Origin of the sequence: Rhizobium sp. 2YAF20 (genome assembly GCF_052114685.1) — a bacterium.
Taxonomy (GTDB): domain Bacteria; phylum Pseudomonadota; class Alphaproteobacteria; order Rhizobiales; family Rhizobiaceae; genus Rhizobium.
This window is the reverse complement of sequence record NZ_JBFRFF010000005.1, coordinates 110,711-165,840: the sequence shown is the minus strand read 5'-3', so window position 1 is coordinate 165,840 and position 55,130 is coordinate 110,711. Positions and strand designations below refer to the sequence as shown.

Sequence of the window (55,130 nt, the reverse complement as noted above, 5' to 3'; positions counted from 1 at the left end):
CATAATGCCCCGTCCGCAAAAGCGAACGGGGAAAGTCGACGGTCGAGTTTCGGTGCGTCACATCCAATAGGGCGGGATGCCATAATAGTCGTAGACCCTGCGGCCATTGTCTCGATACCAGTCATCGTTTTCGTCGGCAAAGCGCGGGGCGCTTTCGATCTGCTCCTTCGTCAGGTCGATGCGATAGCCGTCGAGCTGCTCGTCATAGCGAAGCTTTTCCCAGGGAAGCGGATAGTGATCCTCTCCCATCCCAAGGAAGCCACCGAAACTGAGGACTGCATAGGCGACGCGGCCTCCGCGCTTTTCCAGGATGACGCGCTCGATGTGGCCGATGTGTCTGCCATCGGCGCCATAGACCCGAGTGCCCTCCACACGATCGCTGGCGATCAGGGTCGGCGTGTCCTTGAGGTGCGGATCGCGCCGGCTGGTGTCTGCCGTCTGGTTCTGCATCTGGATCTCCTTTTCGTTTGCCTGCGATTGATCGGCGCTTGGGAAACGTACCTTCATGGGTAAGGTTCCGACATTTCACGTCCGAATCCGAGGCGTGGCGTCACATTGACGCTTACGTCAAAGTTATTGTAGTCCTATTGCTGCTTGAACCATTTAGGCAAAGGCATAAGCTGTTGATGCGCGGGAAACAGGAGGCTTTCCAGCGGACCTGCGCCGGGTTATCAATCCGGTGGTCCGCGGCTTCGGCGATGCGTGCTAGTGCGTCAGGGAGGACGTTTGCATGAACACAGTTTCGGTCCAATCCGGCGGACAGGCCGGTGACAGAATCTGGCTCGCCTCCTATCCTGACAATGTCCCGGCTGAAATACCGCCACTGGACCACAAATCGCTGCCCGAACTTTTCGAGGAGAGCTGCCGGCGCTATGCCAACCGGCTGGCCTTTTCGAGCATGGGGCAATCCGTCACCTACCGAGAGATGGAGGTGCAGACCAGAAAAGTGGCTGCCTGGCTTCAAAGCCTCGGCCTTGCCAAGGGCGACCGCGTCGCTCTGATGATGCCAAACCTCCTGCAAAATCCGATCGCCGCCTATGGCATCCTTCGCGCCGGTCTGACGGTCGTCAACGTCAATCCGCTCTATACCCCCCGCGAGCTGGAGCACCAGCTGCGAGATTCTGGCGCCAAGGCGATCTTTGTCCTTGAAAATTTCGCCCACACTGTCGAGCAGGTGCTCGCACGAACGGATGTCCGCCACGTCGCCGTCAGCGCACTTGGCGACATGCTGGGGCCGAAGGGGCACATCGTCAATTTCGTGGTGCGGCGGGTGAAGAAGCTCGTACCGGCCTGGACGATCAAAGGCCACAAGACCTTCGGGCAGGTGCTGGCCGAGGGCGCCAGGCTGCCGCTGAAGCCCGTCGATCTCGACCCGAGCGACATCGCCTTCCTGCAATATACCGGCGGGACGACCGGAACGGCGAAGGGGGCCATCCTCACCCACTCCAATCTGCTCACCAACCAGCTGCAGTTGTCCTACTGGCTGGCCTCCGCCTATATCAACAAGCAGCGTCCCGAGGTTCTGACCTTTGTCTGCGCGCTGCCGCTTTATCATATCTTCGCGCTGACGGTGAATTCGCTGATGGGAATGTCGCTCGGCGCCCACAACGTGTTGATCGCCAACCCGCGTGACATTCCGGCTTTCATCAAGGAACTGGGCAAGTATCGTTTCGACATTTTCCCGGGGCTCAATACGCTTTTCAATGCGCTGATGAACAATCCGGAATTTGCCAAGCTAGACCTTTCGCATGTGAGCACGCTTGCCGGCGGCATGGCGGTGCAGCGCCCCGTTGCCGAACGCTGGCAGAAGATGACCGGCGGTTGGATCACCGAGGGATACGGCCTTTCTGAAACGTCCCCGGTTGCCAGCGCCAACCGCTTCGACAACGCCGAATTTTCAGGCACCATAGGGCTTCCCCTGTCGTCGACCGAGTTCGACATTCGCGACGAGGACGGCAAATCCCTGCCGCTCGGCGAGGTAGGCGAAATCTGCATCCGAGGACCACAGGTGATGGCCGGCTACTGGCAGCAGCCCGCCGAGACCGCAAAGGTAATGACGGCGGACGGCTTTTTCCGCTCCGGCGACATGGGCTATATGGACGCGCGCGGCTATACCAAGATTGTCGATCGCAAGAAGGATATGATCCTCGTCTCCGGCTTCAACGTTTATCCCAACGAGATCGAGGAAGTCGCAGTGATGCATCCGGGGATACTCGAGGCAGCGGCGATCGGCATTCCGGACGAGCATTCCGGCGAGGCCGTGAAGCTCTTCATTGTCAGGCGGGATCAGGCTCTGACGGAGGCGGACGTCAAGGCGCATTGCGTTGCCAACCTCACCAACTACAAACGTCCGCGCTTCATCGAATTCCGCAACGAACTGCCGAAATCCAATGTCGGCAAGATCCTGCGCAAAGAGCTGCGCGGCTGATTTTCTCGACGTGCAGATTTATTGAATTCGCCCCTTGCCACCGACCGTCATTTTTTACATTTCACCCGTGCGTGAACTTGATTTACGCCCCACAAAGCGAATAGTTTCCGCGACCCTCCAGAGCGTTACGCCATCCCGAGGGAAGGCGTGCACCATGGAGCATTCAACTCGCGCATGATTTCCTCCGGAACCTGACCCACAGTTTCGGGATCATGCGGCGCGAACCCCAGGGAGTTTCCCATGCAAGCGATCGTCGAACAATTGAAGAGCACCGCGGCGGCCACCAAGGCCACCGATATCCGCGCGGCCTTTGCCGCCGATAAAACCCGCTTCTCCCGCTACACGGCGTCGCTCGACGACCTGTTGATGGACTATTCCAAGACGGCGGTAAATGAGGAGATCATGGGTCTGCTCGTCAAGCTTGCGACCGAAGGCGGTGTCGAGAAGAAACGCGACGAGATGTTTTCCGGCGTGGCGATCAACTTCACCGAGAACCGCGCCGTACTGCATACCGCGCTGCGCAACCGCTCGAATACGCCGGTGCTGGTCGACGGCAAGGATGTCATGCCGGAGGTCAACGGCGTGCTGGCTGCCATGGGCAGGTTTGCCGAGGGCATCCGTTCGGGCAGCCTCAAGGGCGCGACCGGCAAGGCGATCACCGACGTCATCAACATCGGCATCGGCGGCTCCGATCTCGGCCCCGTCATGGCGACGCTGGCGCTCGCGCCCTTTCACGACGGCCCGCGCTCGCATTTCGTCTCGAACATCGACAGCGCCCATATCTCCGACATCCTGAAGCTGGTCTCACCCGAGACGACGCTGTTCATCATTGCGTCGAAGACGTTCACCACGATCGAGACAATGACCAATGCGCAGACCGCCCGCGCCTTCATTGCCAAGGCGCTCGGCGAGACGGCGGTCAAGCACCACTTCGCGGCTGTCTCGACGGCGCTCGACAAGGTCGCCGCCTTCGGCATCGAAAGCGACCGCATCTTCGGGTTCTGGGATTGGGTCGGCGGGCGCTATTCCATCTGGTCGGCGATCGGCCTGCCGTTGATGATCGCGGTCGGGCCGAAGAATTTCGGTGAGTTCCTCGATGGCGCACACGCCATGGACAATCATTTCCGCAAGGCGCCGATCAAGGAAAACCTGCCGATGCTGCTCGGCCTCATCGGCTTCTACGATCGCAACGTGCTCGGCTATGCGACGCGCGCGATCCTACCCTACGACCAGCGGCTCTCGCGTTTCCCGGCCTATCTGCAGCAGCTCGACATGGAATCGAACGGCAAGGGCGTCACCATCGACGGAACGCCCGTCGTCGGCAATTCCGGCCCGGTTGTCTGGGGCGAACCCGGCACCAACGGCCAGCACGCCTTCTACCAACTCATCCACCAGGGAACGAGCGTCATACCGGCTGAATTCATGATCGCCGCCAATGGCTTCGAACCGGATCTCCGCCACCAGCACCAGCTCTTGATGGCCAACGTGCTTGCCCAGTCGGAAGCGCTGATGAAGGGCCGCAGCTTCGAAGAAGCGAAGGGCCAGCTGACCTCGAAGGGCATGGACGACAAAAAGGCCGATTTCATCGCACCGCATCGCGTCTTTACCGGCAATCGCCCGTCGATCACCTTTGTCTATGACAAGCTGACGCCGTTTGCACTCGGCCGGCTGATCGCGCTTTATGAGCACCGCGTCTTCGTCGAGGGCGTTCTCTTCCGCATCAACTCGTTCGACCAATGGGGTGTCGAGCTCGGCAAGGAACTGGCGACCGGCCTGTTGCCGGTCGTCGAGGGCAAGGTAAGTGCCGAGGGCCACGATTCTTCCACGGTTGGACTGGTTGCGGCGTTGGCTCAGCGCGCGAAGTGAGATGATCGCACCGGTCCTGAGGGTCGCCCGACCCACGGACGATATCAACCGGCTCCGCCCGTTTTACGAGGCGGGGCTGGGTTTCACGGAGCTGGCGTCATTCGTGAATCATCAGGACTTCGATGGCCTGATTCTAGGTCATCCCAATTGGCCGTATCATCTGGAATTCACGCGTCAGCACGGCCACGCCGTGGGCCGCTCTTCATCGCCGGATAATTTGCTGGTTTTCTATCTGCCCGACCTTCGGGAATGGGAGCTGGCTGTGGCACGGATGGAGATGGCAGGGTTTTTGCCGGTCGGGTCGTACAATCCATACTGGGATGTCAGCGGGCGGACATTCGAGGACCCGGATGGGTATCGGGTTGTGTTGCGGAACACGACGTGGGGATTGTAGGGCGGACGTTAAATTCGAGTCCCGGCCCCCTTTGTCGGCGGGCCGACATCTCCCCCCACAGGTGGGGAGAATAGATGGTGGCCACCGCTCGCCGCGCATTTACATTCTGATGTTTATTGGTTGGCGGAGGCGGAGCGGCCGGGCTGGGGCTTCACCCTCCCCATTTAGGAGAGGTGTTTTCATCAAAGGCCGATTTCGTGTGCCCAGGGCGGGTTGGCGCCGGCGCGGGAGACGGTGACGGCGGCGGCTTTGGCGCCGAGGGAAAGCGCATCGCGAAGGGCTTCTTCACTGAGCGACGCCACCTGCGCCTTGGTGAGGAGGTTGTTCATCTTCAGCGAGGCGAGGATACCCGCGTCGAAGGTGTCGCCGGCGCCGACCGTATCGACGACGGTGACGCGCTGACTGGGCACGGAAACCTTCAGCGAGCGGCTGTAGCCGGTGGCGCCGTCGGCCCCGCGGGTGATGACGACGAGCTTGGCGCCGTGATCAAGCCAATGGGCGGCAAGCGCGTCCTGATCGCCCTTGAGGCCGAACCATTCGAGGTCCTCGTCGGAAAATTTCACGATGTCCGATTTGGCGGCCATGCGCTTTATCCGCGCCATGTGGGACGGCTTGTCCTTGATGAAGCCGGGGCGGATATTGGGGTCGAGCGAGATAACGCGCGTGCCGCATTCGCGTTCGAGCAGCGCTTCGTAAGTCTCGCCGCAGGGGCTGGGTATGAGGCTGATGGCGCCGAAGTGCAGCGCCTCGCAATCATCGCCGAGGACTGGCAGATCTGCCGTGGTGATCATCCGGCCGGCCGTCCCTTCGTCGTAAAATGCGTAGGTCGCCTGGCCGTTGACGAGCTTGACGAAGGCGATCGTGCTCGGCCGCGAAACGATGGCACAGGGACCGGAGTCGACCTTGCTCGTGAGCAACGTCTCGCGCAGGATATCGCCCAGCATATCGTCGGCAAGGCCGGTGAAGAACGCCGTGGGCACCCCAAGGCGGCCAAGGGCGATCGCGGTGTTGAAAATCGCGCCGCCGGCATAGGGCGCAAATCCCTTTTCGCCCTGCGTCGTATCTCGCGGCAGCATGTCGATCAAAGCTTCGCCACAGCACAATATCATGAAGGCCTCCCGGAGAACGCGTCTCTCATTCTTCTATCAAATCGACTAGATAAACCCAGGGCAAAAGCAAAGCGTCACGTCGTCAAAAGCTCGGCAACACCGCCATTTTTCGCAGACCAGGCAAGTGGTGCATTGAGGAAGGCCTCGACCTCAGACAGCGTGTTTTCGTCGAACAGCTTTTGCGCCTTGGCGACTGCCAGTACGTCACGCCAGGTGGCGATGTGATGCAGTTTGACCTTACCAGTTGCGAAGCGCTCCTCCGCCTCGGCAAAGATGCCATAGTAGAACAGCGCGATGCCATGTTCGACGATGCCACCGGCCGCCCGCACCGCGTCGATGAAGGTGAACATGCTGCCGCCGGCTGTCGTCAGGTCCTCGATAACAAGCACCCGGCCGCCTTCGGGCATATGGCCCTCGATCTGGGCATTGCGGCCATGGCCTTTCGGCTGCTTGCGGACATAGATCATCGGCAGGCCGAGACGGTCGGCCAGCAGCGCTGCGAAGGGGATGCCCGCCGTCTCGCCGCCGGCGATGCAATCGAACTGTTCGAAGCCAGCGTCGCGCATCAACACGCTTGCAGCGAAATCCATCACGGTGGAACGAATGCGCGGGAAGGACAGAAGCTTGCGGCAATCGATATAGACCGGGCTCGCCATTCCCGAGGCGAATTTATAGGGCTTCTCGGCGTTGAAATGGACCGCCTTGATCTCCCAGAGCATCTTCGCCACCAGCTCGGCCATCACGGCGCGATCGGGAAATGTCGTCTGGATCATGCGTATCTCCTACAGCGCGTCGATATGCCTGCGGCATAGCAGCAAGCGGCAAAGGTTTAAAGAGCGTGGTTTCTTTCCACTTGCCAATGCAGCGGAAACATCGGATCGAACACCGTCACAGGTCCAGCGCCGGTTTCGATCTTGTCCGGGAAAGACACGGATTCGATGTGGCGGATGAGGGTGATGGTGTCTTCATTCGGTGCCAGGCCGTACCACGCCGGACCGCTCAGCGATGTGAATGCTTCGAGCCTGTCGAGAGCGCCCTCCTGTTCGAAGACATGGGCAAGGCAGCTCATGGTGTTGATCGAGGTGTAGATGCCAGCGCAGCCGCAGGCGCATTCCTTGAGCGGATCGACATGCGGCGCGGAATCGGTGCCGAGGAAGAAGCGGCCATCGCCGCTTGTTGCAGCGGCCCGCAAAGCCAGCCGGTGGTTTTCGCGTTTGGCGACAGGCAAGCAGTAGTAATGGGGCCGGATGCCGCCGACGAGGATGGCGTTGCGGTTGATGATGAGATGATGGGTGGTGATCGAGCCGGCAAGGTTCGACTTGGCGGATTTGATGTAGTCGACACCGTCAGACGTCGTCACGTGCTCCATCGTCACCTTGAGTTCGGGCAACCGCCGCCGCAAGGGGTCAAGCACGGTGTCAATGAAGACTGCCTCGCGATCGAAGATGTCAACTTCCGCCGCCGTCACCTCGCCGTGGACGCAAAGCGGCAGGCCGATCTTTGCCATCCGCTCGAGCACCGGCATTGCCTTGTTCATGTCGCGTACGCCGCCGTGGGAATTGGTCGTAGCACCAGCCGGGTAGAGCTTGACTGCCGTGATGAGGCCGCTGTTCTTGCCCTCCTCGACATCGTCTGGACTGGTATGCTCGGTCAGATAGAGCGTCATCAGCGGCTCGAAACGGTCGCCCTTCGGCAGGGCCTTCACGATGCGCTCGCGATAGGCCTTGGCATCCGCCGTCGTGACGACCGGCGGGACGAGGTTCGGCATGATGATGGCCCGGGCGAAATGCCTCGATGTATCGCCGATCACGCCTGCCAGCATGGCATCGTCGCGCAGATGCAGATGCCAGTCATCGGGTCGGCGGATGGTGAGCTTTTGCATGGCGACAGGTCTCCGGAGCGTGGTCTTTGCGCCTCGATAGCATCATCCGGCGTTGCAAAACAATCGTGCAATGAAGCCAGCGCCAAGACGCCTAGTCTTGCACGATCTCGATGGTGAGATCGGCCGGGCGTCGATTGCCGAGGATCAGCCTGCCGTTCGGCAGATCGTTTTCATAGACCTTGGCCTGCGCCGCCTTGTCGTCGAGATCGTAGCCCTTCCAGCGGGCCCATAGCCGCTCCTCAAGCACCTCGATTGGCGGAGCCAGCATGATCGAATAGTCGAACATGCCTTCGAGCTCGGCCCATTTTCCCTGGCTGAACAGCAGGTAATTGCCTTCGACGATGATGAAGCGGTGATCGGGCGAGACGACGCGGGCTGACGCAATTGCCAGTTCGCGGGATCGGTCGAAGACAGGCACCAGCACCTCCTGGTCGCCGGGGCGCACCGCCTTGACGATATCGAGGAAAGCCCTGATATCGAAGGTTTCCGGAATGCCCTTGCGCGCGAGCTGCCCGCGCTCGATCAGGATGGCATTGTCCATGTGGAACCCGTCCATCGGCAGGACTTCGGCGCTCTCGCCCTTCGCGTGGAGCGCGCTGGCCAGATTGTCGGCCAGCGTCGATTTTCCGGCGCCGGGAGGACCGGCAACCGCCACCATATATCGCTTGACCCCGCCTGCCCGAGAGATGAGCTCCGCAGCAATATCCTCGAGCATCACAGTCATGCGGCAACCGTCTCTGCCGGCGCTGCCTTGGCGCCTGTCATGAAGGCAACAGCATCGGACATGGTGTATTCCTTCGGATCGATCACGGTCAGGCGCCTGCCGAGGCGGTGGATATGAATGCGATCCGCCACCTCGAAGACATGCGGCATGTTGTGCGAGATCAGCACGATCGGAATGCCGCGCGAGCGAACGTCGAGGATCAGCTCCAGTACGCGCCGGCTTTCCTTAACGCCGAGGGCGGCCGTCGGCTCGTCAAGGATGATGACTTTCGACCCGAAGGCAGCAGCGCGGGCAACGGCAACACCCTGACGCTGGCCGCCGGAGAGCGTCTCCACCGCCTGGTTGATGTTCTGAATAGTCATCAGGCCGAGTTCCGAAAGCTTGTCGCGAGCCTTTTTTTCCATGGCCGGACGGTCAAGCATCCGAAAGACGCTGCCGAGCATGCCCGGCTTGCGGATTTCGCGGCCGAGAAACATGTTGTCGGCAATGGAAAGCGCCGGCGAAAGAGCGAGGTTCTGATAGACCGTCTCGATCCCCGCCTCGCGCGCCTCCAGCGGCGATCGGTACTGCACGGACTTGCCTTCCAGCGTGATCTCGCCCTCATCGACGGTGATGGCACCGGAAATCGCCTTGATGAGCGAGGATTTTCCGGCACCGTTGTCGCCGATGACCGCCAGGATTTCGCCGGGATAGAGATCGAAGTCGGCGTGATCGAGGGCGGTGACGCGTCCGTAGCGCTTGACTAGGCCGCGAGCGGTAAGAATAGGTTCGCCAACCATGATTACACCGAAACCTTTCTGATCCACTGATCGATTGCGACGGCTGCGATGATCAACACGCCCGTCAACAGGACCTTCCATTGAGGATCGGCTCCAAGCATATTCAAACCCATGGAGACGACGCCGACGATCATGGCTCCGAAGAGCGTACCCAGGATCGAGCCACGGCCGCCGAACAACGAGATGCCGCCGATCACCGTTGCCGTGATTGCCTGCAGATTGAAATCCGTGACCGCAGAGGATGGCGAGACCGACCCGTTGCGGCCGATCGAAACCCAGGCCGCGAGACCTGCAATCACACCGGAGACGGCATAGACGGTGAGCAGCACCTTCTTGGTCTGAATGCCGGACAGTTTAGCCGCTTCCGGGTCGTCGCCGACGGCATAGACGTGCCGGCCCCAGGCGGTGTGATTAAGAATGTACCAGAGCGCCAGAACCAGCACGACCATGGCGATCACGCCGAGTGTGAGTACCGCGTTGCCCAGCTTGAAACTGGCGGCAAAGAGGTGAAGCAGCGGCGCCTTTTCATCCACATCGGTGTCGCGGATCGTCTCGTTGGCCGAATAGATGAAGTTCGTGGCCATGACGATATTCCACGTACCGAGCGTCACGATGAAGGGAGGCAGCTTCATATAGGCGACGAGAAAGCCGTTCAGCCAACCGCAGAGCCCGCCAACGACCAGACCTGCCACGACGGCAATCGGCGTCGGTATGCCGTAGGTGATCGCGACATTGCCCATGATGACAGAGGAAATCACCATGATCACGCCGATCGACAGGTCGATGCCGGCCGTGAGGATGACAAGCGTCTGCGCCGCGCCGAGAATGCCGACGATGGCGATCTGCTGCAAAATGAGCGTCAACGTATAGGATGAAAAGAAGCGGCCGCCGATGGCGATGCCGAAGATCACGATCGCAAGCAGCAGGACAATCAGCGGCACGGCCGCCGGCGTCGAGTGCAGAAAGTGCTGTGCACGCTTTAAAAGCGATAGGTCCTGGTTGTCAAATGTCGCGACGCTTTTGTCGCTGTCGTCGAGAACGCGCTCGAATTCCTGAGTTCCGGTCATGTTTTCTCCTCCACGCGCCGAACCCGCGCAGATCCAATTACCAATGCGACTATGCCTGTATGTCAAGGCAACAGCGCATCGCCGTCGTAATCGGCCGGGGATGGAAATCCCCGGCCGATACCGCGACTATCGCGCGAGGCTTAGCCCCAGCACTTGGCAGTGCCTTCCTTGACGTCGATCGACTTGACGCCGGGAACCGGCTTGTCGGTGACGAGCGAGACGCCGGTGTCGAAGAAGGACTTGCCTGCCGTCGGCTTCGGCTTTTCGCCGGTTTCGGCAAACTTCTTGATCGCTTCGACGCCGAGGGCAGCCATCATCAGCGGGTACTGCTGCGAGGTCGCGCCGATGACGCCTTCCTTGACCGACTTGACACCTGGGCAACCGCCGTCAACCGAAACGATCAGCACGTTCTTTTCCATGCCGACTGCCTTCAGTGCCTGGTAAGCGCCAACAGCTGCCGGTTCGTTGATCGTGTGGATGACGTTGATGCCCGGATCCTTCTGGAGAAGGTTCTCCATCGCCTTGCGGCCGCCTTCTTCGTTGCCGTTGGTGACGTCATGGCCGACGATGCGCGGATCGGTTTCGTCGCCGATCTTGTTCGGATCCTTAGGATCGATACCGAAGCCCATCATGAAGCCCTGGTCGCGCAGAACGTCGACCGACGGCTGCGACGGCGCCAGGTCGAGGAACCCGACCTTGGCAGTCTTTACCTTGTCGCCCATGGTTTCCTTGGCCCACTGGCCGATCAGCTTGCCGGCAAGAAGATTGTCGGTAGCAAAGGTCGCGTCGGCTGCATCGGCTGGCTCAAGCGGCGTGTCGAGTGCGATGACCAGCACGCCGGCATCGCGGGCTTTCTTCACGGAAGAGACAATGCCCTTGGTGTCGGAAGCGGCAATAAGGATACCCTTTGCGCCGGAGGCAATGCAGCTTTCGATAGCTGCAACCTGGCTTTCACTGTCACCATCGATCTTGCCGGCGTAGGACTTCAGCGTGACGCCAAGTTCCTTTGCCTTGGCCGTGGCACCTTCCTTCATCTTCACGAAAAAGGGATTGGTATCGGTCTTTGTAATCAGGCATGCACTGACGTTGGCGGCCTGCGCGGGCATTGCAAACACCACGCCGAGGGCTAGGCTAGCAAGTGCTGCGGTGACAACTGATTTCTTCATAATGATCCTCCCAAGGATGTTAAAGGCCGGCGCCAAGCGGGAGCCGGTTAAGGTATGACAATGCTTGAAATTCTTATCGGCAATCTTCCTCCGAAAGCTTTGCCGCATTCTCCACGGTGGCAATTTAGAGCGCAACCGAATGCACTTGTCAATTAATAAATCCGATTGAATTATTAATTCCTTGTGGCATGCTGCCAAAAATTGAGGCATGGCCATTACGGGAGGAGTCGGCCAATGTCATCTGCTGATGATCCGGCGCCCGCGTCGGTCTCACCTTACATTCTTGATCCGAGCGGTGGTGCCAATCAGATTCGCGTGCGAGCCTATAACGAGCGGCTTGTGCTTTCGCTCGTCCGCCGACATGGGGCGCTTTCGAAGGCGGACCTTGCCCGGCGCACCGGTCTTTCCGCACAGACGGTCTCGGTCATCATGCGCGCGCTGGAAAAGGAAGGTCTTCTCTTGAGGGATGAACCGGTGCGCGGTCGCGTCGGCCAACCGTCCATTCCGATGCGTCTCAATGCCGATGCCGTCTTCTCCTTCGGCGTGAAGATAGGGCGTCGCAGCGCCGATCTCGTCCTTATGGATTTCGTCGGCGGCATTCGCAGGCGCGTTCACCAGATCTATCCCTATCCGCTGCCGCAGGACATCATGGGGTTTATAACCGCGGGCATTCACGACATCGAAAGCCGCATGACCGAGACCGAGCGCGCCCGCGTCGCCGGGATCGGCATTGCAGCGCCTTTCGAATTGTGGAACTGGGCCGACGAGGTGGGAGCGCCCGAGGGCGCCATGGATGTCTGGCGCGGCTTCAATCTGCAGACGGAGGTCGCTTCCCGCGTTACCCACCCGGTCTACCTGCAAAATGATGCGACTAGCGCCTGTGGCGCCGAACTGGTCTTCGGGGTTGGGGCACACTATCCCGATTTCGTCTACCTGTTCATCGGCTCTTTCATCGGCGGCGGCATCGTGCTGAATTCCTCGATCTTCGTCGGCCGGACGGGGACTGCCGGCGCGCTCGGGCCTCTGCCGGTGAGAGACCGCAATGGCGATACGAGGCAGCTTCTCGACATCGCTTCGATCTTCGTTCTCGAGAACCTGTTACGCGATCGGGGCATCGACCCGCAGCCGCTGTGGTACTCGGCGGACGACTGGATCGACTTCGGCGAACCGCTGGAGATCTGGATCCAGGACACGGCGAAGGCATTGGCGCAGGCGATCGTTGCTGCCGCATCGATCATCGACTTCAGCGCGGCGGTGATCGACGGCGGCTTTCCCGGCTGGGTGCGCAAACGCGTCGTCCTTGCCACGATCCAGGCTGTCTCAAAGCTGGACCTTCAGGGCGTTGTCATGCCAGAGATCATCGAGGGTGCTGTCGGGACACAGGCGCGCGCCATCGGCGGCGCGAGCCTGCCAATCTTTGCGCGCTACCTGATAGACCAAAACATACTCTTCAAGGAGATCGAACATGCTGAAGGGCATTGACCCACTGCTGAGCCCGGACCTGCTCTACGCGCTGCGCGCCATGGGCCACGGCGACGAGATCGCACTTGTCGACGGCAACTATCCCGGGCTGGAACACGCTCGCCGGCTGATCCGGCTCGACGGCCACGGCGTCGTTCCCGTACTCGATGCAGTCCTCAGCGTCATGCCGATTGACACTTTCGTCGATGAGGCGATCTTCCGCGCCACGGTCAAGCAGGATCGCGATACCCTCGACCCGGTGCATCGCGAGATGGTTGATTGTTGCGCCAGGCATGTCCCTGATATCAAGGTCGTGCCGCTCCTGCCCAAGGATTTCTACGAGCGCGTCCGCACCGCGCACGCGCTGGTCCAGACCAGCGAGCGGCGGCTCTACGGCAATATCATCCTGCGCAAGGGCGTGGTTTATCCGAAGTAGCTTCCCTTACCTCTCCCTTTGTTGGGGGAGGTCGCAGCGTAGTTGCGGGTGAGGTGATAGTTGGGTGTCTCAGGCACCCCACCCCGCGCTTCGTGCCGACCCTCCCCAATCAAAGACAGGGTGTTCCAAGGACGAAACTTATTTCCCACCAGCCCCTATGTCCCCCGCCGATGGTCCCCAGACGTCGGTGAGCGCGAAACCTTCGGCCATGGGGTCAAAGGGGTCAAGGGAGACCTGCGAGAGGCCGAAGGTGAAGCCGCGGCCGGTGATCGTTGGGATGATCGCCGGGCGACCGGCGACTTCGGTCACCGCCGACAAACCGACCTCGAATTCCGAGCCTATGATCGAGCGGGACTTGAAGACGTCCCCGACCCTTGCCTTGCCGCGGGCGTGAAGGGTCGCCAGATTGGCAGAGTTGCCGGTGCCGCAGGGAGAGCGGTCGACGCGCCCGGGCCACATGGTCGTGCAGGTGCGGATGGCGCCATCGGGATCGAGGTCGCGGAACATTACGTAGGCAACGCCGGAGATTGCCGGAATTTCAGGATGAACCACCGGAATGGTGCGGTTGATCAGCTCCTTCAGGATCATCCCCGCCTGGACGAGCAAGGCGGCATTCTCCTTCTCGATCGTCAGCCCCACCTGACCGACATCGACAAGTGCGTAGAAAATCCCGCCGTAGCAGAGGTCGATCGAGATGCGGCCCCATTGGGTCTCGATCGCGACATCGAGTTCGTGGACGAAGGACGGCACCATGGTGAGCCTCACCTTCTCGCAGCGGCCGTCACGGCAGGTGGCGGTCGCCTTGACGAGGCCGGCGGCCGTGTCAAGCGTCACCACCGTTTCCGGCTCCTTCATCTCGACGATCCCCGATTCGAGCAAGGCCGTCGTGATGCAAATCGAATTCGAGCCGGAGCTTGCATGCGCCTGGTCCGGCTGCAAGATGATGAAGCCGGCATCGGCGTCAGGGTGCTTGGCCGGGAGCAGCAGATTGACCGACCCGATTGGAGCGCCGCGCGGCTCGAGCACGAGGAAACGGCGCAGTTCCTGGCCCTTGGGGTCTGTGTTCATCCAGTGAAGCTGTTCTGCGATCGTGGTGCCGGGGATCTTCGGCACGCCGCCAATGGCGACCTTGCCGATTTCACCTTCGCAATGGACATCGAGAAGCTGGATCGTGCGCTTCCATCTCATCTCATTTTCTCCCAATCAGACGTGGCGAGGATCCTGGCATCGGTTTCCTCCTAATAGCGATCGATACGGAACGGGTTCATGTCAACCGAGGGAGCAATGCCGGCCATCATATCGGCCAGAAGCCGGGCTGTCGTTGCAGAAAGGGTGAGGCCCAGATGACCGTGGCCCGTGGCATACCAGACCCCGGCAATGCGAGACGAAGGCGAGATGATCGGGATCGTGTCCGGCAGCGCCGGGCGATGGCCCATCCAGTCCGTGGCCTCCTCGACCTTCAGCCCCGGCAGAGCACGCTGGGCGTGACGAACCAGCACGCGCGGGCGGCGATATTCCGGCGGCGCGTCGAGACCGGCAAGTTCGACATTGCCACCGACGCGAATGCCGCCGGCGGTCGGCGTCACCATGAAGGCGCGTTGTGGCCAGATGACGGAATAGCGCATTGAAATGCCGGGCCTCATGATCTGCGTGTGATAGCCGCGCTCGGTCTCGAGCGGGATCGGCTCGCCGAGTGTCTTGGCGATGAAACGCGTCCTTACCCCAGCCGCAAGAACGACTTGAGCCGCATCGACGTGGCGGCCATCGGAGAGGGCGACAGAGACGCTGCCGTCCGGCAACCGCTCGACGTTACAAACTTCGCCGGTCACCATCGACATGCCGAGGGCTTTGGCCGCTTCAACCAGCCGCAGTACCAGGCGATAGGGATCGCGGATCGATTTGTTGTCGGGCAGCAACACCGCCTTGGCGATCTTCGGCGACAGGGCCGGCTCGTAGTCCCTGATCTCTGCGCCCAAGAGCACTTTGTGCTCGAAGCCGTAGCGCTGCATCAATGCGATATGGCCGCGATCCGAGGCAAACTCCGCTTCGGTCTCATAGATGGCAAGGCAGCCTTCCTCGGTCATCAGCTCCGGCACACCGATCGCGTTCAGCATCGCCCTGAAATCGCGAAGCGCAGGAGCGGATAGGGCCATCCCAGCATCTTCGATCTCCTTGAGACGGGAAGACCTGCCGGCGGCGAGGAAGCGCAGGAACCACGGCAATATTTTCGGCGCATAGGTGGGGCGGAGCCAGACCGGGCCTTCCGGATCAAGCAGCCAACCGGGAATCCTGCGCCAGGTCGATGGGCCGGAACTGGCAGCGAAATCGAGCGCGATGCTTGCCATATTGCCGAAGGAGGCCCCCTGCCCCGGCTCTGCATTGTCGATGATCGTCACGCTGCGGCCGCGACGCTGCAATTCGAAGGCAATCGCCGCGCCGATGATGCCGGCGCCAACGACAATCACCGCCTGTTTCCCGTCTTCCGTCATGACCACCCGAAATTCCTAGCGTCAACACCTGTGATATATCAGATGCAGGGCTATGCCTACCGGTTTTTTACGGGCGAGGCGGTCGATTTGGAAGACTGCGGCAAGGCGAGATGATTGTCGAAAAGGGCGGGATCAACGCTATCGCCAAACAAGCCGACGGTGTCGTAGAGCGAGCGGCCGAGGCACTGAACCTGGTCGCCATAGCTGCGACGCGTTCTCGGATCGAAGACGGCGATGCTTGCCGCGCCGACGGTCTGGGCGGCGCCGATCGCGACTGCGCCCAGCGCTTTACCGACGCCGACATCCTGATCGGTGACCGTCTGCCCGGTCACCAGCCGATCGCCGATCAGCCTTACCGCTTCCGGGCTTTCGGCAAACTTGCCGTGGTTGAGCGCATCGCCGGATTTGAGCTTGGTGAGGTCGATGACGGTAGTGTCGTGTTTTTCAAGCTCCGAGCGATAGGGCTCGACGGAAGGGGCCATCTGGTCGAGCCGGTCGGCGGCGCCTGAAATGCTGCGGGATAGCCCCTCAACCGTCGCTTTCCCGTCGCGATAGAGCTTTCGGAACATTCGGCGCCGAAATCCACCGAGAGTTGCAGGACAACTTCGATTGGGAATTAACCGGTTCAACCTGGATGTGTCAAATCGCAACCTGATCGCGGACCGATGTTTTCGAAAACTGCAAGGGGCAATAGCAGAAACGAAAAGAGCCCGACGCGGGAGGAGGATGCGTCGGGCTCTTGATCCTGACCGGCAACTGGGAGGAGGAGTGTTGCCAGTCTAAGAAGGAGCGCTGGGAGGAGGAGTGCGCTTCCTTCGACGACTATTGATATAGACAATTCGCTCAATGAGGAAGATCGTTCGCTGCATTGCAGCATTGCAAATTATGCAATGCTGCAAGGGCCAGCGCCTGAAAAATGCTCAATTGGGCGTTTGTCTGGCGACTTGAACAGGAAGGCGACCGCCTCGCCGGCCGTCGCCTCCGTCCAAAATCAAAAGCTGGAAATCATGCCGCCTTGAAGACCCTCTTGCCCTCACCATCCAGCGCCCGGAACTCTTCGTCCGACAGCGTGATGTTGACGGCTGCGACGTTTTCTTCAAGGTGCTTCACCTTCGATGTACCGGGGATCGGCAGCATCACGGGGCTACGCTTCAGCACCCAGTCGAGCGCGATCTGGCTCGGAGCCGCATTGTGCCGCTTGGCGATCGTGTCGAGAAGCGAGCCCGGCTTGGCGATATCGCCGGCGGCAAGCGGGTACCAGGGAATGAAGCCGATATTGTGCTTTTCGCAATAGTCGAGCACGTCCTCGCTGGTGCGATCCACAAGGTTATAGCGGTTCTGAACAGTCGCGACCTTGAAGACCCTGGATGCCGCCTCGATGTCGGCGACTGCCACTTCGCTGAGGCCGGCATGGCGAATGATCTTGTCGTCGATCAGCGACTTGATGGCGTCGAACTGTTCCTTGGCAGGCACTTTCGGGTCGATGCGGTGCAATTGCCAGAGATCGATCTGCTCGACCCCGAGGTTGCGAAGGCTCTTATGCGCCTGCTGGATCAGATATTCCGGGCGGCCGAGCGGGATCCACCGGTCGGGGCCGGTTCGGGTTAGACCCGCCTTGGTGGCGATGACCACCTTGCCGCCATAGGGATGCAGCGCTTCCTTGATCAGACGTTCCGACACGTCGGGGCCGTAGCTGTCGGCTGTATCGATGAAATTCACACCGAGCTCCGGCAGGCGCTTCAGTGTACGGATGGATTCCGCGTGGTCTTGCGGATCGCCCCAGATGCCGCGCCCGGTGACGCGCATGGCGCCGAAGCCAAGGCGGTTGACAGTCAGGTCACCGCCGATCTTGAAGGTTCCTGATTTGGATGCGTTCAACTCTGACATGGTCTTCCCTTTCCATTGGTAATTGTCTTGCTCATTCGAAATCGGTTGAACTCGACACCGGCTCCCATGCATCGAACTCCGACTTCAAAAGCCCGAGCTTTTCGCGCACGAGGTTGATCGCGTCGCGGCCCAGAAGCAGATGGGCAGGCGGATTGTCGGATGCAACCACCTTCAGCATGGCCCTTGCCGCTTTCTTCGGATCGCCGGCCTGCTTGCCGTTGTAGCCGAGCCGCCGTGCACGCAAGGGCTCGAACACCTCGTTATAGTCTTCGATGGAGCGTTCGGCCCGGACCATGGAGCGACCTGCCCAATCGGTCCTGAAGCCACCCGGCGCGACAGCGGTCACATGAATGCCAAAGCTCTTGACTTCCTTGCCGAGGCTTTCGGAAATCCCTTCGAGAGCAAACTTGCTGCCGTGATAGAACGAAATGCCCGGCATGGTGATGATCCCGCCCATGGAGGTGACGTTGAGGATGTGGCCCGAGCGCCGTTTTCGCATGTAGGGCAGCACTGCCTGGATGACAGCCACCGGGCCGAAAACATTGACCTCGAACTGCCGCCGCAGGTCGGCGATCGAGGACTCCTCGAGCAGCCCCTCGTGGCCGTAGCCGGCGTTGTTGACCAGAACGTCGATGGGACCGACCTCTGCCTCGACTTCAGCGATGACAGGCGCAATCGCGGCATTATCGGTCACGTCGAGCAGTTTGCCGAATGAGAAGCCGGGCTTCAGTGCCTGGAATTCGGCGCGGCCTTCTTCGTTGCGTAGCGTGCCTGCTACCTTGTGACCCTCGGCCAATGCTGCCTCCGCGAGCGCGCGGCCGAAGCCGGTGGACACGCCGGTGATGAAAAATATCCTGGTTTTTCCGTCGGACATGATGGAGCTCCTTGTTTGCGGTCCGACGCTATCGCCCGGCGATAATTTTGATAACCTCGGTAATTCTATATAGGCTTGTTAGAAAATCTGATTAGTCGCGACGAGGTGAGACTTGGAACATAGCGTGCAAAAGGACATGCTGGATGGCTTGATCGCATTCCTGATGGTGGCGGAGGAGCGGAGCTTTTCGGCAGCGGCCGGTCGGCTCGGGGTTTCGCCCTCCGCCATCAGCCAGGCGATAGGCAAGCTCGAACAACGAATGCGGCTGGCACTCTTCAACCGCACGACACGCAGCGTCAGCCTGACGGAGGCCGGTCAACACTATTTCGATCGCGTGGTTCCGGCGGTCCGTGAGTTGAAGGCGGCAGCGCTTGAGATGCGCGAGGCTGTCGATAGGCCGGCGGGCTTGCTGCGCATCAATGTGGCGCGCGCCGGCTACATGATCGCGCTACAGCCGCTCCTCAGGGATTTTCTCGATACCTATCCCGATATCGAGCTAGAGGTGCGTATCGAGCCTTCGCTCGCCGACATCGTCGAGCAGGGTTTCGACGCCGGCATCCGCTTTGGCGATCTCGTGCAGAAAGACATGGTAGCGCTGAAGGTTGGGCCCGAATTGAGCGCCCATATCATCGCGTCTCCCGATTATCTCAGCCGCTGCGGCGTTCCGAAACAGCCACACGATCTCCTTAATCACAATTGCATCGGCTTTCGCCACGCAAGTAGCGGCCAGGTCGAGCGCTGGGAGTTTGAGAAAGACGGCCAGAAGATTGAGCTTGCGGTTGCTGGAAGGCTGATCCTCAACGATTCCGCGGCGCTTACTCAGGCAGCTCTCGACGGGATCGGCTTCGCCTACATGGTCAACGGCTACATCGACCGCTTTCTCGACGATGGACGGCTGGTGCGGGTCCTTACCGATTGGAGTCCTGCACTCGCTGGCCTAACGCTCTACTATGCCGACCGCCGGCGGGTACCAGCGAAACTCAGGGCGCTGATCGATTTTCTTCGCCGCCGCCGACAGGACGTCCTACCATCGACGGCGGGCGCTCTGACGTGACTATCATCTAGCTTTTGGGTCGGCTTGGATGTCGTTGCCGAAGTCGGCGAGTACGCGCCAAAGCTGGCTGAATATATCACGGGCAAACGCCTCGATCGATTCGGGGCGCGGCTCTTCATGCCATCTCTCGCCGCCAACCCTGAGAACGCCGATCACCACGACCGACAGCAGCCGAATGCGCAGGCGCTCGTTGTCGTCGTCGGTGTTTCTGGCAAGCAGCGCCTCTGTCAATTTCTGCTCCAGCTTGGAATATTTGAGCTGGTTGCGGGCGCAAAGCACCGGCGTTTCGCGAATGAGGTCGGCAACTGCCAGGCTCTGCCGATCAAGCGCCGCAATGATCGTCGACGTCAGGGCTTCTTCCACGACCTTGACGATCGGCTCGTCGATTGGGCGTGCTGCGACGGCGGCCGCAAGGCCGTCGGCAAACAGATCCTGCCAGGCGAAGACGACTTCTTCCTTGCTCGGAAAGTAATCGAAGAAGCTCCGCTTGGAGACGTCGGCTGCTTCGGTGATGTCCTCGATCGTCGTGCGGTCGAACCCGCGCTTCAGGAAAAGCTCCATCGCTGCCTGCTCGATGCGCTCCCGCGTCTGGCGGCGCTTGCGCTCGCGCCGGCCTTCCTTCAATTCCCGATCGATGTCTTTCGTTGCGTCCATCTATAGTCCCGCATTCGGCGCGCTGGAATTACGACCACACTTTTCCGTCATCATATCACCGGCAGGCATCGTGATCTCAGCGTCGTCATTCCCACTGTCCTTCAGCGCGCAATCGGTGGAGACCACCACCGGCGCCTTGTGCAAAATGCGGTAGACGCTTGCTGGCGGCAGGTTGCGCACCGTGCCGCCGATCCGTGTCGCCTCGAGGTCCAAAGTGTCCATGATGGAGCGGGAGACCGGACAGCGCGGGCCGTAGGTGAACTGGTAGAAGGCGCCGCCCGGCCGCAGAACGCTGAAGGCGGCGGAAAGAATGGCAGCGACCTTTGCCGGTGGTATGGAGAGAAGCGGCAGTCCGCTGACAACGGCATTGACCGATTTTCCATCGAAGAGCCCTGCCTGACCAATCTCGCTGGCGTCCATCTGCACCACCCGCGCCTCAGGGAAGCGCGCCGACAATGCGCCGGCAAACTCTGCGCCGAATTCGATCAACGTCAGATCGCACTCCCGGATGCCGCGCGCCAAGAGCGCGCGGGTGAAAACACCGGTGCCCGGCCCGAGCTCGAGGACCGGCCCGTCGAGCGCTTCGACCTCCATCGTCATCAGGCGCGCGAGCCTCTCCCCGGAGGGGGCGATCGCCGACACCCGCAGCGGATTGCTTACCCAGGAGCGGAAGAATTGAACGAAATCAGAGCAGGTCGTGTTTGCAGACATTCAATACGTCCAATCGTTGAAAAGGTCATCGTAGCATGACGTTCATTTGAGCGGGAAGCATGGCCGTTCGAAGGCACACCGCCATGATCCAGTCAAATCAATTTGATGCATATTGGCATATATTGCATATATTGTATTTTTGCTTTTAGTGCAATAATTGCGTTGCATCGCAGCTAAAGCCATCCGCATCCTTGGAGATTTGCATGTCCAGTTTTACCGTCAAAGACATTCCCTCCCAATCGGGCCGAATTGCCGTCATCACAGGGGCAACAGGCGGCATCGGCTATGAAGCGGCCAAGGCACTCGCGGCGGCCGGCGCCAGCGTCATCATCGCCTCGCGCAACGGCCAAAAAGGCGCGGAGGTGCTTGCGGAAATACGCGGCACCTGGCCAGGCACAGATGCCAGCTTCGAACCGTTGGATCTTTCAGACCTGTCGTCGGTCGCCGCTTGCGCCAGCCGCATTGCAGGCTCGGTTCCACATATCGACCTCCTCATCAACAATGCCGGCGTCATGGCCATTCCGACGCGCTACGAAACCATTGATGGCTTCGAGATGCAGCTCGGCGCCAACTATCTCGGACACTTTGCATTCGACATGCATCTGATGCCGAGAGTGCTTGCGGCGCCCTCGCCGCGCGTCGTGACGGTCAGCAGCTTGGCCCACCGGTCGGGCAAGATTCAGTTCGACGACCTGCAATTGCAAAAGGGCTACACGCCCTGGAAAGCCTATTCGCAATCCAAGCTGGCGACGCTCCTGTTCAGCCTGGAGCTTGAACGCCGCGCGCGCGCCGAAGCGTGGAACCTGATCAGCAATGCCGCACATCCCGGCTATTCCCTCACGGGATTGCAAAGCACTGGACCGCGCATGGGTCGCGAGGACAGGCCGGCACTGCTGGAGCGTGTTGCCAAGGTGCTTGCGCCGTTCATGTCGCAATCGGCCGCCGACGGCGCCCTGCCGACGCTTTACGCGGCGACATCGCCGGATGCCAGCGGTGGCGTCATGTACGGCCCAGACGGCTTCTACGAGCTGAGGGGGTCGCCCAAGGTTGCAAAGATCGCATCCCCTGCCCTCAACAAAGCGATCTGGCGCCGGCTCTGGGAAACCTCCGAAGAGCTTACCGGCGTCACGGGCCGATCGGCCGCCGCAGCCTAGCTCGTCACGGGCCAGTCATGAAAAAGGCAGCTCGAGAGCCGCCTTTTTCGATTTGAGCAATCCTTGCAGGCGAAGCGCACTGGGCTCAGGGCGAAACGCACTGGGCGCGCGGGCCGCTGTTCGGCTGGTAGGTATTGTCCGAGACGCGATAGGTGCGGTAGCGATTGGCGCACCATTGAATATGGCTGCTGGCGTGGGCCGGCCGTGTGGCAATTGCGCCACCGACGACAGCGCCGGCACCGAAGGCTGCCAGCGGATACCAGAGGCCGTCATTGTAGCGACGATAGCCGGGGCGTGCATAGTGGTAGCCGTGATAGCCATGCCAGTAGCCCGGCCGGTAGCCGGGACGGTGGATCGGATGAGCCGGACGATGATGATAGGGTGGACGGCCATAGCCGGGGCGGCCGTGAACCGGGCGATGCACGGGGCGATGCGCATACCGCCTATACTGTACGTCAATCACATCGGAGGATTGCGATAGACCGGCGTTTCCAATTGGCGACATGTTGGAGATTGGCGCAGCCGTCGCAGGCAGGATAGAAGTCAAGCCCAGCAACGCGCTGAGCGCCGTTGCGGAAATGGCGGAAAGCAATCTGTTCACGTCAGCGCCCTTTTCTTGAACAACCCTTTTGAACACATAACGCGCGTCGGACATCTGGCCAGATGCGTCACTGCTAAAATTGCCCCGGCAATTGATTTCGCTCAAAAAATGCATTTGGGTGGCTTTGAATGCGCGGATTGGCAACTATGTTTACCGAGGCGAGCAGGGAGAAGCGGAGCAATCTGTCTCCCCGCCATTGAAACGGAGCTATGCATGAGCGGCGATCCCTACGAAATTCTTGGCGTCAAGCGAGATGCGGCGCAAAAGGATATCCAGAGCGCCTACCGCAAGCTTGCAAAAAAGCTGCATCCGGATCTCAACCCCGGCGACAAGCAGGCCGAAGAGAAATTCAAGCAGATCTCTGCGGCCTACGGCATTGTTGGCGACGAGGAAAAACGGGCGCGCTTCGATCGCGGCGAGATCGACGGAGCGGGAACCGAGCAGGCGCCACGAAGCTACTATCGCGATTACGCATCCACCAACGGCGCTGGCGGCCGCTATCAGAACGCCAGCGGATTTGCCGATTTCGGCGACGCGGATGATGTCTTTTCCAGTTTCTTCTCGCGCCGGGGCGGCGGCCAGGGGCAGACGAAAATGAAGGGTCAGGATCGACACTATTCCATGGAGGTCGATTTTCTCGACGCCGTCAATGGCACGAAGACCCAGGTGAGCCTGCCGGAGGGACCGGCGCTTGAAGTCGCTATTCCGCCCGGTACGCGCGACGGACAGACACTGCGCCTGCGCGGAAAGGGCGAACCCGGTTTTGGCGGAGGCCCGGCGGGAGATGCGCTTATCGATATCCGGGTGCGGCCGCATAAATTCTATGTTCGCGACGAAGACGACATTCGTTTCGACCTGCCCATCTCGCTGCATGAAGCGGTTCTCGGCGGCAAGATCCGCGTGCCGACGCCTAGCGGTCCGGTGACCGTGACGCTGCCTCCAAATTCGAATACGGGGAAAACCCTGCGTCTCAAGGGCAAGGGCGTACCAAAGCGCGGCGGAGAAAGCGGCGATGCCTATGTGACGCTCAAGATCATGTTGCCGGATGGATCGAATACGGATCTTGCGAGTTTCGTTGAGGACTGGCCGGCGGGAAAGACGCATGAACCGAGAAAAAGCATGGGAGTTTGAGCCATGAACGATCTTGAATTCCGCCTCTGCCTCAAAATCGATGTCACGATCCTCGACGTCTGGGTCGAGCAGGGCTGGGTGGTACCGGATAGGACCGACCGGGGACTGTACTTTCGCGATGCCGACGTCGCCCGGGGTCGCCTTATTCTCGATCTCGTCGAGGCGATGGGTGTCAACGAAGCCGGTGTCGATGTCGTCATGGATCTCGTCGATCAGGTCCACGGCCTGCGCGGAACCTTGCGCGAGCTGATGGAGGCGGTGCGCGTTCAGGATAATGATGTCCAGCAGCGTATTCGCTCGGAAATCGACCGGATGGAAGGGGGCAGTCGTGCCTGACCCCGCCATAAGCCCGGGGCAAGTTCCTTATCTTAGTGATTGCGCAGTCATGCAGTCGCGACTGGCTCCACTAGGAACGATCATGGTCGCCAAAAAGAGGTCTGCCCATGGTTTCCGCACTCTCAAATACCCGAATGATTGCAGCCCAGATGGCACTCCAGGTGCTGATGACCAGCTCGGATGACAGCTCGTCGCAGGATAGCAGTTCATCGACCCCGGGCTCCGGCGACATTTCAAGCCTGCCGTCGTCGTCGCAGGCATCTCTGACGAGCATTCTCAACAGCATGTCGGCAAGCCAGTCCACTACAACATCGACATCGAGCTCAGACGTTGCCAGCACGGACATCACCACCAGCTCTTTCATGGCGCTCCTGAAGCAGAACCTGACCGCGACCGCCAAGAAAAACGAAGACGGCGGCCAGGCGCAGGCGATGCTCGACGCGCTTGCAAACGGCACGCTGACTGTCAACGATCCGGCAAGCGGCGTCTCCATCACTGCCTGGGACCCAAGCGCAAGCACCGATGCGGCTGCGACGACGACCGACGGGACGAGCAAGAGCGGCACCGCCATCCCGGTCACGGATTGGAACGACTATCTCAAGGCCCACCTTGCTCGTAGCTCCAACGGGACGTTCAGCCGGACGAGCGACGGCAGCTTCATCGACAAGGAAAGCGGCAAAGACGCCTATTTCGGCCAGGTCGGCTCGCAGTTCTACTATCTGACATACCCGTCCTCATCGACAGTGTCGGGCGCGACAACGGCGTCTGGGACAGCCTCTGCCAACGCCACCGACACTCAGAGCTGACGCTGGGTATTCGGCGCGATTGAAGGCGGCGCCGCGAGAGATGTTTCAGCGCGACCCGAATAGCAGGTTCGCTTGAGATTTTCGGCTTTTTTGCTAGAATGGCGGACACTCACTTATCATTTCCGACCTGCCCCACCGACAGAGATTGCGGTGGGGTCTTTTTTGGCGATCGAACTCAAGCTCAATGTTTAGCGCCGGCTGTCGCGGATGCACGCCGCGCGCTGTTCCTGCCAGAACAAACCGTGCGCCTCCAGCGTGCACTTGCGCCAGACTTCCATGGAGGCAGGTGGTTCGAACAATGCCTTCTCCGCCACCATCCCGATGGCGAAAGCGGCAAACAAGGCACCAAGTATGTTTCTGACCATTCCCGATGATGGCACCGGCGGGTTTCGGATTGGTTATCACGCATCAAGGCACAAAGAGGCCGCCCCACGTGTCGCAGGCCGGCCCCGTCGGTTGTAGAAAGCGGCGGTTACTTGACGCCGATAAGCATGAGCGCCTGCTTCATGTCGGCATCTCCCTGGGCGCTGCCGCCCTTTGCGAGACAATCCTTGTTCGCCTCGTCGCGAAGCTTCGTCGCCTTTGCTACGTTGACCGTGCTTGCCTTGGTTGTCTTGACCCCGGCATCAAAATCGCTGATGTCCTTTTTGCAATCGGACTTTGCAAAGGATGCAGAGGCGCTCGATAGCGCAAGGGCCGCCAATACAGCGGCTGCGATGATTGGTTTCATGTTGTTTCCTCCTTTGTCGAGCCGATGTCGCCATACTGCCGACGGCTGAAAAACATCAGCGTGGAAACAAGATAAGCTCTCAAATGTGTATCAGCATGGCCTGGACTTTACATCCCGGTAAGCTTTTCATTGCCCCGAAGGCGTCACATAGAACCATGCGCTTGAACTAAATGGATCGGAACCCATATTACATAGCAGTCGATACGGTTCCCCGTTTCGGCTGTTCCCCTCCGGAGGTTCGCGAACCTTCGAAATTTGGCCGGCCGTTTGCGCCGGCTTTTCTTTTGCCCAAGCGCCAGGGCATCGCCGGCACCCCTCGACAGGTGCGCACCGGTCTCCTGAACTTTACGATCAGCTTTGCGGAGCGACAAATGTCCCACGGCTCCGGCATCTGCGGGAGGCATCCGCCGGCTAACAAAATGATTGGAGAATAGTGGCGCACCCGGAGCGATTCGAACGCCCGACCCCCAGATTCGTAGTCTGGTGCTCTATCCAGCTGAGCTACGGGTGCGTGACGAAAACGGGCAAAACCGTTTGCGTGGCGATCCTCTAAAACGTCCGCCATTCGAAAGCAAGGGGGTTTCTGAAAAAACCGCGATTTTCGTCGGCGCATCTCGCAAAGCCCTGACAGGCCTCATCTCTCGAGGATGGTGCGGCTGCGGTAGTCGTCGAGAGATACCGGCCGGTCGGGGATTTCGATGCGGAACTGCGTGCCGGCGGCCGGTTTTTCAACCAGCGCAATCGTGCCGCCATGGGCAAGCACGAGCTCGCGGGCAATCGCAAGACCGAGGCCGGTGCCGCCCGAACGCGCCGAACCCCTGAAGGCGGTGAAGAGGTTTTCCCGCGCCTTTTGCGGCATGCCGGGGCCGGTGTCGTCAACCGTGATGCTGACGACGCTGCCAATACGGCGGGCGGAGACGGTGATGCGTAACGTGCTATCCGGCTCGGTCTCGCGGTAAGTCATCAGCGCCTGGAGCGCATTGCGGCACAGATTGTGGATGACGCGGAAGAGCTGTTCGCTGTCGGCGTCGACCTCGAGATCCGGGCTCACCTGCTCGATGAACTCGATGCCGGTATCGGGATCGATCGCCAAGATATCCCGCACCTCTTCTGTGAGATCGCGAAGGTGCACCCTGCGGCGGCGCGGCGCGGATTCTGACGCCTGCCCGTAGGACAGAACCTCGGTGGTATAGCCGACGGCACGATCGATCGTGCGCAGGAGCTTCGGCGCGAAGCGCTTCACCATCGGATCGTCGACATCGACCAAGCGGTCGGACATCAGCTGCGCCGAGGCCAGGATATTGCGCATGTCATGGTTGATCTTCGAGACGGCCAGGCCGAGTGCCGCGAGGTTCTTCTGCTGTTTCAAAGTCTTCTGCAACTGCACCTGCATGGATGCGAGATGGCGGCCGGCAACGGAAAGCTCGTCGCGTCCACGATCGGGAACAAGCACCCGGCTCGGATCTTCCGGATCGTCGGAATAGGCCTGCATGCTGTCAGTCAGCCTGCGTATCGGGCGTATCATGATGCGATTGATGGCAAAAAAGATCAGCGTGGCCGTGACGAAGGAAAGCAGCAGCGACATTAGGAAGACGTTGCGCGAATAAAGGAGCAGCGCATCTCTGAGATTGGTGTCCTTCAACACCACCTCGACGCCGGTCGTGCCGTCGCCGACCGGGCCGAAGACGCGGATAATGCGATCTCCGCCGAAGAGGATCGTGTCCAGCGCATCGCGGATCGACGCCAACATGGAGACATCTGCCAAGTCATATTGATCATCGACCGATGACGGCATTTCGGCCGCTGCCAGTAGTCGCGAGGTACCGTCCTTGCGCAAAATGATGGCGCGCGTGCCGGTCGCCATCAATGTTTCCCGCTGCAGCGAGCGCGGCAGCTCCACCGGCTGAAGACCGTCAATGACAATCGCGGCGGCGGCGGCCGTGCTCAGACGGTTCTGCAACCAGCGCAGCCGCATGTTGGCGACGGAGGGAACGAAAATCAGAACTTCGGCGAACATGACGAACACGACGGTCAGGAGCAGCAGCTTGCCGGAAAGCCCACTGAAAATGCCTGTCGGGCGAAAGAACTTTGTCCCCAGGCGCGACGAAGCCTTGATGCCCTCGGCGGCGCTTACGTCCTGCCTATTTTCCATTTGCCGGTATCCCGCTTCGTCAGCAAGGCGAATTTCTTCAGGAACGAACATAGGAGATTGTTCCCCACATTCCAATCTCCATTGCTGCAATTGCGAGACCGTTTGAAATTGAGAAAAGCAAAAAAGGCGCCGCACTGTTTTGAACGCGGCGCCTTTTTGGGTTTTCAGGACGATCCTAGTCGATCAGAATTCTTCCCAGTCCTGCGACGCCGTCTGTTTTGCGGGTGCCGCGTTGCTGCCCGAGAAAGCCAGGGCGACATTGTTGATCATGCGGCGGGCCGGCGATTGGACAGGCCGGTGGACCTCTGTGCGGTGCGCTTCTGGGCGATGGCTCTCGGCACGACGCGTCTGCGGGCGCACAAGTACGGGCGCGCGCGTCCTCTCCTCGATCTTGAAGTGAGAGACGAGCCGCAACAGGCCGTCGGCCTCGCCGGAGAGCTTGTGGGTCGCTGCCGACGTCTCTTCGACCATCGCCGCATTCTGTTGCGTGACCTGGTCCATCTGGTTGACCGCGGTGTTGACCTCCTGCAGACCGGTGGACTGTTCCCGCGCCGAGGTGGCGATCGAGTGGATATGATCGTTGATTGCCAAAACGCGTGTCTCGATCTCTGCCAGCGCCTCGCCGGTCGCCTGGACCAGCTTGACCCCCACCTGAACCTCTCCGCCCGATTTCGTGATCAACGCCTTGATGTCCTTGGCGGCCTTTGCGGAACGCTGGGCAAGTTCGCGGACTTCCTGCGCGACGACGGCAAAGCCCTTGCCCGCCTCGCCGGCGCGCGCCGCCTCGACGCCGGCGTTCAGCGCCAGGAGGTTGGTCTGGAAGGCGATCTCGTCGATGACGTTGATGATCTGGCTGATTTCGCGGGAGGCCTGCTCGATGCGGCCCATGGCGTCGACGGCGCTGCGCACGACGGTGCCCGAACGCTCGGTGTTCTCTTTTGTCTCGGTCGCCATGACGCTTGCTTCCTGAGCGCGACCCGTCGAATTCTGGACAACGGCAGTGATCTCGTCGAGGGCGGCGGAGGTTTCTTCAAGGGCAGCCGCCTGTTGCTCGGTGCGCCTTGACAGATCGTCGCTGGCGCTGCGCAATTCGTTGGCGTTGCCATTGATCGATTCGGTCGTCTCGCGCACCTCGCGCATGGTGCTTTGAAGCGTCGCCAGCGTCTGGTTGACGTTCTGCTGCAACTCGCCGAATGCGCCCTGGAAGGAACCGCTCATCGTCGAGGTCAGATCACCTTCGGCCAGCGCTGCGATGACGCGGCGTGTTTCGGTGACACCGGTATCGACGCTCTGCAGCACCTCGTTGATGTTCCGGGCGAAACGGTTGAGGTTTTCGTCATCATAGTCCCTGTCGATGCGACGGCTGAAATCCCCGGCGGCAGCGGCAGCGACAACCAGCGACATACTGGACTGCAGGTCGTCGCTCTTGGCGCGCATCGCGGCTTCCTGGGCATTCATCCTATTGACCGCAAGACCATTCTGCTTGAATACCTCGACGGCGGCGGCCATGTCGCCGATCTCGTCGTTTCGACCTGCAAAGGGAACATCGACATCGAAATTGCCGTCGGCGACCTGCTTGATGGTCTCGGTCACCTTCTTGATCGGGCGGCTGAGATGTGCCGTGCCGATGTAGAGGCCGAGGCCAACGCCCGAGGCGATCCCTGCCGTGGTGATGCCGAGGAGCAACCAGAACATCATGTCACGGAAAGCATCAACCTGCTGGTCGATCGCGCTGAGTTCGGCTTTGTCGGTCTGAACGACCGCATCGATCTCGCCCTGGAAAGCCTTGCGGTTGGCGCGGTTGGCGTCGTTGTTACCCTGTTTGCCGGCAGCGTCCGGTCCATCGGTTGTTCCGAGCCGCGCGGTCTCCAGGCGGAAACCACGGAACTCCTTCGACCGGTCGACCAGGCTGTTGAACGCCGACTTCTGGCTGTCGGGCACGAGTGGCGACCAGCTGGCCAGAACCTTGTCGATCTCGCCGAGGTCGGCCACCAACCCATCGGCGAAGGTCTTTGCGGCCTTTGCGTCGTCGGCGGCGTAGATTCCGCGTGCTTCCATGACCACTGCCGTCACGTAGCGGTTCAGCCGCTCTCCGAGATGCGCTCGCTCCGCGACCTGTTCGTAGGTCTGAAGTTGTGCGTCATATTCGTGCATGGCGTAGAGCCCTGTTGCACCGATCACTAGCGCAGCTCCAGCCATGACGATAACGAGCAAGTTGATTTTGCCGCGGATTTTCAACGAAATACCTCCTGGAGGGCAAAGAGACGGCATGGGAAGGACCTCCTCCACACATATATCGATAAGCATTGACTAAAATACTTAATGTAAGCTTGCTCAGCCGACATATTAATCGGGATGATTTTCTGTAGGCCCGGACACTGGTTTCGTTCATTCCCAGGTGAAACCGCAGATATTGAAATGAAATTACAGGATAGGCCTCTTTGGAGGGGAAAAAATTCAACCCCTGGGAAATGCCGCAAGTATTAATAGCGCTTTGCGGGACTTCTTCGGCAGACGCTCTCGGAGCAACTTGAATCCGGCTAGGGATAATTGACTTTCGCGGGCTTCATCCCTATAAGCCGCGCACGTTCGGTGATGGAACCTGCTATTGCGGGTCCACAGTCGTGCGACCAACAACGCTCCTTGCACTATGCAAACCCAAGAAGGGCCGCACTCCGCGGTGTTTAAAATAAATGAAGCGTACCTATCAACCATCCAAGCTTGTTCGCGCACGCCGTCACGGCTTTCGCGCACGCATGGCTACCAAGGGCGGCCGTAAGGTCATCATTGCCCGCCGCGCGCGCGGCCGCAAGCGTCTTTCGGCCTAAGGCCGGATATGCCCGATAGCGATGGCGGGCGAATGACGAATGCACAACCAGATAAGACTGTCGGGCGGCTGAAAAGCCGGCCGCAGTTTCTTGCCGTCCGTGCAGGCGAAAAGCGCCGGGGAAATTTTTTCCTCATTGAAGCGCTGGACCGCAACTTGCCCGAGGCAGAGCCACGCGTCGGCTTTACCGTAACCAAAAAGCACGGGAACGCAGTGGAACGCAACCGCATGCGCCGCCGGCTGAAAGAAGCGGTGCGGCTACATGCCGGGTTTGCAATGCAGCCCGGACACGACTATGTGGTTGTCGCTCGGCGCGACGTATTGACCGCGCCCTTCGATGCGCTGGCCCGCGAGTTGGCTGCCCGCGTCGAAGCGAAGCCGAAACACCGCCGGCCGCAACCGGACCGCTCCAGGAAAGAATGATGGAAAAGAACCGCAATTACTTCATCGCGATCGGCCTGTCGGTGCTGATCGTTCTCGCCTGGCAGTTTCTCTATATGAATCCGCGTATCGAAGCGCAGCGCAAGGCCGAAGCGATCGCCAAGGCGCAGCAGCATCAGACGGAACAAACAACACCCGCCAACGCCCAGACGTCGGCTGCAAACACCGCTGCCAGCGGTGCCCTTCCCGCAGGCCAGGCAGCGCCGACAGCGCAGACGCTCGAAGAGGCACTTGCAAAGACCCCGCGCGTCACGATCGACACAGCTGCGCTTTCCGGCTCGATCAATCTTGCCGGCGCACGGCTCGACGACCTGAAGCTCAAGGGCTACCGCGAGACCGTCGATAAGACGAGCCCGATCATCACCCTCTTCAGCCCGGCCGAGACCAAGGACGGCTATTTCACCGAGCTCGGCTATATCGGTGGCGACAACTCCGGTGCTACCCCCGGGCCGGCGACGGTGTGGAAAGTTGCAAGCGGCGACAAACTGACCGAAAAAACGCCGGTCACGCTGAGCTATACCAACGACAAGGGCATCACGTTCAATCGCACGATCTCGGTCGACGAACATTACATGTTCACCATCGCCGACAAGATCAGCAATGGCGGCCAACAGCCGGTCACGCTTTCAAGCTACGGCCGCGTCATCCGCTACAACAAGCCTCTGGTCGCATCGACCTACGTCCTGCATGAAGGCTTCATCGGCGTCATCGGCGAGGACGGCCTACTCGAAAGCAAATATGCGGCAGTCGAGAAGGAAAACGTCGAACCCGCGAAGGCGACGGGTGGCTGGCTCGGCATTACCGACAAGTATTGGGCGGCGACCATGGTCCCGCCGCAGACGACGGCCTACAACGCGCGCTTCTCGCACTTCACCGACGGCCAGCCGCGCTTCCAGGCTGATTACAAGCAGGATGCGGTCACTGTCGCTCCCGGCCAATCCGTCGACCTGAAAAACCTCGTCTTTGCCGGCGCCAAGGAAGTGCCGGTCATCGACCAGTACGAGCAGAGCTACTCGATCCCGCGCTTCGACCGCCTAATCGACTGGGGCTGGTTCTATTTCATCACCAAGCCGATGTTCAAGCTCATGGACTTCTTCTATCGCTTCTTCGGCAACTTCGGCGTCGCCATCCTTTGCACCACCATCGTCGTCAAGACGCTGTTCTTCCCGCTCGCCAGCAAGCAGTACGCTTCGATGGCGAACATGAAGCGCATGCAGCCGAAGATGGAGGAACTGAAGGCCAAGTTCGGCGACGACAAGATGGGGCTGCAGCAGGCCACGATGCAGCTCTACAAGGAAGAGAAGATCAACCCTGTCGCCGGCTGCTGGCCGATCGCGCTGCAGATCCCGATCTTCTTCTCGCTCTATAAAGTGATCTACATCACTATCGAGATGCGGCATGCGCCGTTCTTTGGCTGGATCCGCGACCTCTCGGCTCCGGATCCGACCTCGTTCGTTAACCTGTTCGGGGCATTGCCGTTCGAAGCGCCGACCATGCTGCACCTCGGTGTATGGCCGCTGATCATGGGCGTGACGATGTTCCTGCAGATGCGCATGAACCCGACGCCGCCAGACCCGACCCAGGCGATGATCTTCAACTGGATGCCGCTGGTATTCATGTTCATGCTGTCGAGCTTCCCGGCCGGCCTCGTGATCTACTGGGCATGGAACAACACGCTCTCGGTGATCCAGCAGTCGATCATCATGAAGCGGCATGGCGTGAAGGTCGAACTGTTCGACAACGTCCGCAATCTGTTCCGACGAAAACCGGCCGAAACAAAATAGCTTTGAGAACCCCGGCAAAGTCCGGGGTTTTCTTTTGACAGAACCCGGCTGCATGGCGAGTTCGGCGCTGAACTTGACATTCAGGGCCAAAACCGTGAATTCATCGGCCCAAATAACAAGAGATCGCGAGCGCATGGCCGACGAAACCGCAAAGAACGACAAGCCGATCTTCGGGCGACCGTGGATTTTCATTCGCGGCGTGCCGGCGATGAAATTCCTGCCGCCCGAGGGGCCGCTCGAGATTGCATTCGCCGGCCGCTCGAATGTCGGCAAGTCGTCGCTGATCAATGCTCTCGTCGGTCACAAGGGCCTCGCTCGCACTTCCAATACGCCGGGCCGCACGCAGGAACTCAACTATTTCGTTCCCGACGGCTTTTCCGGCGAAGGCGGCGACTTGCCGCCGATGGCGCTGGTCGACATGCCAGGCTATGGCTACGCGCAGGCGCCGAAGGAGCATGTCGAGGCGTGGACGAAGCTGGTGTTCGACTATCTGCGCGGGCGCTCGACCCTCAAGCGCGTTTATCTCTTGATCGACAGCCGCCACGGCATCAAGAAGAACGACGAGGACGTGATGACGCTGCTCGACAAGGCTGCCGTGTCCTATCAGGTGGTGCTGACCAAGACCGATAAGATCCATGTCTCGGGAATGCCCAGGTTGTTGGCCGATACCAAGGAAAAGATCCGAAAGCGGCCAGCCGCCTACCCGGACATACTGGCGACCTCTTCAGAAAAGACCGAAGGCCTCGACGAGCTGCGACAAGCCATTCGCGAGACCGTCGGCATTACCCTATAGCCAAAAAAACCGCCGCCCCTGACCCCAGGGGCGGCGGCTCCATTGCCGACAATGATTACATCTTCGGCAGCAGAACCTTATCGACGACGTGGATGACGCCGTTCGACTGCTTGACGTCGGCGATGGTCACGTGGGCGATGCCGCCGGCTTCGTCCGTAAGCGTGATCTTGCCACCCTTATCCATGGCCTTGAGCACGCAGCCGCCGACGGTCTTGACGTCGTATTCGCCGCCAGCACCCATCACCATCTTCTTGATGGCGGAAGACATCTCATCGCCGGAAACGACATGGCAGGTGAGGATCTTGGCGAGCTTTGCCTTATTCTCAGGCTTCAGCAGGGTCTGCACCGTGCCCGGGGGAAGCTTGTCGAAAGCTTCATTGGTTGGCGCGAAAACCGTGAAGGGGCCTTTGCCTTCAAGGGTATCGACGAGGCCGGCAGCCTTGACGGCGGCGACGAGCGTCGTGTGATCCTTGGAATTGACGGCGTTCTCGACGATGTTCTTGGTGGCGTACATCGGCGCCCCGCCCACCACGGGATTTTTTGCAAAGGCGTCGCAGGTGCCTCCCGACACGACTGCTGCGACAGCCAGAATGCGGAGCGTGGTCTTGATCATTGGGTGTTCCTCTTCCTCTCTTTGAATTCACACATGCGAACTTTGTTACCCGCGACGTGGCTGGTCTTGACCATGCCCTCTGCTGCCCCGGACGTAGGAGATACGGCCGGCCCGGAAAAAGAGTTTCAGCAAAATCGAGATATTCGTGTGAAGGCTAAAAGGGATGAGAAATCCGCAAACGCCAAGCGCCCCCGGCATGCGCCAGAGCTGTCACAGAGCGGGTGTTCTACACGGATTTAGGGAAGGTGCACGGCACCGGAGGCGACAACTGGGCCCGTCGGCTTGCCGGTTGGCGAGCCGCCGAAGGGTTCGACGCTGACGGCCAGGATGACGCCCTCGGAGAGCTGACTGCGAATGCCCTGGGGAATGGCGATCTCGCCTTCGCCCGTCTGCGGCAGGACGCCGAGCGATTGGGCCGGATTGCTGCCGCGAATGAGCCAAAGCTGCAACGACTTTTCCTCCGGCTTGCCAGCCGCGACCGGCGTCACCTTCAGATGCCCGCTCGCTGCATCATAGGACGCCACCAGATTGATGGCGCTATTTTCCGCGCCAAGCGCTGCTACGAGCGGCTTGTTGCGCGGCGACAGGGCAGTGATATTGGCGTTCGTCGCTATCATGGCAGCGGTAATAACCAGCGAGGCAATCGCGACGGACCTCCAAAGGAGAAGCGAACTCCAAAGTCGGCCGTAAAAACCCTTAGTCGAACCGGCATCACCGAATATGCGGCGCTCGACCTTCGGAAAGACCGACAAAGACGGCATCAAAGCTTCATATTCATCATTGAAGGTCGAGAGGTTCTGTTCCCAGCGGCTGACGATCGCTGCAAATGGCCGGTCGCTGCGCATCCGTCGCTCGACCTTCTGCCTGTCCTCCAAAGAAAGGACGCCGAGAACATACTCGCCTGCGAGCACTTCGTCGCGGGAGCGGTCTCCCTTGCTTTGGTCAGGTGAACTCATCGGTCCATGCACTCTCTCAGTCGTAGCAGGCTGCGGCGCAGCCAAGTCCGCATCGTATTCAGCGGCACGGCGAATTGATCGGCAAGTTCCTGATAGCTGAGACCCTCGACATAAGCGCCACGGACCGCCTTCGCCCGATCAGCTTCCAACTCTTCCATGCAGCTGTCAATCCGCCTTCCCTCGCCCTTGTTCACAGCCTGGCTTTCGGGGTCCGGCTGGCTATCGGCAAGATCGTACGCTGAGTCTATTTCGTCGGCGACAGGCTTTCGCGCCCGAATGGCATCTATGGACTGATTGCGGGCGATTGCCATCAGCCAGGGCATGGCAGGATTGTCCGACGCGACATACCGGTCGGCACGCTGCCATATTTTCACGAAGACCTCCTGAAGCACCTCCTCGGCATCTGTCCTGTCTTTCAAGATACGCAGGCAGACGCCGAAAAGTTTCGGGCTGGTCTTGTTGTAAAGCTCTGAAAAGGCGCTCTGTTCGCGCAGCGCCACGCGGCTGATGAGAACGGCGACATCGTCACTGGCCAATCAAAATTCCCCGCTCCCTCGAAGCGACGCATATTAGAAGAAAACCTATGGCGGGCAAGGCGAATGTCAAAGGTTTCCGGCTCGATGGAAGCAACGGTGCACGGCTTCAAAACTAATCGCATCGTCGTTATTCCATCTGTCAAAAACTTGGGATAAAACGCCGCGATCAATTCCTGCGGGGTGTCCCATGACCGAGTCTGAAAGCGAAACACAAGCACGTCTGCTGGCCCAGGCTCTACCATACATGCAACGCTACGAAAACAAGACGATCGTGGTGAAGTATGGCGGCCATGCTATGGGCGATGTCGAACTTGGCAAGGCGTTCGCAGCCGATATCGCGCTGTTGAAGCAGTCCGGCGTCAACCCGATCGTGGTTCACGGCGGTGGCCCGCAAATCGGCTCCATGCTGACCAAGATGGGCATCGAATCGAAGTTCGAGGCGGGCCTGCGCGTGACGGACCAGAAGACGGTGGAAATCGTCGAGATGGTGCTGGCGGGCTCGATCAACAAAGAGATCGTCATGCTGATCAACCAGACCGGCGAATGGGCGATCGGTCTTTGCGGCAAGGACGGCAACATGGTCTTTGCCGAAAAGGCGAGAAAGACGGTCGTTGATCCGGATAGCAACATCGAGCGGGTTCTCGATCTCGGCTTCGTCGGCGAGGTTGTCGAGGTTGACCGCACCTTGCTCGATCTTCTGGCGAAATCGGAGATGATCCCGGTCATCGCTCCGGTCGCACCCGGCCGCGACGGTGCCACCTACAATATCAACGCCGATACATTTGCCGGCGCGATCGCCGGTTCGCTGAAGGCGACGCGCCTGCTGTTCCTCACCGACGTGCCCGGCGTGCTCAACAGGAACGGCGAGCTGATCAAGGAGCTCTCAGTGTCCGAGGCCCACGCCCTCATCAAGGACGGCACGATCTCCGGTGGAATGATCCCCAAGGTCGAGACCTGCATCGAGGCAATCCAGGCCGGCGTCCAGGGCGTCGTCATCCTGAACGGCAAGACCGCCCACGCGGTCCTACTCGAGATATTCACCGAGCTTGGCGCAGGTACGCTTATCGTTCCCTAACCCGCTGTGGTTCCATAGATCTCAGCGGCTTCGTTCTTCAGCCTTTCGATCATCGCGCGATATGGTCCCGGACCGTAGCTGATGCGGCCGACCCCGAGGCTTGCAAGGGTCGATCGATCAGGGACGCCCGAAAACATCATGATGTTGACGGGCAGGGTCACGCGATCGCAGAGCTTTCCGATCAGATCGGCATCGGCAAGGCCGGGCGCGAAGAAGCCACTGGCGCCGGCTGCAGCATAGGCCGATGCTCGAAGGACCGCGTCGTCGATCAGGGCGGCGTGCTTCGTTGCATCCTTCTCCTTTAGGAAAAGATCGGTGCGCGCATTGACGAAGAACGGCATCTCGCGCCTCTCCGCCATATCGCGAATGGCCCGGATGCGGGCCGACTGAGCAGCGATCGAATGCACACCCTGCCCGCCGATGACCTGGTCCTCGAAATTTATCCCGACGGCGCCGCAATCGGCAATCATCGAGACATTGGCGGCGACATCGTCGGGATCAAGCGCAAAGCCGCCTTCGAAATCGACAGTGAGCGGCAAGTCAGTTGCGCGGGAAATCAGCCGAACGATGTCAGCAAGCAGTGTGAGCGGGAGCGCCTCACCATCGCCAAACCCCTGGGCTGCTGCAACCGACCAGCTTCCCGTGGCAAGCGCCTTGGCTCCGCCTTTTGTCACCGCGCCGGCGCTTCCGGCGTCCCAGATGTTGTAAAGGACGAGCGGATTGCCCTTCTGGTGCAGTCGCGCAAAATCCTCAGCCTTGTTTGCCTGCTCCATCACGATTCCTCCCTCGTATTTTCGCCGGACTTGAGTTCTAGCCCGCATCCGGCGACGTATCAATGATGACTGGTAACCGCGATTTCCGTTTTGCACGCCTTGCTACCCGTGTCATAAGAGCCGCCATGACAGAGATAAAAACCTTACCCGCCAAGACCGATTTCTCGCACGTCCGCGACTGGGTGTTCGACCTCGACAACACGCTCTATCCGCACCACGTCGACCTGTTCTCGCAGATCGACCGCAACATGACGGCCTATGTTGCGGCGTTGCTCAAGCTGGACCGCGATGCCGCGCGGATATTGCAGAAGCAATATTACCTCGAGCACGGCACGACGCTTCAGGGACTGATGATCCATCATGGGGTCGATCCCGATGAGTTCCTCGAAAAAGCGCATGCGATCGACTACACCGGTCTCGAACCGCAGCCCGAGCTGGCAGCGGCAATCAAAGCCCTTCCCGGCCRCAAGTTCATCTTCACCAACGGCAGCGTTGGGCATGCGCAGGCAACCGCCGGCGCGCTTGGCATTCTCGACCATTTCGACGATATCTTCGACATCGTTGCGGCCGAATATGTTCCAAAGCCCGCCGGCAGCACCTATGACAAGTTTGCAAGCCTTCATCGCATCGACACGAACAATGCCGCCATGTTCGAAGACCTGCCGCGCAACTTGAATGTGCCGAAGGTGCTCGGGATGCGGACCGTCCTTTTGGTGCCGCAAAATCTCGAAGGGACATTCACCGAATGGTGGGAACGACGAGACGACGGCGACGATCATATCGACTATATTACCGATGATCTGACCGCGTTTCTCCAAGCGCTTGTCTGAGCGGATTTATTAGATATTACAAAAGTTTAATCCATCTTACCGATGTTTAATTGGTTGTTTTTCCGGTTCCGCCCTACCGTCTGAGTGTGCTTCGGCAATCAAAGGAAAAAAGCGATGAACGGGAAAAAGATTCTTGTGGCCGCCGTTTCGGCAACTCTCTTAGTCGGCGCAGCCGCTGGTGCAAGCTTTGCAGCGCCCCGCGGGCACGACGGACGCGACGGGCATGGCCCCGGACGGTTTCACGGCATGCCTCCGGAAGTCATCTATGTGAGGATGCTCAAGCAGTTCGACACCAATGGCGACATGAAAATCTCGAAGGACGAGGCCAAGGCCGGCGTCGACAAGATCTTCGACGAGATCGACACCAACAAGGACGGCTCGATCACGCCGGGCGAACTTCGCGCCTATCATGAAGCGCGGATGAAGGAGTGGAAGGCCGATCGCGCCAAGATGGGTGACGACAAGACGAAGGGCGCCGACGATCAGGCCCAGAATGACGAGAATGGCGGTAGGCCTGAACGTCACGGCCGCCCGCATGGTATGCGCGAAGCCGGCATGATGCGCGAGGCGATGTTGTTCCACCGGGCCGACACGGATGAAAACGGCCAGATCAGCAAGCAGGAAGCGGAGGCTGCCATGGACAAGCTGTTCGACCGCATGGACCGCAACCATGACGGCTTCATCTCGCTCGACGACATGCCGAATTTCCCGCTGCTCTAGTCCAGCGGAGCTTCGCAATGACGACCGAAAGGCCCGCCACGTGCTGCGACGGCGGGCCTGTTCGTTTTATCAATGCTCGTAGAAGTCGGCGACGATCTTCCAGGCCTGCTCGGCGGTATCGACGAAGCTGATGAGCTTGACGTCGTCGGGGGCGATGGTGCCGAATTCGGCGAGCGCTTCGAAGTTTATGATCTTGCGCCAGAAAGCCTCGCCGAACAGGATGAGCGGCAGCCTTTCCATCCGCCCGGTCTGGATCAGCGTCAGGCACTCGAAGAATTCGTCCATGGTGCCGAAGCCGCCGGGAAAGACGGCAATCGCCTTTGCCCGCACCATGAAATGCATCTTGCGGATGGCGAAATAGTGGAAATTGAAGCTGAGCTCCGGCGTGACATAGGCATTCGGCGCCTGCTCGTGCGGCAGCACGATGTTGAGACCGATCGACGGCGCGCCGACGTCCGAGGCGCCGCGGTTACCTGCCTCCATAACGCCGGGGCCGCCGCCGGTCACGACGACATATTCGTGAAAGTCGAAGCCGGCGGAATAGCGTGAGCAAAGCCGCGCGAATTTCCGCGCCTCGTCATAATAGACGGATGCCGCCTCCAGATTGGCGCGCTGCACGTCGTTGCGTCCCGCCCAGGCGCTCTGACCGGGAGCGGGAATGCGGGCGCCTCCGAACATGACGACGGTCGACTTGATGCCGCGCTCGGTCAGCATCATCTCCGTCTTCAAGAACTCGAGCTGCAGGCGGATTGGCCGCAGTTCCTCACGGCAGAGAAAATCCTCGTCGGCATAGGCGAGCCGATAGGAGGGCGAGAGCGACTGCGGCGTCTTCTGGACGGCCTCGGCGCGCTGCTTGTCGGCGGAGCTGGTCTTTAACGGGTCCCATACACCGTCCTTGCGCCGCAGCTTGCCGTTTTTCGCCTTTGCCATTTCTATGCCTTTCAAGAACTATGCCGCAGAGACTGCTTGCGTTTCCGCATTCGCGCGCACAAGGGGATATGCAGCGATAACGCTTTCAATCCAAGTGCAATCCAAATGGAAAGATTATTCCATTTCACAGCCTCATGCTGTAGATGAGGACACCGGCCCGCCGATCAGATCTCGGATCGCTTTCCGGCCTTCACGATATCCATTGAAGTTTAAGGAATTCTCATGAGCGCCACCGACCTTGCCTCGCTTGAAAAGACCATCGAAGCGGCTTTCGACAATCGCGATAATGTGAATATGTCGACCCGCGGCGAGGTCCGGGATGCGGTGGAAACTGCACTGACCCTGCTCGACGGCGGCAAGGCGCGGGTCGCGGAACGTGGAAGCGATGGTAACTGGACGGTCAACCAGTGGCTCAAGAAGGCGGTACTGCTTTCCTTCCGCCTGAACGACATGCAGATCATCGAAGGCGGTTCGGGCGGCTCGGTCTGGTGGGATAAGGTCCCGTCGAAATTCGAAGGCTGGGGCGAAAATCGGTTCCGCGAGGCAGGCATCCGCGCCGTGCCGAACTGCATCGTGCGCCGTTCGGCCTTTATCGCGCCGGGCGCCATCTTGATGCCGTCCTTCGTCAATCTCGGCGCCTATGTCGGCGAGGGCACGATGGTCGACGCCTGGGCGACCGTCGGCTCCTGCGCCCAGATCGGCAAGCATGTGCATCTGTCTGGCGGTGTCGGTATCGGCGGCGTTCTGGAACCAATGCAGGCCGGTCCGACGATCATCGAGGACAATTGCTTCATCGGCGCCCGCTCCGAGGTGGTCGAAGGCTGCATCGTCCGCGAGGGCTCCGTGCTTGGGATGGGCGTGTTTATCGGCAAATCGACCAAGATCGTCGACCGCGCCACCGGCGAAATCACCTATGGTGAAGTGCCGCCTTATTCCGTCGTTGTCGCAGGCTCCCTACCCGCTGTCGGCACGATGGCCAACGGCCAGCCGAAGCCGAGCCTCTACTGCGCGGTCATCGTCAAGCGCGTGGACGAGCAGACCCGCTCGAAGACCGGCATCAACGAGCTTTTGCGCGACTGATCGCATCTCGTCAAAGGGCGTGCCGGATTGCCGGAGCGCCTACCTCTTTCTGGAGAGATGACAGCGTGGATACGATTCGCTAGACACGGGCGAAATCTTTGAAGTCTTTTCTGTCTTGCCATCGCTTTGCCACTTCCCGTCGGATAAATCGCTCGTCATGACCGCAACCGATCCCGTCGCCAACCTTCAGACCCTTATCCGATGCCCTTCCGTCACGCCGGCAGAAGGCGGCGCGATGACTGCCCTGACCGCCATGTTGTTGCCGCTCGGTTTCGAAATCGACCGGGTGACGGCGCGCGAACCCGGCATGCCCGACATCGAAAACCTCTACGCCAGGCTCGGCCGCAGCGGGCCGCATCTGATGTTTGCCGGCCATACCGATGTCGTGCCCGTCGGTAACGAGAGGTCCTGGAGCCATCCGCCCTTTGCTGCAGATATCGCTGACGGACAATTGTACGGCCGGGGGGCTGTCGACATGAAAGGCGGTATTGCCTGCTTTTCCGCCGCGATCGCCCGCCATGTTGCCAAGCGTGGCGCCCCTGACGGATCTGTCTCTTTCCTGATCACCGGCGATGAAGAAGGGCCAGCAATCAACGGCACGATCAAGCTGTTAGAATGGGCGGCCGAGAAAGGCGAGCGCTGGGACGCCTGCCTCGTTGGCGAACCGACCAATCCGGACCAGCTCGGCGATATGATCAAGATCGGCCGCCGCGGTTCGCTTTCCGGCAAGCTTACCGTCCACGGGATACAGGGGCATGCCGCCTACCCGCATCTGGCCGACAATCCGGTGCGCAGCATCATTGCGCTGACTGAAGCGCTGATGGACCCGCCGTTTGACAATGGCACGGACAATTTCCAGCCATCCAACCTGGAAGTCACGACGATCGACGTCGGCAACAGCGCTACCAACGTGATCCCGGCGACAGCGACGGCAAGTTTCAATATCCGCTTCAATGACACCTGGACTGCCGAAACGCTGAAGGCCGAGATCCTTGCACGACTGGACCGGACCGCGGCCGGCCACGCATTGCGCCACGGACGAGAACCGGCGCGGTACGACATCGTCTGGGCCGAGCGGCCGAGCCATGTCTTCCTCACTCGCAACAACGCCCTGATCGCCTCGCTCTCCTCAGCCATCGAGACTGTTACCGGACGCGTGCCCGGACTTTCCACCACCGGCGGCACCTCAGACGCCCGCTTCATCAAGGACTATTGCCCGGTGGTCGAGTTCGGTCTTGTCGGCCAGACGATGCATATGGTCGACGAACGCGTCGCCGTTGCCGACCTCGAGACGCTGACCGCGATCTACGAAGCCTTCATCGAACGCTGGTTTGCGAATGCCGACGTTTAAGGAAGTCCAATATTACCTTGCCGGCCTCTGGCTGCTGATCCGCATGGACCAGCGCGGGTTCCGCTATCTCGATATCTCAGAGCGTGGCGTCACGCGCTCCTTTTGGGCGATCCTCTGGTGCGCGCCGCCGATCGGCATTTCCTGGCTTTGGTGGCAGCAGGCCTATCTGTCGGAAATGCCGCCCCAGACGTCGGTGGGCCTTGCTTTCTTCCTGCGCCTTGGACTGGTGGAAGCCGCAAACTGGCTGGTGCCGTTGGTGCTTGCCGGGCTATTGCTGCTCATCTTCAAGATCGGCGACAAGTTTGCGCCGATCGTTGTTGCAGTAAACTGGCTGGGAATTCCGCTTGCCTATTTGAATGCCCTGTTGATTGCGCTTATCGCCTTTGTCCCCGGCTCCGCGGGGCTGACCGCCATTCTCTGGTTTGCCCTGATGCTGGCGCTGATCTTCGCGCTTGCACGTATTCTCAGAATGATCTGTGGCGCGCATCCGCTGTTCGTCGCGGCACTGACGCTGGTGCTGCTGGTGCCTTCGATGGTGCTTTCCGATTTCCTACAGCGCTTCCTGGACATCTATCCGCCAGGCTCTTGACGCTGATCCGGCTCATTGTGGTCGCTGCTGCTCACTCTGCCGAATTCGCCGGGCATTCGGATCGTCGGGATAATCCACCTGCATAAAGTATAGGCCTTCCGGCGGGGCAACGGGGCCGCAGGCCTTGCGGTCGCGCGCTTCGAGCGCAGCGCGCACGTCCTCGATGGCCCACTTGCCTTCACCGACCATTTTCAACGTTCCCGCAAACGAGCGGATCTGATTGTGGAGGAAGCTCTGCGCCGTTGCGCGGATCTCGAGCAGGTTGCCTTGACGCGTCACGTCGAGCCGGTCGAGCGTTCTGAGCGGACTGTTTGCCTGGCAGTGGATCGAGCGGAAGGTGGTAAAATCATGGTAGCCGACCAGCGTCTGTGCCGCTGTATGCATGGCCTCATGATCAAGCTCTCTCGACACCCACCATGCCCGGTGCGCTTCGAGTGCCAATGGCGCCTTGCGGCTGATGATCCGGTAGAGGTAGTGGCGACGGTGGGCTGAGAAGCGTGCATCGAAACTATCATCGACTTGCCTGGCGTCGATTACGGATACGCGTTCGCGCGCCTGGCCCAGGTAGGCGTTCAGCGCATTTCGCAACGTATTCGGCTCCCACTGCTTCGACAGGTCCGCATGAACGACCTGCCCCATCGCGTGGACGCCGGCATCCGTGCGGCCTGCACCGCGCACGAGAACCGTCTCGCGCGTCAAAGACAGGATCGCCGCTTCGACGGCTGCCTGCACCGAATGTCCATTCTTCTGACGCTGCCAACCGACATAGGGCCTGCCATCATATTCGAGCGTCATGCGGTATCGCGGCATCAGGTGAGCCTCGTGCCTGCAACGATCGGTGTGCCACGCAGGAAGTCGGCCGATGAAAGCGGCTTACCGCCGGCCTTCTGCAACATCGTCAACCGCACAGCACCGGTCTGGCATGCAATCGTCAGATCGCCGGTCAGCGCCTCCCCGACAACCCCCTGCCCTTCGGCAAGCTCGGAGCCCAATACCTTGATGCGCTCCAGTTTGCCTGCGATCTCCGCCTCGAACCAGGCGCCCGGAAAGGGCGACAGGCCACGGATGTGATTGTGCACGTCGGCGGCAGGCTTGGCGAAATTGATCCGGGTCTCACCCTTGTCGATCTTGGCAGCGTAGACAGCACCGTCGGCCGGTTGCGGCGTCAGGGGTAGCTCGTCCAGCTCGAGCTTCACCATCGCCTCCGTCATCGCCCGGGCGCCGACATGCATCAGCTTGTCGTGCAGCTCCCCCGCAGTCATCGTGTCGCCGATCTCGACTTCGCGGGTCAGCGCAACAGGTCCCGTATCCAGGCCCTTGTCCATCTTCATGACCATCATGCCCGTCTTCCGGTCGCCGGCCATTATGGCCCGCTGGATCGGAGCGGCACCCCGCCAGCGCGGCAGAAGCGAGGCATGGCCGTTATAGCAGCCGAGTGCTGCGCCATCGAGGATCTCCTGGGGCAACAGCAGGCCATAGGCAACGACGACGGCGACATCAGCCCCAAATTCGCGAAACCGCCAGCGATCCTCCGGATCCCTGAAATTGACCGGCGTCAGCACCCGCAGCCCCAGAAGCTCGGCTGCCTGGTGCACCGGCGATTTCTGCAGGTCGAGCCCACGACGACCGCCTGGCCTTGGCGGCTGGGTATAGACCGCAATGACCCGGTGCCCAGCATCGACCAACGAGCGCAGGGTTGGGACGGAAAATTCGGGCGTTCCCATGAATATGATGCTGAGCGACATTCGATCGTCCGTCGGGTTTTGTTCAGCTGTCTTCAAACGGGTTTATGAGCTTGAGATCAAGCCCCTCGACGTCTTTTGTGTTGCGCGTGGCAAGGCTTGCGCCATGGGTCAGGCAGATGGCGGCGATCATGGCGTCCTTGGTTTCCATGATATGTTCTTGCTGTTTCTGCTCTGCGCAGAGAGCCCCGTACCGATGCGCTGCAGCCAATGAATATCCGAGAATACGGCCCTCGAACTGAAGTTCGATGCGATCAAAGGTGGAGGCCAGTTGAGTACGGCGCTACATTTCGGGCAACATTGCGAGACCAAATCGGATTTCTGCGACAGCGATCGTCGTCAGAAAGAGTGCTTCGATCTGAAAACGTCGAACCATGCCAACAGCCGCTCGCTGTGCAGGCAGCCTTCCAGCTCGGATATTGCACTCGTATCAAGAACAATCATCACTCGAACCGAGGCGGCGCGCGATCGGGCTGATGGCGATATGCTGCGATCGCCGCGATTTCCGCCTCTTCTAACCTCTCGTCGCCAAGATTTGCGCGTAAGCGCTTTCCTGTGGTATCACCGGTCAGGTCTCCGCTCGCCAGAGATTTTCGCAATTGATCAATTGCCTCATCCGAAAGACTTCGGCCATTCAAGCGCGTGTTTTCCTGCAATTGCGCTTTCAATGCATCATCGATGCCACGTGGTAACAGATCGCCCACAGCCATCCTCCGTTGATATCAGTGATATCATAGGCGTTGGCAATTTCAGCCGTGCAATTAGAGAGCTTTAGCTTTCGCCGCCTTGGTGAACTTCTTGATCACCATGTCGCGCTTCAGCCGCGATATATGATCGATGAAGAGGACGCCGTTCAGATGATCTATTTCATGCTGGAGGCAGGTCGCAAGCAGGCCCTCGGCTTCGACCATCTGGTCCTTACCGTCGCGATCGATGTATTTCACCGTGACCTTTGCCGGCCGCTCGACTTCCGCATAATAGTCCGGGATGGAGAGGCAGCCTTCCTCATAGACGGAGCGGTCGTCCGACGAGGTGAGGATTTCGGGATTGATGAAGACCAGCGGCGTCCTTTCCTCGTCCTCGCGCGAAACGTCGATGACCAGCATTCGCCGCTCGACACCGATCTGGACAGCGGCCAGGCCGATGCCTGGGGCGTCATACATCGTGTCGAGCATATCCTGCGCAAGACGCTTGGTCTCGGCGTCGACGCGTTCGATGGGCTTTGAGACCTGGCGAAGCAGGGGATCGGGCAAAATGATGAGGGGCTTGATCGTCATAAAGTTTCCCTTAACCCATCTTTGTTTGGGAGGGAATTATCAAGATGCTCCAAAATCGCGATTTTTAGAGGCGGTGCCGAAAGTGCCGGCTGGCGAAAAGCAGCAAATTGCTTTGAAATCCATCATCGTGATGGGCTTGAAAATCTGTTCACGTTTTGATCTGGATATTGTCATGCGTTTTGCTATGCTGCTGCCATGAACTCAATTGCCCAGCCTGACAGCACCGTCATCATCCTCTTTGGACATCCGGTTCCGATCACCGCACTCATCATCGGCGCGGCCATCGTGATAGCAGCCTTGGGCTACGTCCTGTTGCAAAGCGGCAGGGCGCGCCGGCAGGCCGAAGAAGACACCCTCAAAGCCGGCGAGGCCGATCGTAGCATGGCGGAGCTGTTGCGCCTGCAAGCCGAGATGCAGGGGAGGCTCGCGACGATCGCCGAAGTCTTCGGATCACGGCAATCCGAATTCAACCAGGCGGTCAACCAGCGGCTGGACGGCATGTCGCAGCGCGTGAGCAGTACGATCCACGAACAGGGAAAGGCGACGCACGAGAACTTGCGGCGGCTGCAGGAGCGTTTGGCGGTCATCGATGCGGCACAGACGAATATCCAGTCCCTGGCGAAAGACGTCGTCGGCCTGCAGGCCATTCTCTCCAACAAACAGACGCGCGGGGCATTCGGTCAATCACGAATGGAGACCATCGTTGCCGACGGGCTGCCAATGGGGGCCTATGCCTTCCAGCAGACGCTTTCCAACGGCTCGCGACCGGACTGCACGATCAGAATGCCGAACGGATTGCCGCCGCTGGTCATCGACGCCAAATTCCCGCTCGAGGCCTGGAATTCGATCCGCGCCGCCGGCAATCCGGAGCAGGCAAAGATCGCCGCACAGCAGTTTCGTCGCGACATGGACGTGCATATCAAAGATATTTCCGAGAAATACTTTGTTCAGGGCGAGACGCAGGAAACGGCATTCCTGTTCGTCCCCTCGGAATCGATCTTCGCCGAGATCCACGAAAATTTCGAAGCGATCGTGCAGAAGGCACATCGGGCACGAATCGTCATCGTCTCGCCATCGCTGCTGATGCTGTCGATCCAGGTCATCCAATCGGTTCTCAAGGACCAGCGGATGAGGGAACAGGCGCATTTGATCCAGGGAGAAGTGGCGCATTTGATGGACGATCTCTCCCGTCTCGACGAGCGCGTGCGCAAGCTCCAGGGCCACTTCCTCAACGCGCAGAAGGACGTCGACATGATCGTGACGTCTGCCGACAAGCTTGCCCGGCGCGGCCAGCGGATCGAGGCACTGGAATTCGAGGCCACCGGCGACAAGCCGACCGGGGCATCCGACGAAATGCCGCGGGCAGTCGAAAGCCGGACCGGCCTTCTCAAGCTCAGGGTGGTTGACGAGGACTGAGTGCTTCGGGCAGTGTCGCGCCAAATCACAATGTCTAGCAAGACAGGGCGGGACCACCTTCATGATCACAGTTTTCGGCTCCATCAACATGGACCTCATCGCCACGACCGAACGCCTGCCGAAGCCCGGCGAGACAGTAGCCGGTACCGGATTTTCCACTGCCGCCGGCGGCAAGGGTGCCAACCAGGCGCTTGCCGCCCGCCGCGGCGGCTCGAGCGTGCGGATGGCGGGTGCTGTCGGCAATGACGGTTTTGCCGAACCTGCGCTGGCGCTTCTGAAGGAGGCCGGAGCCGACCTTTCATCCGTCAAGCGCGTAGCCGAGCCGACCGGCACGGCGCTTATCCTTGTCGGCGGTGATGGAGAGAATATGATCGCGGTCGTTCCCGGTGCCAATGGCACCGTGACGGCTGGAGATGCCGCAGCCGCAATCGGCGCGCTTGCCCCGAGAGATATCGTCATGCTGCAGCTGGAGATCCCGGCAAAATCTGTTGAGGAGGCGCTTGCCGCGGCAAAGCTCAAGGGCATAGCCACGATCCTCAATCTCGCCCCGCTCATTCCCGACGCGCCGCGGCTCGGACGCCTTGCCGATATCGTCATCGCCAACGAGACCGAGTTCGAGCGCCTAGCCGGCCAGGACGGGATGACCAATGACGATCGCGAGGCAGCTTTGCGCCGCCTTCATGCCGAAACGAAGCAGACCTTGATCGTGACGCTCGGCGGCGACGGCGTCATAGCAATCCGCGACAACGTCATCTCTCGCGCCTGCGGCCTCGTGATCGAGCCGGTCGATACCGTCGGTGCAGGTGATACGTTCTGCGGCTATTTCGCCGCCAGCCTCGACCAGGGCCTTGATTTCGAAACCGCGCTGCGCCGCGCCGCGGTTGCCGGATCTCTGGCCTGCCTAAAGGCCGGCGCCCAGCCGTCGATACCGCTTGCGAGCGAAGTCGCTTTGCACATCTAGGCGCCTGATAAAGTCGCGGTTCGAACAGAAATTGGCGCATCTGGCCGAACCGCCAAATACGGCTTTTCATCGGTATTTTAATCAATGCTCATTAATGCTTTTTTTGCCCTTGTGGGCCACTGTCCGGCTATCTGCCGCGCCTGAATTTCTCTTGCAGCGGCATCACCCGGCGACCCTATGATGGGGTCATCCTGTGCCGACCTTGCATCCGGAGAATGTCTATCCGACGCATCGTTCTCTTGAGGAAATGATGTCCATCTTTCGTACGAAGTCGCTTGCGGCCAAGCTCATCCTGGTCACCGGCATCGCCATCGCAATCGTGCTGTTCGTCTCGAATTTTCTGTTGATCGCGCAGACCCGTGACCGGGTCCAGACGCTGACGATGGATCAGGCCAACAGCGAAGCCAAATCCATCTCCAACGAAGTTGCAGCCAATATCGGCGAGCTTGCGAGCGCCGCACGCTCGATGGCGGGTATCATCGGTCGTGCCCATGAGGCCCACAACCTCGATCGCAAGGGCATCACCAATATCCTCAAGGCCAACCTCGAACAGAATGCCTTCGCATTCGGCAGCTGGTTCTGCGAACAGCTGGGCGCGTTCGACGGCAAGACAATGGAGCTCGCCAACAACAAGGACGAGGCTGTCAACGACAAGGGCGCCTTCACGCCGTACTGGTCGAAGACCAAGGATGGCGGCATCCAGTTCTCGACCTTCAACAACGACTACACCGCCGAATGGTGGTCGCTCGCAGCGAAGTCCGGCAAGGGTGCGATCACTGCTCCTTATTTGGCTGAAGGCACCGAAGTACCGACGACCATGAGCTCAATCGCCTATCCGGTCATGTCGGGCGGCAAGCTCCTCGGCGTTGCCGGCGTCGACATCTCGCTGGCCTCGCTTTCCGACAAACTACAGAAACTGCACCCATTCGGCACCGGCCGTGTGATGCTGCTTTCGCAGAGCGGCAAGTGGCTCGTTTCCTCAGACGCCAAGTTGCTGATGAAGGACTATCAGGGCGTCGGCGCCGATGCCGTGAAATCGGCTGTCGCCTCCGCGGCGCCGAGCATCGTCAAGGATCTTGGCGCCGATACCGAGGAACCTTTCGACCGGGTTGTCTATCCCTTCGCGGTGCCCGGCCTCAATGCGACCTGGGTCGTGCTTGTCGACGTGCCGCACAGCGCCGTTGCAGGGCCGGTTCGTGACCAGACCTACATGATGATCGCCGGCGGCCTGATCGTGCTCGCTGCGGTGATGATCGCGCTCTACTTCGCCGTGAGCACCTTTGTCAGAAAGCCTCTGGGCGGTCTGGTCGCCAGCGTCAACGGCCTCAGCGCCGGTCATTACGGCGAGCCCGTCGCCGGTCAGGACCGTGCCGACGAAATCGGCTCTGTCGCGAAGGCCCTGGAAGGATTTCGCTTCGCGCTGGCCGATGCGCGCCGGCTGGAAGCCGAGGCCCACGAGCAGCGCCACGCCGCCGAAGACGAGCGCGCCCGCTCGGAGACGGAACGCAGCTCCTCCATCAGCCTGCAGCGTCGGATTGTCTCGATCGTCGGCAATGGACTCGCCGAGCTTTCGAAGGGCAATCTCGGCCATCGTATCGCCGATGAATTCCCGGGCGAATATGGCAAGCTGAAGGAAGACTTCAACGCAGCGCTCACCAGCCTCGAGGAGACCATCGAGACGATGAGCCTCAGCGTCGGCAATATCGGCAACGGCACCGGTGAAATCAGCACCAGTGCATCCGACCTGGCCCGCCGCACCGAGCAGCAGGCCGCAAGCCTCGAAGAAACCGCCGCCGCCCTCAACCAGTTGACGGCTCAGGTCAATTCGAGCGCCGAGAATGCCAGGACCGCCGCCGGCAGCGTCAATGCCGCCTCGGAAGATGCCGGCAAATCGGGCGAGATCGTTCAGAAAGCCATCGCTTCCATGCGCGGCATCGAACAATCGTCCACGGAAGTGTCGCGCATCATCGGCGTCATCGACGAGATCGCTTTCCAGACCAACCTGCTGGCGTTGAATGCCGGCGTCGAAGCGGCGCGTGCCGGTGAGGCCGGCAAGGGCTTTGCCGTCGTCGCACAGGAGGTGCGTGAACTGGCACAGCGCTCGGCCACGGCTGCCAAGGAGATCAAGACCTTGATCAACACATCGGCCGGCCAGGTCAAGGAAGGCGTCGATCTCGTCGGCCGCGCGGGTGGCGCGCTGCACAAGATCGCCGAGCAGGTCGTGGAGATCAACGGTCTCATCCGCCAGATCTCGGCATCTGCTAGCGAACAGGCGATCGGGCTGAAGGAGATCAACTCCGCGATGAACCAGATGGACCAGGTTACGCAGCAGAATGCGGCAATGGTCGAAGAGACCACGGCGGCCAGCGTCGCTCTCAATGATGAAGCGCAGACGTTGAAGACGCTGGTGGCACGCTTTAGCATCTCCGGCCAGCACGGGCAGCCCGTTCACAGCGCCTCGTCGGCGCTGCGTGCCACCGCCCAGCAGATGCGCACTCCACCCGCCCGCCGGACAGCACCATCCGGACCCATCGCAACCCCTGCCCGCAAGCCTCAGCCACAGATCCGCGGCACATCAGCGCTTGCACGGGACGAGTGGGAAGAATTCTGAGCCAACAAGAACGAAGACAAAAAAAGGCCGCCGGAGCGATCCGGCGGCCTCTCACTAAGATCTCACGTACCGTTCGGCAAATGTCAGTTGCGCAAATTCGCTGGATCAGCGTTTCGAAAGCCAGACCTGGAGTGGGGCGAGCCGAAAGACGGGGGCCTTCTCATACTCCAGATCATCTTCTGACGACCAGAACACAACTGGCAAACCAGGAAACCTCCGACCGAGGATCTCCGTTGCGACCACCAGAACGGCGGGCTGATCGGTCAGGGAAAACCAATTGGATAGCCCCACAGACCGCCCAGAGTGAAAAGATATAAAGCCGGCCTCAATGGTTTCGTTCAGGCGCATATACCAAAATTCGATCCGCTGGTCTGACAAGAGTGACTGGGGGAAAATGCGCTTCTCCGGATCACCGCCCCAAGCTATTTCCCAAAGCAGCAACTCATCGGCGGAGCCGACTTTTTTCCATTCACTGTCCGGTGGCATTGGCCCCTGCGTTGGAGTGCCGCCGAACCAGCTGCCATTCAGGATCGGTTCAAATCCCCAATCGGTGAGTGCCAGGTCGCAAAAGCTATCTTTGATTCCCCAGTTTTTGAGATGTTTGCGCGCGCGGACGCGCTCGATGAGCTTGCAAACCTCAGTCTGCAGGCTGGGCCCGCGGGTTATTATGTTCGGATAAAACTGGGGAGATGAACTAAGGTTGGCCCAAGCGGCGGACGAGACGATTTCATCCGATCCATGGGCGGCGCAGATAACACTACACCACGCAATATTATCCTCGATCGCCAGCTGGAGAAGATGCTCATTCTTGTTCATTTCACCTCCTGCCGAAAATGCGACCAGTCATCAAACTCTCAATTAGAAAGATGCCCTTAGTTTTGTGACATCGCAGAACTGATTTTCTGCGATAAACGAAACCTGGGGAGCCATGTCAGAACATTTTCCGTCGAGGTACGGCTCAAAGGCCGCCGGAGCAGATCCGGCGGCCTTCTTCACTCCACTCCTCAGACAGTTTCAGATGCGCGCGAAACGCTCGGTCAGCAATGCAAAGAAACCATCCGCGTCGACGTTGCGCATGACCTTGGCGTTACGCTTCCGGTCGGTCACGTGCCACCAGTCGACGACGGTCATGCCGACCGTCAATTCCGACTGAACCTCGATCTCGACGTTGCAATCGCGGCCCTGGAACAGCTCCGGCTTCAACAGATAAGCGATAACTGACGGATCGTGGAGCGGGCCGCCGTCGGAGCCATATTTATCGACGTCGAAACGCTCGAAGAATTCAAGCATCTCGACCATCGCCCTGGCGGGCGCCGTGCCGATCTCGGCGATGCGCTTCACCCTGTCCTTGCGGGTCAAAAGTTGATGCGTAACGTCGAGCGGCATCATCACGATCGGGACGCCGGAGCGGAAGACGGCATCGGCAGCCTCCGGATCGACATAGATATTGAACTCCGCTGCCGGCGTTATGTTGCCGCCTTCGAAGAACCCGCCGCCCATCATCACCAGTTCGCGAACGCGCGAAACGACATCCGGCGCCTTCTGAAAGGCGAGGGCGATATTGGTCATTGGACCGAGCGTGCAGAGCGTGATCGCGCCTGTCGGCTCACGACGCAGGGTCTCGATGATGAAATCCACAGCATGCTGCTCCTGAAGCGCCATCGTCGGCTCTTCGACCACTGGGCCGTCGAGGCCGGTCTTGCCGTGCACGTGCTCGGCTGTGACCAACTTGCGGGCGACGGGACGGTCAGCGCCGGCGAAGACCTTGACGTCGCGCCGGTCGCAGATCTCGCAGATGATGCGCGCATTGCGGCTGGTCAACGACAGCGGCACATTGCCGGCGACCGCGGTGATACCCAGTACGTCCAGCTCTGTCCTGCTACCGAAGGCAAGCATGATTGCCGCCGCATCGTCCTGACCGGGATCGGTATCGATGATGATTTTTCTTGGCTCGGCCATAGTCCTCTTCCCGTCCATGTTCCAAGGATGCTTGATGCGGCTGGCTCTGGCCTTTGTCAAGCAGGCGACGGAGGGGTGCTCCGCAATCGCGGGCTTTGCCATGCGATAGGCTGTTTGCCCTTCGGCGTTTCTCAAGCGGCATGGCCTTGGCTTCTTGCGCTCCCCTCCGGCAACCCCCATATTGAGGGGGTCCGAATGCTGAAAATCAGGTTCGGAAAGGTCGCTTGACACCAAGGACTTGACGATGAGCCGGATCACGCCCTTTGCCAGCCCGCTTCTTCTGGGCTTTGATGCCATGGAAAAAACGCTTGAGCGAATTTCCAAGGGCAGCGACGGATATCCCCCCTACAACATTGAACGTCTGCGCGCCGACCGTATTTCTGGCGATCCGGAGCGATTGCGCATCACACTTGCCGTGGCCGGATTTTCCGAGGACGAGCTTGATATCACGACCGAGGAAAATCAGCTGATCATCCGCGGCCGGCAAAGCGAACACGAAGAGCGCGACTATCTTTATCGCGGTATTGCGGCGCGGCAGTTCCAGCGGGTGTTTGTGCTCGCCGATGGCATGCAGGTGCTGGGCGCGTCTTTGAAAAACGGGCTCCTTTCCGTCGATCTCATTCGACCGGAGCCTGATAAAATGGTGAAGAAAATTAACATTTCGGTCTCACAGTAGGACAACGGTGTCATTGCCGCAGGTCCCTCGCACTGGAGGAACGGAAATGCTTTTAAGAGAAGCCACATCGCATCTGACCAAAAACGAGCTGGCCCATCTCGGCAGCGGTGAGGTCGCCTATATTAGGAAAATGGGTTCCGAGGACGTTTCCCGCTGCTTCCCCGAAGCGCCGGAAATCGACCCGGATGTTGACCTCTGGGCCCTGTTTGCCGCCGACGGCACACCTATTCTTCTGACCGACAATCGTTCCAGCACCTTTTACAAGGCCGCCGAGGATGAGTTGAAGACGGTAAGCCTGCATTAAGTTGCGGCTGCTGATAGGAAGTATCCCACGATTGATCCGCGATTGCGTGGATCAGACCCGCTGAAAGGTGAGATAGGCCGAAGACCGTCCTTCTCGCCGGGCCTTCGCCTCGTAGCGCGTGCTCGGCCAGCCGTCATATGGGGTCAGCCAGTCCGATGCATTTCTTGCAGTCCATTCGAAGCCACCGTGGTGACGGCAGTGCTGCAACGTCCAGTTCACATATGTGTCTATATCCGAGGCAAAGCAGAAGAGGGCATCGGGCTTCAGCACGCGGTGAAAGCGGTCGAGATTGACACTTGAGACGAAGCGACGTTTCCAATGCTTCTTCTTCGGCCATGGATCGGGGTACAACAGGTCGATCTGGTCGAGGCAGGCGTCGGGTAGCCAGTCGAGCAATTGCGTCGCGTCGTCATTGTAGACGCGGATGTTTCGAGCGCCGGCCTCCTCGACATGGGCCAAAAGCTTCTGCATGGAATTGACGAAGGGCTCGACGCCGATAAAACCGGTCGTCGGACTTTCGACAGCCCGATGAATAAGATGTTCGCCGCCGCCGAAGCCTATCTCCAGGCGCAAACGGTCAGTCTGCACTGGAAACAGAGCGTTCAACGGCTGCGGCGATTGGACTGAAAGATCGACAAGGAACTCCGGCAGCAGCGTTTCAAGCCTATCGGCTTGCAGGCCGCGCAAGGGTTTGCCCTTGCGCCGGCCATAGAACGCTTCCGTCGCGCGTGTACGACGTTCGGTGCCGATCATCGAACCATCAGGCCTTGATGGCTTCCTTGAGCGCCTTGACGAGATCGGTGCGCTCCCAGGAGAACGAGCCGTCGCGACCAGCCTTGCGGCCGAAATGGCCATAGGCGGAAGTCTTGGCATAGATCGGCTTGTTCAGCTCGAGATGACGACGGATGCCCGATGGCGACAGGTCCATGCTCTTGCGGATCGCTGCCTCGACCTGGTCTTCCGTGAACTTGCCGGTGCCATGAAGGTCGACATAG

General features: G+C 60.1%; 58 protein-coding genes, 1 tRNA gene and 2 pseudogenes (1 of these 61 cut by a window edge). 26 read left to right on the top strand and 35 right to left on the bottom strand.

All coding sequences use genetic code 11. From position 1 onward, the window contains the following. Positions 1–57: 57 nt before the first annotated feature. Positions 58–450, bottom strand: coding sequence for a PRC-barrel domain-containing protein (locus tag AB4Z52_RS09995; protein ID WP_442217862.1), 393 nt, complete (start codon positions 448–450; stop codon positions 58–60). A 280-nt stretch (positions 451–730) separates the two neighbouring features. On the opposite strand from AB4Z52_RS09995, the gene AB4Z52_RS09990 reads away from it, so the two are divergent. From AB4Z52_RS09990 to AB4Z52_RS09980, 3 genes are all read left to right on the top strand, one after another. Continuing rightward, on the top strand, positions 731–2,428 hold the full coding sequence (locus AB4Z52_RS09990) for a long-chain-fatty-acid--CoA ligase (protein ID WP_442217751.1): 1,698 nt from the start codon (positions 731–733) through the stop codon (positions 2,426–2,428). A gap of 240 nt (positions 2,429–2,668) precedes the next feature. Then, on the top strand, positions 2,669–4,294 hold the full coding sequence (gene pgi / locus AB4Z52_RS09985) for a glucose-6-phosphate isomerase (protein ID WP_442217750.1): 1,626 nt from the start codon (positions 2,669–2,671) through the stop codon (positions 4,292–4,294). A gap of 1 nt (position 4,295) precedes the next feature. Further along, on the top strand, positions 4,296–4,688 hold the full coding sequence (locus AB4Z52_RS09980; protein WP_442217749.1) for a VOC family protein: 393 nt from the start codon (positions 4,296–4,298) through the stop codon (positions 4,686–4,688). A gap of 182 nt (positions 4,689–4,870) precedes the next feature. Here AB4Z52_RS09980 and AB4Z52_RS09975 read toward each other — a convergent pair whose 3' ends face one another. The 7 genes from AB4Z52_RS09975 to AB4Z52_RS09945 form a co-directional block, all read right to left on the bottom strand. Next, positions 4,871–5,797 carry a carbohydrate kinase family protein gene (locus AB4Z52_RS09975; RefSeq protein WP_442217748.1) on the bottom strand — a complete coding sequence of 309 codons (927 nt, stop codon included), beginning with the start codon at positions 5,795–5,797 and terminating at the stop codon, positions 4,871–4,873. A 74-nt stretch (positions 5,798–5,871) separates the two neighbouring features. After that, positions 5,872–6,570 carry an orotate phosphoribosyltransferase gene (locus AB4Z52_RS09970; protein WP_442217747.1) on the bottom strand — a complete coding sequence of 233 codons (699 nt, stop codon included), beginning with the start codon at positions 6,568–6,570 and terminating at the stop codon, positions 5,872–5,874. Between the two features lie 56 nt (positions 6,571–6,626). Beyond that, the gene (gene pyrC / locus AB4Z52_RS09965; RefSeq protein ID WP_442217746.1) at positions 6,627–7,679 is read right to left on the bottom strand and encodes a dihydroorotase; all 1,053 of its coding nucleotides are present in this window, start codon (positions 7,677–7,679) and stop codon (positions 6,627–6,629) included. Positions 7,680–7,770: 91 nt separating this feature from the next. Continuing rightward, positions 7,771–8,403 carry a nucleoside triphosphate hydrolase gene (locus AB4Z52_RS09960; protein ID WP_442217745.1) on the bottom strand — a complete coding sequence of 211 codons (633 nt, stop codon included), beginning with the start codon at positions 8,401–8,403 and terminating at the stop codon, positions 7,771–7,773. Next, a complete protein-coding gene (locus AB4Z52_RS09955; protein ID WP_442217744.1) occupies positions 8,400–9,182 on the bottom strand; it encodes an ATP-binding cassette domain-containing protein in 783 nt (260 codons plus the stop codon). Before AB4Z52_RS09955 ends, AB4Z52_RS09960 begins: the two co-directional genes overlap by 4 nt. 2 nt (positions 9,183–9,184) lie before the next feature. Further along, a complete protein-coding gene (locus tag AB4Z52_RS09950; RefSeq protein WP_442217743.1) occupies positions 9,185–10,249 on the bottom strand; it encodes an ABC transporter permease in 1,065 nt (354 codons plus the stop codon). Between the two features lie 140 nt (positions 10,250–10,389). Beyond that, positions 10,390–11,415 (bottom strand): sugar ABC transporter substrate-binding protein, encoded by a 1,026-nt coding sequence (locus AB4Z52_RS09945; protein ID WP_442217742.1) that lies wholly within the window; start codon positions 11,413–11,415, stop codon positions 10,390–10,392. A 234-nt stretch (positions 11,416–11,649) separates the two neighbouring features. Here AB4Z52_RS09945 and AB4Z52_RS09940 point away from each other — a divergent pair, with 234 nt between their 5' ends. Both AB4Z52_RS09940 and AB4Z52_RS09935 read left to right on the top strand, forming a co-directional pair. After that, positions 11,650–12,897: an ROK family transcriptional regulator gene (locus AB4Z52_RS09940; protein WP_442217741.1), complete on the top strand. Its 1,248-nt coding sequence runs from the start codon at positions 11,650–11,652 to the stop codon at positions 12,895–12,897. Continuing rightward, the gene (locus tag AB4Z52_RS09935; protein ID WP_442217740.1) at positions 12,881–13,312 is read left to right on the top strand and encodes an RbsD/FucU family protein; all 432 of its coding nucleotides are present in this window, start codon (positions 12,881–12,883) and stop codon (positions 13,310–13,312) included. The genes AB4Z52_RS09940 and AB4Z52_RS09935 overlap by 17 nt, the downstream gene beginning before the upstream one ends. Before the next feature lie 138 nt (positions 13,313–13,450). Here the strand turns inward: AB4Z52_RS09935 and AB4Z52_RS09930 are convergent, their stop codons facing one another. From AB4Z52_RS09930 to AB4Z52_RS09910, 5 genes and pseudogenes are all read right to left on the bottom strand, one after another. Further along, positions 13,451–14,500, bottom strand: coding sequence for a 4-hydroxyproline epimerase (locus AB4Z52_RS09930; RefSeq protein WP_442217739.1), 1,050 nt, complete (start codon positions 14,498–14,500; stop codon positions 13,451–13,453). A 50-nt stretch (positions 14,501–14,550) separates the two neighbouring features. Then, a complete protein-coding gene (locus AB4Z52_RS09925; protein ID WP_442217738.1) occupies positions 14,551–15,801 on the bottom strand; it encodes an NAD(P)/FAD-dependent oxidoreductase in 1,251 nt (416 codons plus the stop codon). Between the two features lie 56 nt (positions 15,802–15,857). Further along, positions 15,858–16,397, bottom strand: a pseudogene (locus AB4Z52_RS09920) (alpha/beta hydrolase); the annotation flags it as partial. Between the two features lie 409 nt (positions 16,398–16,806). Further along, complete coding sequence (locus tag AB4Z52_RS09915) at positions 16,807–17,688, bottom strand: aldo/keto reductase (RefSeq protein ID WP_442217737.1); 882 nt, start codon at positions 17,686–17,688, stop codon at positions 16,807–16,809. A 31-nt stretch (positions 17,689–17,719) separates the two neighbouring features. After that, the gene (locus tag AB4Z52_RS09910) at positions 17,720–18,562 is read right to left on the bottom strand and encodes an oxidoreductase (RefSeq protein ID WP_442217736.1); all 843 of its coding nucleotides are present in this window, start codon (positions 18,560–18,562) and stop codon (positions 17,720–17,722) included. 124 nt (positions 18,563–18,686) lie between these two features. Between AB4Z52_RS09910 and AB4Z52_RS09905 the strand changes: the two genes are divergently transcribed. Further along, complete coding sequence (locus tag AB4Z52_RS09905) at positions 18,687–19,616, top strand: LysR family transcriptional regulator (RefSeq protein ID WP_442217735.1); 930 nt, start codon at positions 18,687–18,689, stop codon at positions 19,614–19,616. A 3-nt stretch (positions 19,617–19,619) separates the two neighbouring features. On the opposite strand, the gene AB4Z52_RS09900 is transcribed toward AB4Z52_RS09905, so the two are convergent. Both AB4Z52_RS09900 and AB4Z52_RS09895 read right to left on the bottom strand, forming a co-directional pair. Further along, positions 19,620–20,270 carry a TetR family transcriptional regulator gene (locus AB4Z52_RS09900; RefSeq protein WP_442217734.1) on the bottom strand — a complete coding sequence of 217 codons (651 nt, stop codon included), beginning with the start codon at positions 20,268–20,270 and terminating at the stop codon, positions 19,620–19,622. Continuing rightward, positions 20,271–20,981, bottom strand: coding sequence for a class I SAM-dependent methyltransferase (locus AB4Z52_RS09895; RefSeq protein WP_442217733.1), 711 nt, complete (start codon positions 20,979–20,981; stop codon positions 20,271–20,273). 203 nt (positions 20,982–21,184) lie between these two features. On the opposite strand from AB4Z52_RS09895, the gene AB4Z52_RS09890 reads away from it, so the two are divergent. Beyond that, positions 21,185–22,135 carry an oxidoreductase gene (locus AB4Z52_RS09890; RefSeq protein ID WP_442217732.1) on the top strand — a complete coding sequence of 317 codons (951 nt, stop codon included), beginning with the start codon at positions 21,185–21,187 and terminating at the stop codon, positions 22,133–22,135. 85 nt (positions 22,136–22,220) lie between these two features. Here AB4Z52_RS09890 and AB4Z52_RS09885 read toward each other — a convergent pair whose 3' ends face one another. Next, positions 22,221–22,736: a BA14K family protein gene (locus AB4Z52_RS09885; RefSeq protein WP_442217731.1), complete on the bottom strand. Its 516-nt coding sequence runs from the start codon at positions 22,734–22,736 to the stop codon at positions 22,221–22,223. A 213-nt stretch (positions 22,737–22,949) separates the two neighbouring features. On the opposite strand from AB4Z52_RS09885, the gene AB4Z52_RS09880 reads away from it, so the two are divergent. The 3 genes from AB4Z52_RS09880 to AB4Z52_RS09870 all read left to right on the top strand — a co-directional run bounded on the left by AB4Z52_RS09880 (position 22,950) and on the right by AB4Z52_RS09870 (position 25,009). Further along, complete coding sequence (locus tag AB4Z52_RS09880) at positions 22,950–23,867, top strand: DnaJ C-terminal domain-containing protein (protein ID WP_442217730.1); 918 nt, start codon at positions 22,950–22,952, stop codon at positions 23,865–23,867. Between the two features lie 3 nt (positions 23,868–23,870). Further along, complete coding sequence (locus AB4Z52_RS09875; RefSeq protein ID WP_442217729.1) at positions 23,871–24,203, top strand: chaperone modulator CbpM; 333 nt, start codon at positions 23,871–23,873, stop codon at positions 24,201–24,203. Between the two features lie 107 nt (positions 24,204–24,310). Beyond that, on the top strand, positions 24,311–25,009 hold the full coding sequence (locus tag AB4Z52_RS09870; RefSeq protein WP_442217728.1) for a hypothetical protein: 699 nt from the start codon (positions 24,311–24,313) through the stop codon (positions 25,007–25,009). A gap of 188 nt (positions 25,010–25,197) precedes the next feature. On the opposite strand, the gene AB4Z52_RS09865 is transcribed toward AB4Z52_RS09870, so the two are convergent. The 5 genes from AB4Z52_RS09865 to AB4Z52_RS09845 form a co-directional block, all read right to left on the bottom strand. After that, positions 25,198–25,374, bottom strand: a complete 177-nt coding sequence (locus tag AB4Z52_RS09865; protein ID WP_442217727.1) for a hypothetical protein — start codon at positions 25,372–25,374, stop codon at positions 25,198–25,200. 107 nt (positions 25,375–25,481) lie between these two features. Further along, positions 25,482–25,739 (bottom strand): hypothetical protein, encoded by a 258-nt coding sequence (locus AB4Z52_RS09860; RefSeq protein ID WP_442217726.1) that lies wholly within the window; start codon positions 25,737–25,739, stop codon positions 25,482–25,484. 434 nt (positions 25,740–26,173) lie between these two features. Then, a tRNA-Arg gene (locus AB4Z52_RS09855) sits at positions 26,174–26,250 on the bottom strand. A 123-nt stretch (positions 26,251–26,373) separates the two neighbouring features. After that, positions 26,374–27,891 (bottom strand): ATP-binding protein, encoded by a 1,518-nt coding sequence (locus tag AB4Z52_RS09850; protein WP_442217725.1) that lies wholly within the window; start codon positions 27,889–27,891, stop codon positions 26,374–26,376. 183 nt (positions 27,892–28,074) lie between these two features. Next, positions 28,075–30,129 (bottom strand): methyl-accepting chemotaxis protein, encoded by a 2,055-nt coding sequence (locus AB4Z52_RS09845; RefSeq protein WP_442217724.1) that lies wholly within the window; start codon positions 30,127–30,129, stop codon positions 28,075–28,077. A 455-nt stretch (positions 30,130–30,584) separates the two neighbouring features. On the opposite strand from AB4Z52_RS09845, the gene rpmH reads away from it, so the two are divergent. The 4 genes from rpmH to yihA all read left to right on the top strand — a co-directional run bounded on the left by rpmH (position 30,585) and on the right by yihA (position 33,736). After that, positions 30,585–30,719 (top strand): 50S ribosomal protein L34, encoded by a 135-nt coding sequence (rpmH, locus tag AB4Z52_RS09840; RefSeq protein WP_111161739.1) that lies wholly within the window; start codon positions 30,585–30,587, stop codon positions 30,717–30,719. A 32-nt stretch (positions 30,720–30,751) separates the two neighbouring features. Next, the gene (gene rnpA / locus AB4Z52_RS09835) at positions 30,752–31,141 is read left to right on the top strand and encodes a ribonuclease P protein component (protein ID WP_442217723.1); all 390 of its coding nucleotides are present in this window, start codon (positions 30,752–30,754) and stop codon (positions 31,139–31,141) included. Beyond that, positions 31,141–32,943: a membrane protein insertase YidC gene (gene yidC / locus AB4Z52_RS09830; RefSeq protein ID WP_442217722.1), complete on the top strand. Its 1,803-nt coding sequence runs from the start codon at positions 31,141–31,143 to the stop codon at positions 32,941–32,943. The genes rnpA and yidC overlap by 1 nt, the downstream gene beginning before the upstream one ends. Before the next feature lie 133 nt (positions 32,944–33,076). Continuing rightward, positions 33,077–33,736, top strand: a complete 660-nt coding sequence (gene yihA, locus AB4Z52_RS09825) for a ribosome biogenesis GTP-binding protein YihA/YsxC (RefSeq protein WP_442217721.1) — start codon at positions 33,077–33,079, stop codon at positions 33,734–33,736. Positions 33,737–33,791: 55 nt separating this feature from the next. Here yihA and AB4Z52_RS09820 read toward each other — a convergent pair whose 3' ends face one another. From AB4Z52_RS09820 to AB4Z52_RS09810, 3 genes are all read right to left on the bottom strand, one after another. Then, positions 33,792–34,349, bottom strand: coding sequence for a fasciclin domain-containing protein (locus AB4Z52_RS09820; protein ID WP_442217720.1), 558 nt, complete (start codon positions 34,347–34,349; stop codon positions 33,792–33,794). 236 nt (positions 34,350–34,585) lie between these two features. Beyond that, a complete protein-coding gene (locus AB4Z52_RS09815) occupies positions 34,586–35,305 on the bottom strand; it encodes an anti-sigma factor (RefSeq protein ID WP_442217719.1) in 720 nt (239 codons plus the stop codon). Continuing rightward, complete coding sequence (locus AB4Z52_RS09810) at positions 35,302–35,841, bottom strand: sigma-70 family RNA polymerase sigma factor (protein ID WP_442217718.1); 540 nt, start codon at positions 35,839–35,841, stop codon at positions 35,302–35,304. Before AB4Z52_RS09810 ends, AB4Z52_RS09815 begins: the two co-directional genes overlap by 4 nt. Positions 35,842–36,028: 187 nt before the next feature. On the opposite strand from AB4Z52_RS09810, the gene argB reads away from it, so the two are divergent. Beyond that, positions 36,029–36,916: an acetylglutamate kinase gene (gene argB / locus AB4Z52_RS09805; protein WP_442217717.1), complete on the top strand. Its 888-nt coding sequence runs from the start codon at positions 36,029–36,031 to the stop codon at positions 36,914–36,916. Here argB and AB4Z52_RS09800 read toward each other — a convergent pair. Beyond that, on the bottom strand, positions 36,913–37,689 hold the full coding sequence (locus tag AB4Z52_RS09800) for an isocitrate lyase/PEP mutase family protein (RefSeq protein ID WP_442217716.1): 777 nt from the start codon (positions 37,687–37,689) through the stop codon (positions 36,913–36,915). The genes argB and AB4Z52_RS09800 overlap by 4 nt on opposite strands. 125 nt (positions 37,690–37,814) lie before the next feature. Here AB4Z52_RS09800 and AB4Z52_RS09795 point away from each other — a divergent pair, with 125 nt between their 5' ends. Further along, on the top strand, positions 37,815–38,519 hold the full coding sequence (locus tag AB4Z52_RS09795; protein WP_442217715.1) for a pyrimidine 5'-nucleotidase: 705 nt from the start codon (positions 37,815–37,817) through the stop codon (positions 38,517–38,519). A 114-nt stretch (positions 38,520–38,633) separates the two neighbouring features. Further along, positions 38,634–39,239, top strand: coding sequence for an EF-hand domain-containing protein (locus tag AB4Z52_RS09790; RefSeq protein WP_442217714.1), 606 nt, complete (start codon positions 38,634–38,636; stop codon positions 39,237–39,239). 69 nt (positions 39,240–39,308) lie between these two features. Here AB4Z52_RS09790 and AB4Z52_RS09785 read toward each other — a convergent pair whose 3' ends face one another. Further along, positions 39,309–40,169, bottom strand: coding sequence for an LOG family protein (locus AB4Z52_RS09785; RefSeq protein WP_442217713.1), 861 nt, complete (start codon positions 40,167–40,169; stop codon positions 39,309–39,311). A 222-nt stretch (positions 40,170–40,391) separates the two neighbouring features. Here AB4Z52_RS09785 and dapD point away from each other — a divergent pair, with 222 nt between their 5' ends. The 3 genes from dapD (at position 40,392) to AB4Z52_RS09770 (ending at position 43,189) form a co-directional block, all read left to right on the top strand. Beyond that, a complete protein-coding gene (gene dapD, locus AB4Z52_RS09780) occupies positions 40,392–41,249 on the top strand; it encodes a 2,3,4,5-tetrahydropyridine-2,6-dicarboxylate N-succinyltransferase (RefSeq protein ID WP_442217712.1) in 858 nt (285 codons plus the stop codon). A 157-nt stretch (positions 41,250–41,406) separates the two neighbouring features. Continuing rightward, on the top strand, positions 41,407–42,600 hold the full coding sequence (dapE, locus tag AB4Z52_RS09775) for a succinyl-diaminopimelate desuccinylase (protein WP_442217711.1): 1,194 nt from the start codon (positions 41,407–41,409) through the stop codon (positions 42,598–42,600). Further along, positions 42,587–43,189, top strand: a complete 603-nt coding sequence (locus AB4Z52_RS09770; protein ID WP_442217710.1) for a hypothetical protein — start codon at positions 42,587–42,589, stop codon at positions 43,187–43,189. Before dapE ends, AB4Z52_RS09770 begins: the two co-directional genes overlap by 14 nt. Positions 43,190–43,201: 12 nt before the next feature. Here the strand turns inward: AB4Z52_RS09770 and truA are convergent, their stop codons facing one another. The 5 genes and pseudogenes from truA to def form a co-directional block, all read right to left on the bottom strand. Then, positions 43,202–43,999: a tRNA pseudouridine(38-40) synthase TruA gene (gene truA, locus AB4Z52_RS09765; protein ID WP_442217709.1), complete on the bottom strand. Its 798-nt coding sequence runs from the start codon at positions 43,997–43,999 to the stop codon at positions 43,202–43,204. Continuing rightward, entirely contained in the window at positions 43,999–44,934 is a 936-nt protein-coding gene (fmt, locus tag AB4Z52_RS09760) for a methionyl-tRNA formyltransferase (protein ID WP_442217708.1), read from the bottom strand. Before fmt ends, truA begins: the two co-directional genes overlap by 1 nt. Before the next feature lie 22 nt (positions 44,935–44,956). Continuing rightward, positions 44,957–45,375: pseudogene (locus AB4Z52_RS09755) on the bottom strand (type II toxin-antitoxin system VapC family toxin). Continuing rightward, positions 45,375–45,641, bottom strand: a complete 267-nt coding sequence (locus AB4Z52_RS09750) for a FitA-like ribbon-helix-helix domain-containing protein (RefSeq protein ID WP_442217707.1) — start codon at positions 45,639–45,641, stop codon at positions 45,375–45,377. The pseudogene AB4Z52_RS09755 and the gene AB4Z52_RS09750 overlap by 1 nt, the downstream one beginning before the upstream one ends. 51 nt (positions 45,642–45,692) lie before the next feature. Beyond that, the gene (gene def / locus AB4Z52_RS09745) at positions 45,693–46,208 is read right to left on the bottom strand and encodes a peptide deformylase (protein WP_442217706.1); all 516 of its coding nucleotides are present in this window, start codon (positions 46,206–46,208) and stop codon (positions 45,693–45,695) included. Here def and AB4Z52_RS09740 point away from each other — a divergent pair. The 4 genes from AB4Z52_RS09740 to AB4Z52_RS09725 all read left to right on the top strand — a co-directional run bounded on the left by AB4Z52_RS09740 (position 46,198) and on the right by AB4Z52_RS09725 (position 51,196). Then, entirely contained in the window at positions 46,198–46,407 is a 210-nt protein-coding gene (locus AB4Z52_RS09740) for a hypothetical protein (protein ID WP_442217705.1), read from the top strand. The genes def and AB4Z52_RS09740 overlap by 11 nt on opposite strands. Next, complete coding sequence (locus AB4Z52_RS09735) at positions 46,404–47,624, top strand: DNA recombination protein RmuC (protein WP_442217704.1); 1,221 nt, start codon at positions 46,404–46,406, stop codon at positions 47,622–47,624. Before AB4Z52_RS09740 ends, AB4Z52_RS09735 begins: the two co-directional genes overlap by 4 nt. Positions 47,625–47,685: 61 nt before the next feature. Then, positions 47,686–48,585: a ribokinase gene (locus AB4Z52_RS09730; RefSeq protein ID WP_442217703.1), complete on the top strand. Its 900-nt coding sequence runs from the start codon at positions 47,686–47,688 to the stop codon at positions 48,583–48,585. A gap of 250 nt (positions 48,586–48,835) precedes the next feature. Beyond that, on the top strand, positions 48,836–51,196 hold the full coding sequence (locus AB4Z52_RS09725; RefSeq protein ID WP_442217702.1) for a methyl-accepting chemotaxis protein: 2,361 nt from the start codon (positions 48,836–48,838) through the stop codon (positions 51,194–51,196). A 105-nt stretch (positions 51,197–51,301) separates the two neighbouring features. Here AB4Z52_RS09725 and AB4Z52_RS09720 read toward each other — a convergent pair whose 3' ends face one another. Both AB4Z52_RS09720 and AB4Z52_RS09715 read right to left on the bottom strand, forming a co-directional pair. Continuing rightward, positions 51,302–52,012, bottom strand: a complete 711-nt coding sequence (locus AB4Z52_RS09720) for a hypothetical protein (RefSeq protein ID WP_442217701.1) — start codon at positions 52,010–52,012, stop codon at positions 51,302–51,304. 198 nt (positions 52,013–52,210) lie between these two features. Further along, the gene (locus AB4Z52_RS09715) at positions 52,211–53,155 is read right to left on the bottom strand and encodes a nucleoside hydrolase (protein ID WP_442217700.1); all 945 of its coding nucleotides are present in this window, start codon (positions 53,153–53,155) and stop codon (positions 52,211–52,213) included. A gap of 244 nt (positions 53,156–53,399) precedes the next feature. Between AB4Z52_RS09715 and AB4Z52_RS09710 the strand changes: the two genes are divergently transcribed. After that, positions 53,400–53,831, top strand: coding sequence for an Hsp20 family protein (locus AB4Z52_RS09710; protein ID WP_442217699.1), 432 nt, complete (start codon positions 53,400–53,402; stop codon positions 53,829–53,831). A 46-nt stretch (positions 53,832–53,877) separates the two neighbouring features. Then, a complete protein-coding gene (locus AB4Z52_RS09705) occupies positions 53,878–54,135 on the top strand; it encodes a DUF1150 family protein (protein ID WP_442217698.1) in 258 nt (85 codons plus the stop codon). 51 nt (positions 54,136–54,186) lie between these two features. Here AB4Z52_RS09705 and trmB read toward each other — a convergent pair whose 3' ends face one another. Together trmB and metK are read right to left on the bottom strand one after the other, a co-directional pair. After that, the gene (trmB, locus tag AB4Z52_RS09700; RefSeq protein WP_442217697.1) at positions 54,187–54,888 is read right to left on the bottom strand and encodes a tRNA (guanine(46)-N(7))-methyltransferase TrmB; all 702 of its coding nucleotides are present in this window, start codon (positions 54,886–54,888) and stop codon (positions 54,187–54,189) included. 7 nt (positions 54,889–54,895) lie between these two features. Further along, a protein-coding gene (gene metK / locus AB4Z52_RS09695; RefSeq protein ID WP_442217696.1) for a methionine adenosyltransferase crosses the window boundary here: on the bottom strand, positions 54,896–55,130 show its 3' portion. It continues 1,004 nt past the right edge of the window; the window shows 235 of its 1,239 coding nt (coding positions 1,005–1,239); the start codon falls outside the window, past its right edge — the gene reads right to left on this strand; its stop codon occupies positions 54,896–54,898.

Coding starts and splice junctions, on each gene's coding strand:
- AB4Z52_RS09995 (WP_442217862.1), bottom strand. CDS start 450: ATGCAGAACCAGACGGCAGACACCAGCCGGCGCGATCCGCACCTCAAG.
- AB4Z52_RS09990 (WP_442217751.1), top strand. CDS start 731: ATGAACACAGTTTCGGTCCAATCCGGCGGACAGGCCGGTGACAGAATC.
- pgi (WP_442217750.1), top strand. CDS start 2,669: ATGCAAGCGATCGTCGAACAATTGAAGAGCACCGCGGCGGCCACCAAG.
- AB4Z52_RS09980 (WP_442217749.1), top strand. CDS start 4,296: ATGATCGCACCGGTCCTGAGGGTCGCCCGACCCACGGACGATATCAAC.
- AB4Z52_RS09975 (WP_442217748.1), bottom strand. CDS start 5,797: ATGATATTGTGCTGTGGCGAAGCTTTGATCGACATGCTGCCGCGAGAT.
- AB4Z52_RS09970 (WP_442217747.1), bottom strand. CDS start 6,570: ATGATCCAGACGACATTTCCCGATCGCGCCGTGATGGCCGAGCTGGTG.
- pyrC (WP_442217746.1), bottom strand. CDS start 7,679: ATGCAAAAGCTCACCATCCGCCGACCCGATGACTGGCATCTGCATCTG.
- AB4Z52_RS09960 (WP_442217745.1), bottom strand. CDS start 8,403: ATGACTGTGATGCTCGAGGATATTGCTGCGGAGCTCATCTCTCGGGCA.
- AB4Z52_RS09955 (WP_442217744.1), bottom strand. CDS start 9,182: ATGGTTGGCGAACCTATTCTTACCGCTCGCGGCCTAGTCAAGCGCTAC.
- AB4Z52_RS09950 (WP_442217743.1), bottom strand. CDS start 10,249: ATGACCGGAACTCAGGAATTCGAGCGCGTTCTCGACGACAGCGACAAA.
- AB4Z52_RS09945 (WP_442217742.1), bottom strand. CDS start 11,415: ATGAAGAAATCAGTTGTCACCGCAGCACTTGCTAGCCTAGCCCTCGGC.
- AB4Z52_RS09940 (WP_442217741.1), top strand. CDS start 11,650: ATGTCATCTGCTGATGATCCGGCGCCCGCGTCGGTCTCACCTTACATT.
- AB4Z52_RS09935 (WP_442217740.1), top strand. CDS start 12,881: ATGCTGAAGGGCATTGACCCACTGCTGAGCCCGGACCTGCTCTACGCG.
- AB4Z52_RS09930 (WP_442217739.1), bottom strand. CDS start 14,500: ATGAGATGGAAGCGCACGATCCAGCTTCTCGATGTCCATTGCGAAGGT.
- AB4Z52_RS09925 (WP_442217738.1), bottom strand. CDS start 15,801: ATGACGGAAGACGGGAAACAGGCGGTGATTGTCGTTGGCGCCGGCATC.
- AB4Z52_RS09915 (WP_442217737.1), bottom strand. CDS start 17,688: ATGTCAGAGTTGAACGCATCCAAATCAGGAACCTTCAAGATCGGCGGT.
- AB4Z52_RS09910 (WP_442217736.1), bottom strand. CDS start 18,562: ATGTCCGACGGAAAAACCAGGATATTTTTCATCACCGGCGTGTCCACC.
- AB4Z52_RS09900 (WP_442217734.1), bottom strand. CDS start 20,270: ATGGACGCAACGAAAGACATCGATCGGGAATTGAAGGAAGGCCGGCGC.
- AB4Z52_RS09895 (WP_442217733.1), bottom strand. CDS start 20,981: ATGTCTGCAAACACGACCTGCTCTGATTTCGTTCAATTCTTCCGCTCC.
- AB4Z52_RS09890 (WP_442217732.1), top strand. CDS start 21,185: ATGTCCAGTTTTACCGTCAAAGACATTCCCTCCCAATCGGGCCGAATT.
- AB4Z52_RS09880 (WP_442217730.1), top strand. CDS start 22,950: ATGAGCGGCGATCCCTACGAAATTCTTGGCGTCAAGCGAGATGCGGCG.
- AB4Z52_RS09875 (WP_442217729.1), top strand. CDS start 23,871: ATGAACGATCTTGAATTCCGCCTCTGCCTCAAAATCGATGTCACGATC.
- AB4Z52_RS09870 (WP_442217728.1), top strand. CDS start 24,311: ATGGTTTCCGCACTCTCAAATACCCGAATGATTGCAGCCCAGATGGCA.
- AB4Z52_RS09865 (WP_442217727.1), bottom strand. CDS start 25,374: ATGGTCAGAAACATACTTGGTGCCTTGTTTGCCGCTTTCGCCATCGGG.
- AB4Z52_RS09860 (WP_442217726.1), bottom strand. CDS start 25,739: ATGAAACCAATCATCGCAGCCGCTGTATTGGCGGCCCTTGCGCTATCG.
- AB4Z52_RS09850 (WP_442217725.1), bottom strand. CDS start 27,891: ATGGAAAATAGGCAGGACGTAAGCGCCGCCGAGGGCATCAAGGCTTCG.
- rpmH (WP_111161739.1), top strand. CDS start 30,585: ATGAAGCGTACCTATCAACCATCCAAGCTTGTTCGCGCACGCCGTCAC.
- rnpA (WP_442217723.1), top strand. CDS start 30,752: ATGACGAATGCACAACCAGATAAGACTGTCGGGCGGCTGAAAAGCCGG.
- yidC (WP_442217722.1), top strand. CDS start 31,141: ATGGAAAAGAACCGCAATTACTTCATCGCGATCGGCCTGTCGGTGCTG.
- yihA (WP_442217721.1), top strand. CDS start 33,077: ATGGCCGACGAAACCGCAAAGAACGACAAGCCGATCTTCGGGCGACCG.
- AB4Z52_RS09820 (WP_442217720.1), bottom strand. CDS start 34,349: ATGATCAAGACCACGCTCCGCATTCTGGCTGTCGCAGCAGTCGTGTCG.
- AB4Z52_RS09815 (WP_442217719.1), bottom strand. CDS start 35,305: ATGAGTTCACCTGACCAAAGCAAGGGAGACCGCTCCCGCGACGAAGTG.
- argB (WP_442217717.1), top strand. CDS start 36,029: ATGACCGAGTCTGAAAGCGAAACACAAGCACGTCTGCTGGCCCAGGCT.
- AB4Z52_RS09800 (WP_442217716.1), bottom strand. CDS start 37,689: ATGGAGCAGGCAAACAAGGCTGAGGATTTTGCGCGACTGCACCAGAAG.
- AB4Z52_RS09790 (WP_442217714.1), top strand. CDS start 38,634: ATGAACGGGAAAAAGATTCTTGTGGCCGCCGTTTCGGCAACTCTCTTA.
- AB4Z52_RS09785 (WP_442217713.1), bottom strand. CDS start 40,169: ATGGCAAAGGCGAAAAACGGCAAGCTGCGGCGCAAGGACGGTGTATGG.
- dapD (WP_442217712.1), top strand. CDS start 40,392: ATGAGCGCCACCGACCTTGCCTCGCTTGAAAAGACCATCGAAGCGGCT.
- dapE (WP_442217711.1), top strand. CDS start 41,407: ATGACCGCAACCGATCCCGTCGCCAACCTTCAGACCCTTATCCGATGC.
- AB4Z52_RS09770 (WP_442217710.1), top strand. CDS start 42,587: ATGCCGACGTTTAAGGAAGTCCAATATTACCTTGCCGGCCTCTGGCTG.
- truA (WP_442217709.1), bottom strand. CDS start 43,999: ATGCCGCGATACCGCATGACGCTCGAATATGATGGCAGGCCCTATGTC.
- fmt (WP_442217708.1), bottom strand. CDS start 44,934: ATGTCGCTCAGCATCATATTCATGGGAACGCCCGAATTTTCCGTCCCA.
- AB4Z52_RS09750 (WP_442217707.1), bottom strand. CDS start 45,641: ATGGCTGTGGGCGATCTGTTACCACGTGGCATCGATGATGCATTGAAA.
- def (WP_442217706.1), bottom strand. CDS start 46,208: ATGACGATCAAGCCCCTCATCATTTTGCCCGATCCCCTGCTTCGCCAG.
- AB4Z52_RS09735 (WP_442217704.1), top strand. CDS start 46,404: ATGAACTCAATTGCCCAGCCTGACAGCACCGTCATCATCCTCTTTGGA.
- AB4Z52_RS09730 (WP_442217703.1), top strand. CDS start 47,686: ATGATCACAGTTTTCGGCTCCATCAACATGGACCTCATCGCCACGACC.
- AB4Z52_RS09725 (WP_442217702.1), top strand. CDS start 48,836: ATGTCCATCTTTCGTACGAAGTCGCTTGCGGCCAAGCTCATCCTGGTC.
- AB4Z52_RS09720 (WP_442217701.1), bottom strand. CDS start 52,012: ATGAACAAGAATGAGCATCTTCTCCAGCTGGCGATCGAGGATAATATT.
- AB4Z52_RS09715 (WP_442217700.1), bottom strand. CDS start 53,155: ATGGCCGAGCCAAGAAAAATCATCATCGATACCGATCCCGGTCAGGAC.
- AB4Z52_RS09710 (WP_442217699.1), top strand. CDS start 53,400: ATGAGCCGGATCACGCCCTTTGCCAGCCCGCTTCTTCTGGGCTTTGAT.
- AB4Z52_RS09705 (WP_442217698.1), top strand. CDS start 53,878: ATGCTTTTAAGAGAAGCCACATCGCATCTGACCAAAAACGAGCTGGCC.
- trmB (WP_442217697.1), bottom strand. CDS start 54,888: ATGATCGGCACCGAACGTCGTACACGCGCGACGGAAGCGTTCTATGGC.